Consider the following 50671-nt stretch of genomic DNA (forward strand, 5'->3'; position numbering starts at 1 on the left):
TTGACTTTGCTAGCTTGTTTCTTACTTTTTTTGGAAACATCTTTTTGTTTCCTGTCCTATGAATTGATTGGTGAAACATCTGTTTCATCGCTTTTTCATCTTCGTTTTGTTCAGTTTTCAAAGGTCACATTGCTCTTTCGAGACAACTTAATTATCATATCATGATTAGGTTGCTACGTCAATAAAAAATTTATATTTTATTAACCTCTTTTTTTGAGCTTTTTAAGTATATAATAATCAATGAAATAATTCAAGGAAAAGCTACTTGTTTTTGATAACTTTTTCGTCTTGTAGTTCTGAAAGAAATTTTAGCATGTAGGAATGCCGTTTTTCTGCGGCTTTGATTGCGGTTTTTGTGTGCATCTTATCTTTTAATAGTAGAAGCTTATCAAAGAAGTGTGCCAGCGTTGTGTTTGGATTTTCGAGATGGTAATCGAGTGCCTGGCGGGCTTTGGCGCCGCCGTAAGTAAATGCTCGGATGATTCCGATTGCTCCAAGGGCATCTAGGCGGTCGGCGTCTTGCACAATTTTTTCTTCGAGCGTTTCTGCCAAAACGGGATTCTCACCTTGTTTGTAGGAAACAGATTCGACTGCGCGCATAATCTTTTTAATAGTGTCTGGATCTAAGCCTGATTTTTTCATCCAGTCGCTTAACTCAGCTTTAGCCAAAGCAGGGTCTGTAGTTAGTTTTTCATCAGGGTAATCGTGGAAAAGCGCGGCCAGTTCGATGATGAGCGTGTCACCCCCCTCCTTTTTCTGCAAATATTTGGCAGTTCGAAAGACGCGCATAATGTGTTCGAAATCATGTCCAGTGCGGTCAGACTCGAATTTTTCTTGCATCCAATGTTTAGCTGCTTCTATTATATTCATTTCGCATTCTCCTTTCTTTTTTCAGATAATTGTGTAAAATAAAGATTGAGGTGATACGATGTTTGAATTTCAACAAGTGACTTTTACTCGGGAAGAAAAACAGATTATCAGAAATATTAATTGGGCTGTGCAGACAGGCGAAAAATGGGCAATGCTCGGTTTAAATGGCGCCGGAAAGACGACGCTTTTAAAGCTTTTAAATGGTTATATTTGGCCGAGTAGCGGGCGGTTACAAGTGCTTGGCCAGTGGTTTGGACAGACTTCTTTGCCTGAACTTCGGAAATCAATTGGCTGGGTGAGCAGCGCCTTGCAGTATCAGCTGAAGGAGTATGAAACGGCGGAGCAAATTGTACTTAGCGGTAAGTATGCTAGCATCGGGCTTTACCAGCCGTTTACAGAAGCGGATATCCATCAGGCGAAGGAGTTGCTTCTCTCGGCGCACGGTGGGTCGCTTATCGGCAAAGTTTATGCGACACTCTCACAAGGTGAGCGCCAACTTGTTTTGATTGCCCGCGCACTGATGGCGGATCCCAAATTGCTTATTTTAGACGAACCATGTAGTGGGCTTGATTTGTTCGCGCGCGAAAAGTTGCTTTATCAAGTGGAGCAAATTGCGGCTAGCGACAAGACGATTCTGTTTGTCACGCATCATACTGAAGAAATTTTACCACAATTTACAAAAACCGTCCTGCTTAAGGATGGTGAGATTTTCGCAAAAGGAGCTACTCGCGAGATGCTTTCGGTTAAAAATATGGAGAGCTTTTACGAACATCCGATTGAGATATTTCAAGTGGCGAACAACCGCATAGCGATTTATCCGCGGGAAAGTTATAATGGTTAGAGGAGGCTGATTGTATGATGGCATATAAAAGTATGATTGCGAAGGCGCTCACGCACAATTTAATTGAACAAACAAGCGTGCCAGTTTATGGTAGTTTTCCCTTCAGCGTGGCAGGCGAATTAGTCCAATTAGACGGCCTTTGGATTGCCAACTTAGCGGGTGTTACTTTCTTCTCTGAAACCGAAGCTTATTTCGTCAATAAAATGTTTTCTTATCACGATATTGCCCACTGCTCCAGACATATAAGTTTACTGGCCATGAGTCCAAAAATTAAGTTTACTCTTTTAGACGGTACTACATACACTATGCTTGTGGAACAAGAGGATGCCAAGCGCTTTGTGCAAACAGTTCGAGAGCGTCAACATCATGCGTAGTTCATTTAAAAACGAGAAGAAGTTGTCACTCAAACTTCTTCTCGTTTTTGTTTTCCATAGATTTAATTTCACTTATTCCTAGCTACAAAAACTTCTTTTGAAGCGGTCACCGCATTTAATACTTTTGGAAAGCCGACATAAGGAATACACTGAATGAAGACCTCGATAATCTTTTCTGGCGTTATGCCAACATTTAGAGCAGCATTGATATGAACATGTAACTGATCATGAGTATCTCCTTGAGTGAGTAAGCTGGTGATTGTAATGATTTCTCGCTCTTGTAGTGTCAAAGTTTCTCTAGCATAAATTTCTCCGAATGCGAATTCAACGATATATCGACCAATATCAGGCGCGATTTCCTCCAGTGATTGAATGACTCTCTCTCCTGCTTCACCATCAATTCGATTCAAATTTTCTAGTCCAATTTTAAAACGATTATTTTCCATATCCAATTCCTCCTTGTTTGTGATAGACTAAGTGTAAACTATCAAGCCTACTTTATAGCAAGGGGGAAAATATGTATAAAATTAGTGAAGTTTCAAAACTAGTGGACTTAACAATTCCAACTTTACGCTACTACGAAGAGCTTGGAATGATTCAACCTAAACGAAATAAAAATGGTTACCGTGAATTTAGTGAACAGGATTTAGAGTGGATTCAGTTCATTATCCGCTTAAAACAAACTGGAATGGAGTTAAGCGAAATTCAGAAATATGCTCGACTAAGAGATCTTGGGGACCAAACAATTGAAGCGAGGATGGCCTTGTTAGACGCCCAAGAAGAACTGCTTCTAAGCAAAAAGCTGGAGATTGAAAAACATATCCATTTTTTGAAAGAAAAACAATTGGTTTATCAAAACATGCTTCGGAAAAGAAACTAATCGAACTTTTCATTTTTTGAAATCTCCATTTGAATTGTCTTATGAAACAAAAAACAACCGCAAATGCATGCATTTGCGGTTGTTTTTTTATGCGCGTTTTTCAAATAATTGAACCATCTCGATGATGACTTTTGTTGCTAGTTCCATATTTTCAACAGAAACATATTCAAATTTACCGTGCATGTTCTCCCCGCCGGCAAATATATTTGGCGTTGGTAAGCCTTTGAAAGATAGCTGGGAGCCGTCTGTACCGCCGCGAATAGGTTCGATAAGAGGCTCAATGTCTAGGTTTTTCATCGCATCAAACGCAATATCGACAATGCCCTTCACGGGTTCGATTTTCTCACGCATGTTGTAGTATTGGTCATTTAGTTCCAACACCACTTTGTCCTTCCCATATTTTTCCTGCATAGAAGAAACGATTTCTGCAACTTTTGTTTTCCGCTCCACAAACTTCAAATGATCAAAATCACGGATAATGTAAGTGGCTTTCGCTTCTTCTACCTCGCTGTTTAAAGAAATCAAGTGATAGAAACCGTCGTAACCTTCCGTATATTCTGGTGCTTCATTTTGTGGGAGCTGTGCGTTAAATTCCATCGCCATTTTTGTTGCGTTGACCATTTTATTTTTGGCTGTTCCGGGGTGAACACTGTTTCCTTTAAAGGTGATTTTCGCGGCAGCGGCATTGAAACTTTCATATTCCAGTTGTCCGCGCGGGCCGCCGTCCATTGTGAACGCATAGTTTGCGCCAAATGCAGCAACATCAAAAAGCGCTGGGCCTCGTCCAATTTCCTCGTCTGGTGTAAAAGCAACGCGAATTTTACCGTGTTTTAGTTCTGGGTGCTTCAAAAGATAATTCATCGCAACCATAATTTCCGTGATACCCGACTTATCATCAGCGCCTAGTAGCGTTGTGCCGTCCGTTGTAATGAGTGTTTGCCCTTTATAGCCCGTCAATTCTGGAAACTGCTTCGGTGACAATGCCAAATTCGGGTTTAGCATGATGTCCCCGCCGTCGTAATTTTCGTGCACAATTGGATTTACATCTTTCCCCGTAAAATCCGTAGCCGTATCAAGATGCGCTAAAAAGCCAATAACCGGTACATCTTTATCCGTATTTGCAGGTAAAGTCGCCATCACGTAGCCATTTTCGTCAACCGTCACATCGCTCATACCGATTTCTTTAAGTTCTTGCACAAGAATGCGACCAAGTTCGAGCTGACCTTCCGTTGTTGGGCAAGTCGTGCTTTCCTCGTTCGACTGCGTATCCACTTTTACGTATGTAGTAAAGCGCTTAATAAGTTCTTCTCTCATTTTCTACACTTCCTTCAATTCATTGTCTACTCCATTATAGGCTTTTCCAAAAGATCAAGCAACTTCTCACTCGTCTTTAAATTGCGCCCAGTAACCGCTTCTTCCGTCCAAGTTTTGATTACTTTATCCGTCTTAACTTCATGAACTTTTGTGGTGAACATTTTAACAAAAATAGCTGCACCTCTCGCCACATAAATCGCGTCCGCCGTTTCAATTTTGGCATTTGGCAAATGGCCGTTATGAAAGAAAATCATCAAACGCTCCGACTCCGAAATGATTGGAAATGGATTTTCGGCTAGCGTCAACCGATAAGCTTCCTCATTTAGCACCACAACAATTGGGTTTTTGATGGCGTAATACGCCTCTAGATGTTGTTCCATTTTGGCGCGCACTTCGGCCTCATTGAAAGGGGCGTTTAAAATGAGGTTGCCGCTTTGAATATACGTGATCACATTTTGAAATCCCTCTTTCGCTAAGCTCTCTCTTAGTTCTGCCATTTTTATTTTATTGTGTCCACCCACGTTTACAGCTCGTAGTAGTACTACAAATCTCATTTTAATCCCCCTTTATTACTAGTTATTATATTATATCTTAAAAGCAATCTGCGGTATAATGAAAAAAAGACTTGGAGGGTGATTTTTTTGAAATTGATTTCTTGGAATGTGAACGGCTTGCGCGCGGCTGTCAAAAAAGGGTTTATGGATTATTTTCATGAGGTCGATGCTGATATTTTTTGTTTGCAGGAAACGAAACTGCAAGAAGGTCAAATTGAGCTCGATTTAACGGGCTACCATGATTATTGGAATTATGCCGTCAAAAAAGGCTATTCAGGTACGGCGATTTTCACGAAACAAGAACCGCTAAACGTCTTTTACGGCATTGGGGCTGATGAGCATGACCAAGAAGGCCGCGTCATTACGCTCGAGTTCGAAAATTTCTTTTTCATTACCGTCTACACGCCAAATTCGCAACCTGAATTAGCGCGCCTCGCCTACCGCATGACTTGGGAAGAAGCTTTCCTAAACTACATTAAAAGTTTGGACGCAGAAAAGCCGGTTGTTTTTTGTGGGGATTTAAACGTTGCGCATAACGAAATTGATTTAAAGAATCCGAAAACAAATCGGAAGAATGCTGGGTTTACGGATGAGGAGCGCGCTAAATTTACGACGGTGCTTTCGGCTGGCTTCACCGATACATTTCGCTATTTTTATCCCGAAAAAGAAAGTGCTTATTCTTGGTGGTCTTACCGCATGAACGCCCGGGCGCGCAATACGGGGTGGCGGATTGACTATTTTGTCGTGTCAAGCCGTTTGGAAAGTCAGCTTGTTGATGCGAAAATCCATGCTGATGTGCTCGGGTCGGATCATTGTCCGGTTGAGCTTGAAATTAAACTATAAAAAACGCGGGAAGAATCATTTTCGATTCTTCCCGCGTTTTTAGTTTTATTGCCTATTCATATCTGCTAGGTTTATCCCTTTTCTTTTAACTTAATATCCTGCTTTTTATTAAATAGACATGTTTAATTATTACACTCTCTTTAATTTAATGGTTCAAAGAAAAACTTAGTCTTGCCCATTTCAAAATTTGATTAACCAAAACTCAGGCTATTAAAATTATTTTTCACTTATTCAGCGTTTCTAGTTCTTTTTGCTGCTAGTATGATAATACCAGATAGTAAAAAGGTAAGAGCCATGAATAAGAAGGCTGTTTGATAGGAATTTGTTGCAGCTACTAAGTCGCCAATAACCATCGGGGCAAAGAAGCCACCTAGAACGCCACCAGAGTTGATAGCTGCATATTTAGTTGCGATATGACTTTGTTTAAATAGTTTGTGTGGCAATCCCATTAAAGTTGTGAAAGCCATGATAAGAAAAATGTTGGCTAAACATAAACAAATAATGGAAAGGGTTAATTGATTTGACAAGTAAACGCCATAAACATTTAACGCACCTAAAATACTGAAAACGAAAATTATCATCCGTTCTTTTCCGATAAAAAAGCGACTGATTAAATATCCACCTAAAATTCCGGCGATAAGAATGCAAAGTCCAGCTAAGGAACTAATATAGCTCACTTGGCTAAGTGAAAGCCCTCTTGCCTCGTTTAAATAAGAAGCGAGCCAGCTGGTTAAACCGTAATTAGCGGCGTTAATGAAAAAGGCTGACAATAACAAAATCCAAAGTTGCTTATCACGCAATAGTTCTGAAAAAGGAACTTTATTTTTTTCTTTGTAAGAAAGGCGTTCTTCCTTGGTCGATTTTGGAATGACTAGGAAGATGCAAAGGCCGATGAAAACGACAATTGCGCCCATAATATAATACGTATGCCGCCAGCCAATCGAAACGAGTAGCGGTGCAATTAGCAACGGCCCAATGAATGCCGCAAAACCAGAAGAGGCGAGCATCGCTGACTGCGCAAATCCCCTTTTATTCAAAGGAAAATGAAGCGATATATAATTGCTGACCGAAGGCGGATAGCCGGAGTGTCCGAGGGAGCCTGCTAAAAAACGGACGACGACTAAAAATAAGAGTGAGTAGCCAAAACCAAAAATGGCTAAAAACAAACCGATGATAATGATGGATAGCGCTAGCACAGGGCGCGCGCCAATACGGTTATTTAAATAGCCCATTGGAATTTGGAAAAGTGTATAACCTAAAAAGAAAGCGCTTAAAATTAATCCTTTTTGACTGGGATCGAAGCCTAAATCTTGCGCAACAGGCACAAGGGAGATTCCAATTGTGTACTTATCGACGTACACGCTCGTATAGCCTATGAATAGAACGAGTAAAACAAGTAACGAATTTCTATCCTTCACTTTGTTCATTTGAATTAGCCCCTTTACTTCGAGTATTCCTCAAAACAAGCTGAACATTTCGTTTTAAAGCACCTTTATTATATAATAAAAAACACACTTCGCCTGTGACAAAGATATGTATTTTTTATCCAAAATACTGCTAAAAATGTACAGAATACACATTTCAATAGCAGCACTCAAAATAAAAATAGCTATGTGAGGGATGTTTCAATGAAATATACGCCGTCAGAAATTATAAATGACTTATATAATTTAATTTTGAATCCTGGAACGCGCGAATTTGAACGCTCCCTTTTAACTAAAACGAAAAATTCGTTGGAAGACGGAGCCAATTTTCACAATCAGCTTTTAAAACTTGAAGCGAGCTTACGTCCCCTTGCTTTACGAAATAATTTAACGCCTGATGTGACGGATTTTTATTTAAAAATAACGGGCAATGCTAATAAACCTTTTGATTTTTCTATTCATGACTACGAAAAAAAGCCCCATCAAGCACGCGCCATCTTTGCGGGAGGCTGTTTCTGGTGCATGGTGGAACCGTTTGAAACGAAACCGGGTATTATTTCTGTTTTGTCAGGATATACGGGCGGACATGTTCCTCACCCGACTTATGAGCAAGTCAGTGGCGGGTATACGGGACATACGGAAGCTGTTGAAATTATTTTTGATACTGAAATTGTTAGTTATTTGGAACTTGTAACGCTTTATTTCCAATTGACAGATCCAACTGATGCGCTTGGTCAAATGGCAGACCGTGGCAGCAACTATCGACCTGCTATTTTTGTAATAAATGCCGAGCAACGCGAAATTGCGGAACATTATAAACAGCATTTAATTGACTCTAACCTATATAAACGGCCAATTGTCACTGCTATTGAGCCTGCAAGTACATTTTGGCCAGCAGAAAATTTCCATCAACAATTTTACCGAAAAAATCCGAAAAGGTATCGGAAAATCAAACGGGCTCGCAAGCAGTTTTTGTTACTTCAGCATCTGCAAATGAAGCTGCGTCATTTTCGTCAAAAATAAAAAAAGCGGCCTGACAAAGTGTCAAGTCGCTTTTATTCATTTATTTCGCTAATTCTTTTTTCGCTGCATCAGCTAATGAAGTGAAAGCTTGTGCATCGTTTACAGCTAAATCAGCAAGCATTTTACGGTTAATGTCAATACCAGCTAATTTTAAGCCGTGCATTAATTTGCTGTAAGATAAGTCGTTTAGACGTGCTGCTGCATTAATACGAGCAATCCATAATTTACGGAAATCACGTTTCTTTTGACGACGATCTCTGTAAGCATATTGGTAAGATTTCATTACCGCTTGGTTAGCTACTTTAAATAGTGTATGTTTAGAGCCATAATATCCTTTGGCTAATTTAATGACCTTTTTACGACGTTTGCGAGTTACTGTTCCGCCTTTTACGCGTGGCATATTGTCTACCTCCTAGAATTTAGAAAATTATTTTTTATTATTTCATTTTAGCGACCATTTGACGAATACGTTTGAAATCGCCAGCTGATACCATTGCTGCTTTACGCAGTTTACGTTTTTGTTTTTGAGATTTGTTAGCAAACATATGGCTAGTAAAACCATGTCTGCGTTTTAATTTTCCAGATCCTGTTCTTTTGAAACGTTTAGCGGAACCGCGGTGAGTCTTCATTTTTGGCATGAAATTTTCCTCCTCAAAACTTTTACTTTTCTTGAAGTGGTGCTAGGACTAAGAACATTGAACGTCCGTCCATTTTCGCTTTTTGCTCGACTGTGCTTACATCTTTACACTCGTCTGCAAAACGGTCAAGCACCTTTTGACCGATTTCTTTGTGGGTGATTGCACGACCCTTAAAGCGGATAGAGCATTTTACTTTATCGCCTTTTTCAAGGAATTTACGCGCATTACGTAGCTTCGTATTGAAATCATGCTCATCAATTGTTGGGCTGAGTCGCACTTCTTTTAACACGATGACTTTTTGGTTTTTGCGGGCTTCTTTTTCTTTCTTTTGTTGTTCAAAACGGAATTTACCGTAGTCCATGATACGAGCTACTGGCGGTTTCGCGTTTGGCGCAACAAGCACAAGATCAAGATTAGCCGCCTCAGCAATACCAAGTGCGTCAAATTTACTTTTTACACCCAATTGTTCACCGTGTTGATCGATCAATCTCACTTCACGTGCACGAATCCCATCATTTACCAACATGTCTTTGCTAATGGCGAGCCACCTCCGTAGTTTATTGGTACAACAAGTCAGAAAAGAGCAAATCATGCGTCTACCAGCGGCAGACATACAAAAAGCGAGTCTGCAAACTTTGCAAACCCGCCGATTCAAAGTCACACCAAGACTGGCGCAACGAAAAATTGAACTTTTTGCCTGAAAACACTCGTTAACGAGGCGAGAAGCGGGTTGCTTCTTCTTTCTTGTTTAATAACCTTAGTAACTATAGCATAGATGGAAAGGGATTGTCAACCATTCATTTTGCCTAGTCTTGCTCGTTTTATACAAAGAAACGTTTTTTAGACTAAGTTTCCAACCACTTTTATTCGCAATCGGTTTGCGTTATCTGGGTGATAGGCGAGCGGAATTTCATCGATTTCCACCACTTCAATGGTATTTTCAATGGCTCCTGCTAAAGTTGCCTGCGCACGCGCTTTATTTTCGGCATCTTGGAGTGCTTCTTCGCGTGGTTGCTTGGCATAAATATAAATTTGCTCATATTGGCCGCTAATTTGTGAGATGGAGGCACCAATTGCGTTTGCAACAGCGCCGTTTGGATTGCGGATAATTTTTGAAACGCCATTTAGTTCTTCAGGGATAATAACGCTGCCCCCGCCGACAAGAATAAGTGTCACATCGCCTGAATTCGTCTTCATTTTATCAATTGCGTCTTCGGTCATTTCTGCCATCTGCGCATAGGCTTTTTCCGCAAATTCTTGACTGATATGCGCAACTAGTTCTGCATCTCCAATCGCGACTTTTCCTAGTCGCACGGCAATATCCGTTGCTGTTAAATCGCTACCGCCAAAAACAAGAGCCTTTTCTGTAATTTGATAACCTACGCTATCTGGTCCGACCGTCACTTCGCCGTTTACTTCACGAACGAGACTGCCACCACCGAGACCGATGGAAATAATATCTGGCATTCTGAAATTAGTACGCACGCCTCCAACGTCAACAGCTAGCGAAGACTCACGCGGGAATCCGCCTGAAAGCACGCCAATATCCGAAGTCGTCCCGCCGACATCAAGCACCATCGCATTTTCAAGGCCAGCAAGATACGCCGCCCCGCGAATACTGTTCGTTGGACCACAAGCAATCGTCAAAATCGGAAACTGGCGCGCATAATCAAGCGACATGAGCGTCCCGTCATTTTGACAAAGATAAATGGCCGCATCTTCCACCCCTTCTTGTTGAAGTGCTTTTTCAAACCCATTTGAAGTTAAAGCCATCACTTTCATGAGAGCTGCATTTAAAATCGTTGCATTTTCCCGTTCGATTAAGCCGACCGAGCCGATGGAGGAAGACAGCGAAACAGGGATGGCACTACCTAATACTTCTTTTGCAAGTTCAGCAACCTTTTCTTCCTGCTCATTTTTAAGTGACGAGAAAACGCCAACAACGGCGATAGATTCCACTTCATTTTGCCACTTTTTAAAGACATCACGAATCTCAGCTTCTGAAAATGCGGAAAGTTCGCTCCCATCATATTCGTAACCACCTTTGGCGAGTGCATATGTGCCTGAAAGGGTTTCAATCATATCTTCTGGCCATGCCGTGTAGGGGAGGACAGAAGCTGTCGCTGGGTAGCCTAGGCGCAAGACACCGACTTTGGCTAGCTTTTTGCGCTCTACGATGGCATTTGTACATTGGGTTGTGCCAAGCATGGCGTGCGTCACTAATTTGCGGTCGATACCTGTTTCTGCTAAGACTTGTTTTAATGCGCTCGCAATGCCCGTTTCAATATCTTCACTTGTTGGGATTTTGACACTGTGAATTAAATTTAAGTTTTCATCTAAAATGACGGCATCGGTATTTGTTCCGCCAACATCAATTCCTATTTTATACATGATTAAGTTTCCCTACCTTTCCAACAAGTTCCTCAACAGGCGTATACGGATAGTCGTAGCCGAAATAACGCGGGCCAACAGTTTCGATGCCTTTAGCTGTACGCCATTCCAAGTCGCAAGGAAGGGCTAGTACGCGCACTCTTTTTCCGTATTTTAGTCCTTCGGTTGTAACTGGATTTAGTGTTTCTAAATCGACAAGGCAAATTAAATCAGGCGTTAATGCAATGGGCTTGCCGTCCATTTCGGCGACTAAATTTTCATTTTGGAAAAAGATTTTCACTTGATGGTCTGCATATGCATGTAAGCCCTCAATGGTCACACAGCCGCGATTAAATCCACCCGTTGTGCCACGTTCAACGTCAACAATTTTGCCATCAAATAAGTGAAAGCCCCCTGTCGCTTCTAAAAGCTCGTTTAGTTTCACTTGCTCATCTTGTTGGTTGGAACGAATGATTCGACCAATTTTTTCAGAGAGCGTCACAATATTTTTCACACTAGCCGTTTTAAGCTGGTTTCCTGTACACGGATAAATGCTAACCAATGAGCTGGCACCCATTTCAACTGTCGAAACACGAGCTAGGCGCTCCGTCCATTTATTGTCAATTGTTTCCATAATGCCAATATTTCCTTTTTCATCTGTGATAGCCATTGGTGTCGAAGGAATGTCGTGCAAATGGAAAGTCACCATTTGGAGTTCAGGAAACGCGCGTCCCATTCCGTCACAATCGATTAGCGGCAAACCTAATTGAGCAGCTACCACAATTGGAATCATTGAATTGACCCCGCCCGCTTCCATCGGGAATGTTCCTTTTACTTCTCGCCCTAAATAGCGGCCTAACTTTTGGAAAACGCGCGTAAACTCGTCGCCTTTTGGAAATTTTTCAATCAAGACAGAAGGCGCACCCATCATTGCTGCTGGGATAAAAAAATCTTCGTCTGCTACTTCTTCTGTTGATAAAAGCTCGACTGGGCCATATTTTTTGATTGCCGAAAGGGCCATCATTTTTCCGATGTAGGGGTCTCCGCCCCCGCCTGTTCCTAAAAATGCAGCACCCACTGCAATATCTTCAATTGCTTGTTCGTCTAAATAACGCATCATCATTCCTCCAACGCTTAATAATTTTTCTTAACGCTTCCTTGGGCTGTATTTCCAACTAGCTTTTGTCCAATAAGATAAAGGGCTAGCGAAATAACAATCCCAATTAGCGGTTGGTTCGGTAACTGTGGCAACGTTTCAGGGAAAAAGGAGAAAATAACTGGGAGTGCTGCAAATACAGCACCAACAGACCAAGCTAGAACGCCTAGCCAGTTTACACCTTCTACAAGTTGCCATTTGTTTGGATCTCCTTTTTGAACAATCCAGTAAGAGGCAATCATGACTCCTGCGACTGGCGGCACCATAGCGGAGAGGACTGACATAATGGGGATAAAATAGTTTAAAATGCCAAAAACAGCTAAGAGTGTGCCTATTCCGCCAGCCATTGCAACTGCTACTTTTTCGCGCTTTTTAGAAATATTAAAGACATTGACAATCGCTATTCCGCCAGAAAAAGCATTGACGGCATTAGTTGTCCAAGCAGCTAGAATTAAGGCTACAACGCCTAAAACGGGCATACCTAGTTCATTAAAAACAGATGTAATATCGGCTGTTCCTGAAGTTAAAGTAAGAATTGCGCCTACGCCTATCATCAAAATGCCAGATGGCAGGATTCCGCTAATAGCGGCTTTCATAATGTTTGCTCGTCCTTTTGTATATTGCGCATAGTCCCCAGCGATAACTGCACCAAGCGCAAATGACCCGACTGTTACAGATAAGCCAGATAAAAACGGTAATGTCGTCTTCGGCGTATAGTTTGTAATTTGAGCTAAGCCCCCGCTTTGTAGCGAAGTGATAAGGGCGTATAGACAAACGATTAATAGAATCGGTACCGCAACATAATTTAAAATATTCAAAATTCGTATTCCGTATAAGGCAGATAACAGCATGATAATCCCCCAGATGAGCGATGCCAGCCAAACAGGAAAATCAATACCGTACACGGCTAAGAAACCTGAAAACGCAACGCCACAAACATTGGCTTGAATACCAAACCAACCGAGGCAAGCGATAGCTAAAATGATAGAAATGATTTTTTTAGAACCTTGCTCACCAAAAACTTGCGCTGCCGCTTTCACAGTCGGAAGTTTTAAATCACTCCCTTGGATTCCTTGAAAAATCATAAATAAGACGATGATTCCATAACCGACACAAGCGGTTAGAATCGCCTCCCAGAAAGGCATACCTCCAATTAACGTTCCACCTACCAAGAGGGCAGGTACACAGATCATTGCGCCAGTCCATACAAAAGCTAGACTTCCCCACGACTGGGCTTGTTCTAAATTCTTGTTTGTCATGATTTTGTACCTCCAATTTTTTTAATATTTTTATTATATAGAAACGTTATACTGTTGTAATTGTTAAAAACACAAAATAAAATAAGCTTTCATTGTTCAATTGGACAACGAAAGCTTATTTTATTTAAAATTTACGTTTGGTTCATTTCCTGAAGTAAGCGCCAAATAGCAACAGATGTGTATAGATTATAGCTTTCTGGAAGTTTAGTGACCGGATATTGCAAAATTTCATGTAACCGTGCTAAGCGGTACTTAATTGTGTTTTTGTGAAGGAATAAAACGTCTGCTGCTTTTCCCATATTGTTTTCTGTATCAAGTAGAAAAACCGCCAATGTCTGTAATAATTCTTCACCTTGACTTTGCATTTGGAAGAGAGGCTGTACCAATTTAAGCTGCTCAGAAATGGCTCTTTCACCTCTGTTGACAATTTCATAGCATTCTGCAGCAAACATCACTTCTTGAATAGAAAAAATGGTTTTAAGTGGATAAATGATTTTCGCGGCCTCAAAATAGCTTGAAACTGTCGCATAACTTTGCTGCACATCAGTCGTGTTTTCCTGCCCACCGCATATAATAATTTGGACGTCTAGCTCTTTTAGCAAATGCTTCGCCAGTTCATCATACTCCCCTTGCGTTAAACTATTATCCATTAACGCCACAATGAAATCATCATGAAAATCAACGAGCGAAACTTGGAAATGGGCCGAAAAGTAAGACTGAATTTTTTGTAGTGCTTGTTCATTTGCTTGCGCATTTTGTGCTTCGATAAGCCACATGGTTTGAATGCTCGCCACATCAATTCCTAGGATTTTCGCTAGGCGACGCATTTTGACACTCTCATTATTTAAGATCGCTTTCACAAGTTCAGACGTGCTAATCTCGCTATATTTTTCACCCCAAAGGTTCATAAAGACTTGAACCACTTCCGTCATTTGTGCGGCGAGCTCCTCCGTCAAAGCTTCGTTTTCTTTAATCAAAAAAAGCTGTAGCATCTTAATACCATCTTGCATAAGTGGTCGTTTCGTGATGAACAGCTGGTCATGTTGCTCGATTCTTTCTGTAATAGGAAGGTGGATTACTTTGTCTAAAGCAATCGTATTGATGCGCGGCCAGGTTACGGCATGTACAATTTCGCCTGAATTATCGGTTAACACAATCGAAGAACGGGTGCGGTCTGTTAAAATTTTAAGCATTGTATCAATATTTCGCTGATTATTTGGTAAGTTTGAAATTTGTTCGAGAAGTTCACTTGCAAAATGGGTGACGCGCATTTCTTGTTTTACGATTGCTTCTACAACTTCATAAATCACTTCGCTATATCTGAGCGTCATTTCATTTTCAGGCATAACAATAAGCGTGAAATCCAGTTTGTTGGCTAATCGGATTAATTTCTCATCTACTTTTGGCATAAAAATACCGACATAGTAAAGAATTAATGCCACTTCGCCTGCATGATGTAGCCTTTCTATCATATTGCACTGAGCATCCACATTATCTTTTATATTGATAAAGGCGGAAATCACAATTTCACTGCCATAAAATTCATCATTATCGAATAACGCGTCTTCCAAAATTTCAACATCGGTATGTTCTAAAACGGATATGGAAGAAACTAATTTTTTTAGCCCGGTCTTTCCGGCGACCACTTTTGCTTCTCGTAAAGATGGTAATTTAAGTAATTCTTCTAACTTAACGCTCATTTTTATGCCTCCTTCCTTTGTTAAATGAACACGAAATAAACTCTCTTTTGCTTTGCAAAAGAGAGTTTGCTATTAAACATGTGTATAATTTAATTCCCACATGTAACCGAACTTGTCTTCCACTTTGGCATGTGTCGCTCCCCAAAACATGTTCGCGACTTCCATTTCGACGCGTCCGCCAATTTGAAGTATTTCCATATAGCGGAGAAGTTCTTCGTTTGAATCACATTCTAGCCCAATGATTAGCGTGTTCCCGTGAGTCATTTCGCCGAGTTGTAAATCGTTGAAAAAAAGGACTAAATTTTCAGCAATGTGCAGTTCGGCGTGGATGAGTTTATTTGGGAATTTTTCAAACCCGGGGACATCTTTTCCGTAGGAGGCGTGCAGAATTTCGCCCCCAAATACGGTTTGGTAGAAAGAAACCGCTTCTGCGCAGTTGTCCATCGTAAAATAAGGAATAATTTGTTTCATGCTAGCACCTCGCTTGCTCCATTTTTCTTTATCATACTGCAAAACGGTGTTCTAAGCTACCTTTTTGTAAATTCGGCCATTTCACGAATCACATCTTCTGCTTGTGGGAATAAACCTAGTTTGTCCATGAAACCCGCTTCGTCTTCTGGCAAGTCAACATCCGCATGCTCATTGATTCGCGCCAAACATGTTTTTGCAATAGCAAATTCTTCCGGATAAAACTTTTTTATTTCCCAAAGCAACCGATTTTCAAAAAAGATGCCTTGTTTAAAACGTGATACAGCGTAATGGATATGATCGGTTAACGTGACATAAATAATCTTATTTAATGATTTTCCGAGTTCTTTTTCCGTATAGCAAATAATATCATCTGCCAACGAGAAGTAATCAAATGGTATTTCTTCCAGAAGCTGAATAAGTTGTTTGTTCGAAGGGTCATTGTCTGTTGTAAATATTTTCTCAATCTTTTCTGTCGGGATTGTATCGCCAATTTTCCGATTAAACCCCACGCCAAGTCCTGTGACGATAACTTCCTCTTTCACTTGATTGACTGAAAAAACAACATTGTTATTTAAAATTTTTGTAATGAGCATCTGAAAAATCTCCTTTTGCACGAAATAAAACCCGTATTAGTTGACACACTGCGTTCCTAAACAAACAGTATGTACTAACACGGGTTTTGCCTGCTTTACCAGTCACAATCCATTAATTTCCTATAGTGTATCATAATTAGTAAGCGATTACAACCTGAGTTTTTTTGACCATTTCTTTACTAGAAATCAACCTATCGTTCATAATGGCTTTACAAAATTGCGCTAAAATAAGGTTACAAGCTTTGAACTTGTAACCTTTAAACTCCCTAACTTTAGCTGGCATCTGCCGGCTTTTTTTAATCCATACGACTTCTTTTCGTTAAAATAAGCTCTTTATCTGCCGTAACGCGAACAAAGTTATTCCAATCGGTTCGAATGAGTGAAATTTCTTTTTCTGTACAACTAAATTTTAGGAGTACATCATCGTCTTCATCTACAACCAAATAAACATCTTCTACGCTTTGATAAATCTTCAAATTGTTTTCTAATTGTATTTTCCATCCAAAAATTAATAAATCCGTCTTCATAATCGTCATTTCCGTTCACTCCTTTTGTTTTAACTTTTACTTAGAGTGAACTTGCTAGCTTTTATTTCATGTAAATCTTTTTTGCATGATTTCGCTCTCCTTTTATGGCTTTGATTTCATTTTAACTTGGAAAGGTGCGGGAATCAAGATTTTAATCAAAAAAAGAGACCTCCGAGGAGATCTCTTAGTAGGCAGCTTGTAAATAGCTGGGCTAGTTACATCATACCGCCCATTCCACCCATGCCGCCCATATCAGGTACTGCAGGAGCGTTTTCTTCTGGTTGATCAGCGACTACTGCTTCAGTTGTAAGAAGTAGAGCTGCAACAGAAGAGGCATTTTGAAGCGCAGAACGCGTTACTTTTGTTGGATCCACGATACCAGCTTCAATCATGTTGACCCATTCGCCGTTAGCTGCGTTGAAACCAACGCCAACTTTTTCGCCTTTCAAGCGTTCAACAATAACAGAACCTTCTAAGCCGGCATTGTGCGCGATTTGACGAACTGGTTCTTCAAGCGAGCGAAGTACAATTTTCACACCAGTTGCTTCATCGCCAGTTGCTTCGATAGCAGCTACTTTATTGTAGACATTTACAAGGGCCGTACCACCACCGGATACGATACCTTCTTCAACAGCTGCACGCGTGGAGTTTAACGCATCTTCAATACGAAGTTTGCGCTCTTTTAATTCCGTTTCAGTAGCGGCACCAACTTTGATGACAGCTACACCGCCAGCTAATTTTGCTAGGCGTTCTTGAAGTTTTTCTTTATCGAATTCAGAAGTTGTTTCCTCCATTTGCGCACGAATTTGGTTCACACGTGCCGCAATTTGGTCGGAATCGCCAGCTCCTTCAACGATTGTCGTATCATCTTTTGTTACAACTACTTTTTGAGCAGTTCCAAGTTGTTCCATCGTTGTTGATTTAAGTTCAAGACCTAAATCTTCTGTAATCACTTGTGCACCAGTTAAAATACTGATGTCTTCAAGCATTGCTTTACGACGATCACCAAAACCAGGCGCTTTAACTGCTACCACGTTAAAGGTTCCGCGTAGTTTGTTTAAAACAAGAGTCGCTTGTGCTTCGCCGTCAACATCTTCTGCAATAATGAGAAGCGGACGCCCTTGTTGTACTACTTGCTCCAAGACAGGTAAAATTTCTTGAATATTAGAGATTTTTTTATCTGTGATTAAAATATATGGTTTTTCGAGTGCTGCTTCCATTTTATCAGAATCAGTCACCATGTACGGACTTGTATAGCCGCGGTCAAATTGCATCCCCTCTACAACATCAAGTTCAGTTGCAAAGCCTTTTGATTCTTCAATCGTAATAACTCCGTCATTACCAACTCGTTCCATCGCTTCGGCAATTAATTTCCCAACTTCCTCATCACCAGAAGAAATAGCAGCAACTTGCGCAATGGAATCTTTTCCTTCAATTGGTTTTGAAATCGATTTAAGCTCTTCAATTGCTGTTGCAACAGCTTTTTCAATTCCGCGGCGGATGCCTACAGGATTGGCGCCAGCTGTTACGTTTTTAAGACCTTCTTGAATCATTGCTTGAGCTAGAACTGTTGCCGTCGTAGTTCCATCACCAGCAACGTCATTCGTTTTAGATGCCACTTCAGAAACAAGTTTAGCTCCCATGTTTTCGAATGCATCTTCTAATTCGATTTCTTTAGCAATTGTAACACCATCATTTGTGATTAAAGGTGAACCAAATTTTTTCTCAAGAACGACGTTACGTCCTTTTGGGCCAAGCGTTACTTTTACTGCGTTCGCTAATTGGTCAACGCCGCGTAACATTGCGCGACGAGCGTCTTCACTAAATTTAATATCTTTTGCCATAAGTCAATACCTCCGTTTTAATCCAAAATTCTATTTAATTACTGCTAAAATGTCGCTTTCGCGGATAATCAATAAGTCTTTTCCTTCAAAGGTTACTTCCGTCCCAGAGTACTTGGAGAAAATAATGTGGTCGCCTGTTTCAACTTCTAGCGCTTCTTTTGCACCGTTATCAAGAATTCGACCAGAGCCTACTGCGACAACTTTACCTTCTTGTGGCTTTTCTTTCGCTGAATCAGGTAAAACTATCCCGCTCGCTGTTTTTTCTTCAGCCTCTACAACTTCAATAATAACGCGATCTCCTAATGGTTTTAACAATTCCATAACCTCCTTGAATCTTTTTAGCACTCGATACACTTGAGTGCTAACACAATTCTTATATTAGTCAAAATAGGTTAAAATTGCAAGTATAAAGGGCTCGTTTTTATTAAAATTTCTTTCTTATTTGCAACTGCCACCTATTTCTTAGTACAATAGAACAGAATTGAAATGAAACATTAGGTTTCTTGGAAGGAAGCGGTTTTTTGGCAAAACGATATATCACTATTATTATAAGTTATTTTATTCTACTATTTTCTGGAATTTTAGGTGTGCCTCTTGTTGCGGCCATTTTAAACTCATTTAGCTCAGCTTCAAAAACTGAAATTGCAAATCTATCCGTCGTAATTTGGAGTATTCTTGCAAATATCGCTTCATTATGTATTATTTGGTTGCTTCTTCGGAACCAGCCTGAATTTAATAAAATTGCTACCGGACAAAAAGCGGGACTTCCAAGTAGCATTCTTTGGGCCGTAGGTGGCTTCTTCATTTTACTTGTTGCTCAATACGTGGCGGTTTTTGTCATTACCATTTTTGCCGGCCTACCTAGTGGGTCAGAAAATACGGCAGACCTTTTAGGCTATTCCAAAACAGCGCCTATCTTCCTCATTTTTATCAGCATCCTCGGTCCGATTTTAGAGGAGTTAGTATTTCGAAAAGTGTTGTACGGAGGACTGGCAAACATTATAAATATTCATGTTGCGGCGGTTATTAGTTCGTTTGTTTTTGCCCTTCTACATGGTGACATACAATATTTACTTTCTTACTTCTTGATTGGTCTTATTCTTTGTTATCTGTATACGAAAACAAAGCGCATTATTGTTCCGATGTTTGCACATATCTTAATGAATTCTTTCGTTATAATCTTAAGTCTTTTCTTTTGGGGGTAAAAAAGGGATATGAATCGACGTTTTTTATTACAAGGATTACTTTACATTATTTTAGGTATCGTATTCGTTTATTTCGCTATACAACAAGTAAATACAAGTGGTTGGGGCTTTTTTGCCTACGTGATTGCCGGCATGGCTGCTGTTGATTTTGTGACCGGCGCCCGTTTTATTATTCAAGGATTTAAAAAAGACGTTCCACCATCAGATGAAAATTAAAAAGGCTTCCAATTTTTGGAAGCCTTTTGCTTTATTCTACTGTAACACTTTTCGCTAAATTACGTGGTTTGTCCACATCGCATCCGCGGTGGAGTGCCGCATAATAAGCGAGCAATTGGCACGGAATAACACTAGCAAGTGAAGTTAATAACGGATGGACTTGCGGAATTACAAGACGGTCTCCAGGCTGTTCTAGGCCTTCCATCGCAAATACGCAAGCATTTGCTCCGCGTGCTAAAACCTCATTGACATTTCCGCGGATATTCCAATTAATATTTTCCTGCGTGATAATCGCTAAAACAGGCGTTTCGTCCTCAATAAGTGCGATTGTTCCGTGTTTTAGCTCGCCGCTCGCAAACCCTTCTGCTTGAATATACGAAATTTCTTTCAGCTTTAAGGCCGCTTCCATCGCGACAAAATAGTCAACACTTCTTCCTAGGAAAAAAGCATTCCGTGTAGTTGCGAGAAACTCACCTGCAATATGTTCAACTAATTCCTTTGAAGTGACCATCGTTTCCATGGCTGTCGCTACGATACCAAGCTCGGCAGCAAGATTCAACTCTTTGGCGTCTTGAATCCCTTTCGCCCGACCAAGTGTAACCGCCAGCACACTTAAAACCGCGATTTGTGCGGTATACGCCTTTGTAGAAGCTACGGCAATTTCGGGACCGGCGAACAAATACATGGCATGGTCCGCTTCACGGTCGAGTGTCGATCCTGCCACATTCGTAAGCGTTAGCGTTGGATAGCCCATACTCTTCACCTTCACGAGAACTTGACGGCTGTCCGCCGTTTCCCCACTTTGCGTAATAAATAGAAATAGCGGGCGCTCGGATAGGAGTGGCATGTTATAACCAAATTCACTGGAAACATGGACTTCTACTGGAATGTGCGCCAACTTTTCAATTAGATTTTTTCCAACTAGGCCAGCATGATAGCTTGTGCCGCACGCAATGATGTGCACGCGGTCGGATGCTAAAATCGCGTCTAGGATAGCTTCATCCACGGTAAGATCGCCAGCTTCATTTTGATACGACTGAATGATGCGGCGTGTGACAGCCGGTTGCTCATCGATTTCTTTTAACATATAGTGTGGGTAAGTGCCCTTTTCAATGTCTGTCGCGTCGATTGTTGCGGTGTAAGGCGCGCGCTCAATTTCTTCCCCTTCAAGATTTAAGATTTGAATGCTAGAGCGTTTTAAAATCACCATTTCTCCGTCCATAATCTCAATGAACTCGTCGGTTTCTTTTAAAGCTGCCATCGCATCGCTTGCAATAATATTAAAGCCATTTCCTTTGCCGATTAGAAGCGGACTTTTACTTTTAGCTGCATAAAGCGTTTGACTGTCTTTGTTGTCAATTAAGCTAATTGCATAGGAGCCTTGTAGGAGCGCAAGCGTTTGCTGAAGCGCTTCTTGCGTCGCTAAGCCTTCATTTGCGAATTTCTCAATTAATTGAACGATAACTTCTGTGTCGGTGTCACTTTTGAAAATCGCCTCTTTTAAATAGTTTTCTTTTAAAAGGGAATAGTTTTCAATGACGCCATTATGCACCATCGTAAAACGACCAGACGGGCTTTGATGCGGATGCGCATTCTCATGACTCGGTTTCCCGTGCGTTGCCCAGCGCGTATGCCCGATTCCGATTTCTCCGTATGCCTCGTTTGCTACTGCTTTAGCTAGGTCAGCAATTCTACCTTTTTCCTTCACAACATACACATTATTTTTGTCTAAAAGCGCAATTCCAGCTGAATCGTAGCCACGATATTCTAGTTTTTCTAGTCCGTTTAGTAACACATCTTTCGCATTTTTTTCTCCAATAAATCCAACAATTCCACACATACTTTTATCCTCCAATAGTTAAAAGGGCAGACGAATCCAATTTTTGCCCTCCCCGAAAATTTTTCGTTTCCTTGGAGAAAAACACATGCTCTTTAGCGCTCTGTTCATCTGGTCGCCCAAATGGTTTGTAGCTAAAGCGTAACGACTGCATGTACAGCCGGGAGACTCCCGCCGAAATTTCGATTAATCTCCTCCTCGTCAACTAATTTCATAGCAAGCTAGAGTTTCACTAGCGGCTAGTTCCGTCCAATTAGTTCTGGCGCTTTTATTTAGTTTTAAACGATCCTCCTTTCCTTTTTTCAAGGAAACAAAATCATTCTACACTAAATTGTATAGTTGGTCAAGCATTTTGTTAAGCCAATTAAGAGGAATTGGTATATACATATTCCCAGAAATCAAAAAAAATGGAAATCATAATTGATTTCCATTTTTCTTAGTTTTACATACCACCCATGTAGAAAGCTTTCATTAAACTTTGGACAAAGGCAATTTGATTACTTATTTTCCATTCGCTTTCATCTTTCGAATTAACTTCAAGTTTAAGTTTGACATCTACTGGTGTTGATACGACATCTGCTTTTTTGATTTGCTCTGTATAAACTTCAAGCATTTTCTTAACAAGTTTATCTTTATCAGTAGCTAGTGATGGATCCGCTATAACTTCTTTTTGTAATTCCGTTGTTAACCCTTGTTGAACGGCCTTCATATCAAGACCTTTGACGGAAAAAGTAATTTCAGGATTTTCTTTATCGTCGTTGGTTACTTTTGTCGTATATGTTGCTTTTTCTTTCACACGGTTGCGTAGCGCACTATATAAGTCATCCACTTCTTTGTCGATATCTAGAGCGCTACCTGTCATTCGTGCTAAAGTGGATGTAAAGCTTTCTTTAAAACCTTCTTCAAACTCTTTTTCAGTGTCTGTTCCGTCTTCCCCATAAACGTCTTTTACTTTGTCTGTGTCTTTTCCGTACACAAGCGCGTTAACAGTAATTTCTGCTGCTTCCTTAGGCTCTACACGGTCATTTCCACATGCTGTTAAAAAGATGGACATTACGAAAATTAAAATTAAGCTAACAATACCCTTTTTCTTCAAAACAATTCCTCCCTAAATTCAATAATATACTTTCTAGTTCAGTATAGCATTTTCAAGCAAAGTCACAATAGATTTGTGGCAAAATTCACTTATTAGACACAGAATAAGTAGTTTTACTTCAAAAAAACAGAATTTTTAACGTTTTCTTCCAATCAAAATCAATATTCCTGAAAGAAAACTGGAAACACCCACAACAAATTGGATGCCGAATAAGCGATTTTCATTTTTGGCAAGGTCATACCCGTTTTTTATCGCAAAAGTCATCCATTGTTCGAACCAAGTATAGTTGACCAAATATAAAAAACCGATTCCGAGCACGATTCCAGCCATGAAGTAAGAGCCTCGTTTTAAGCTCGATGTTGCCGCTATCAGTAAGAGAAGTGCGCTCACACAAGCAAACAGTGCATCAAAGTCATTTGTAAAAATGTATGCATCACTCGCTTTAGGGTTTTGAAAATGTTGAATAATAATGACCGCTAGCCAAATCGCGAGCCCTGCACTTGCTACTAAAAAGACAATACTTGTAATCAGCCATTTTCGTTTCCAATTTTCATTTTGATTGAGCTCTGTACTAAGTTGCCCTTTTTTGTTAAAAATAAAGATAAAAAATAGTACGAGACTAATGACAGCCAAGATGGAATTGGTGTAATTAAATGGCCCTTGAATATCTTCTGTTTTATCAAGTAGAGGTTGAATTTGGTAAAAATAAACTGAGAATGCTTGGAACGCTGTGTAGGCTAGTAGAACGACAGCTACTGCTAAACGGAAAATATCATTTTGAATCATGACGGCTCCGCTCACAATTAGGAGTAGCGCAAATAGGCCGATAATCCAGTAATTCCACACAAAGTTATAATCTCCAGCGTCGCTCATGAAATAGCCGTACACGGCACTAGAAAAGCTATATAGTTGGGCGAAACCGATCATGATTGTGAAACTTGCAGCCACTTGGCGTAATTTTTGCAACAAAAAAATCCTTTCTTTCATAAAAATCCCGTCATCGCAATCGATAACGGGATTTTTAGGTTACTTAGTTTAAGCCCATTTCTGTGCGAACAACACTTGCAATTTGTTCGCAATAAGCTTCAGTTTTTTCGGTTGTTTCGGCTTCGACCATTACGCGAACAAGTGGTTCTGTTCCTGAAGGACGAACTAAAACGCGTCCGTTATCTCCCATATCGTTTTCAACGAGACGAATTGCTTCGCTTACTTTAGGATTTTCTTCTACCGCATTTTTATCTGTCACACGAATGTTCACTAATTTTTGCGGGAAAGTTTGCATCTCACTAGCAAGTTCCGATAATTTCTTACCTGTTGCTTTCATCACGTTGATAAGTTGAATGCCTGATAATAAACCATCCCCCGTTGTATTATGGTCAAGGAAAATGATATGACCGGATTGTTCCCCGCCAAGATTATAATCACCAGCGCGCATGGCTTCGACGACGTAACGGTCACCAACAGCCGTTTGCACATCCGCGATATTCAATTCCTTTAATCCTTTATAGAAACCTAGGTTACTCATAACCGTTGAGACAACTGTATTTTGGTTGAGCGAGTCATGTTCATTTAAATATTTAGCACAAATAAACATGATTTTGTCGCCATCGACAATTTCGCCGTTCTCATCAATTGCAATGACGCGGTCGCCATCACCGTCGAATGCTAAGCCAACATTTGCTTCTTTTTCTTTTACAAATGCAGCTAAACTTTCTGGATGTGTTGAGCCGACGCCGTCATTAATGTTTAAACCGTTTGGCGAGGCACCCATTGAAACCGTTTCTGCTTCTAAATCTGCGAACAAATGGTTCGCTAAACTAGATGTGGCTCCGTTTGCACAGTCCAGGGCTACAAGGACACCTGAAAAGTCTTGGTCAACCGTTTGCTTCAAGAATTGTAAATACTTTTGCTTTCCTTCCAAATAATCGCTCACTGTTCCTAATCCGTCAGAACTCGGGCGCGGAAGCTCATCTTTTTCTTGATCAAGTAGTTCTTCGATTTCAAGTTCTTGGTCATCGGACAGCTTGAAGCCATCTGAGCCGAAGAATTTAATGCCGTTATCTTCAACTGGGTTATGTGATGCGGAAATCATGACACTGGCTGAAGCACCTTGTGCACGTGTTAAGTAAGCAACTCCTGGTGTTGAAATAACACCTAAACGCATGACTTCAATTCCTACAGAAACAAGTCCTGCAATAAGTGCAGATTCTAACATTTCCCCAGAAATACGTGTGTCTCTTCCTACCAATACTCTTGGGTGTTCTCCCACATGTTTGGTTAGAACGTAGCCCCCCATGCGTCCTAAGCGGAAAGCAAGTTCTGGTGATAATTCCTGATTAGCTACGCCGCGAACTCCGTCCGTTCCAAAATATTTTCCCATTATAATTCTCTCCTTCTGTATCAAAACATTGGATTACATTTCTAGCAGCAGATTGATTTCTGCTCCATTCGTCAATTATTTCATTTCTATGCAAAAGACAATGCAAGTTCTATTATACCTTTTTTTGTTAAAAATTTCATCTTCTCAAGAAAAACATAGCTTTAGATGCCATTTGTCAGCTTACAGCAGCCGTTTCTTTTAGCTTAATTAAAAAGTCAGCAGTGCTTACCGAAAGTTTATAACTCACTTTATTAGGCAGATTATTCACTTGAATTCTAGTGCTATATTCGCCTTCTTTTGCGTTAGATAAATCCGCTACTGCGGTAATACTTGATGCACTAATTTGATTGATGGTACTTCTCGGACCGCTTAAAGTTACGTTAACTTTTCCATTAGTTGGCGTAATCATTTGTGCCGTGTACGTGGACGGTAAACCTCTTGTAAAGACGTCTAAACTCTGGAAAGTCTTTGAAACCGTTTGATCCCCGTCTGTTCCGTCATCTGAGTTTGGATTGTCATCATTTGAATCTGGCTCATTTTGATTAGCGTTTGAATCATCATTCGACTTTTTTACCGTCTTAATTCGCACCTCGACAGTCTGCGGTTGAACAGATTTCGCACCATTTGGAACAGGAATTGTCACTTCTTGTACCGTATCCGCCGTAATGTTACTTACATTTACATTCACACTAATTTCATCAATTTTAGCGAGCACATCTGCATCACCTTCGACCACGACTTCCTTCGTTTCAGGCGTTATGCTCGAAATCGTAATGTCCTCACTAGGCGTCCCGGTTTGATTAATTTTTAGCGGCACCGATTTACCAACTTTTTCTACCGGAACTGAAACATCTACTTTTTCAGGACTAATTTCAACATCTAGTTTGTTTAAATTATTGTCAAAAGCAGAAACCGTAGCTTTCGCTGTAAAGTCTTCCTTATGCGCTGAACTTGTCTCAACGTTTGCTTTCACGTAAGCAATTTGTTCAATCGTATCTTTTGCCCCTGTAATGGACACTTTGCCTGGATCTACTTTTGGTGTACCTGCCTCATAGCCGTCTGCAATGACCGAGTTACCAATCTCTGCCTCAACAGAAAATTTCTTCGTTACTTTTTCTTGGACATTGACTTTCGCAGATTCAGGACTAATTGTCACTTTTAAGCGTTCCGAAATATCTTTCACTTGGAATTCCACCGTTTGTTCACCAATTTTGGCATTTCTTAGATCGGCGTATACTTTAAAATCTTGTTGTGCGCGCGCATTTTGCACGATACTTCTAGGTCCAGAAAGCGTTACTGTTACCGTGTCTGGCACGCCAGAAACATACAGGTTTTCTTTGTCGTAATAAACCTCAACTGGAACATTTTGAATTGTTTCCGTATCCATCTGAGAAGCCGTTTGAAAAGAGCCATCGCCCGCATTATTTTCAGACGTAACCGACGTAAATAAAATGGCGGCTAAAACGAGTGAAAGAATACGAATTGACCATTTATTATTTAAAATGCGATCCATCATTTTTTATGCCCCCCTTTCAAACGTGAAAAGAAGGATTTTTTCGCTTCCACTTGCGTCACTAATTCTTTTTCCAAAATTTCTTGTAGCCGTTCCTCTGACACTTCACGGAACAATTCGCCATTTTTCGTTACAGAAATGCCACCCGTTTCCTCCGACACGACAATCGTTAAACTGTCCGTTACCTCACTAATTCCAAGTGCTGCCCGGTGTCTTGTTCCAAGCTCTTTGGATAAAAAGGGGCTATCAGATAGCGGCAAGTAACTTGCCGCAGAAGCAATTTCATTTCCACGAATGATGACTGCACCGTCATGAAGCGGCGTATTCGGAATAAAAATATTGATTAAAAGTTGGGAAGAAATATTCGCATGAAGCGGTATCCCTGTTTCAATATAATCTTCCATGCCCGTATCTTTCGCAATGGAAATGAGCGCGCCGATTCGGCGCCTTGCCATGTATTTCGTTGATTTCATAATGGAGTCAACCAAATTGTGTTGCTCTTTCTCGATTCTCGAACCGAGTCGGATAAAAATATTCCCCCGCCCGAGTGATTCAAGCGCGCGACGTAATTCCGGTTGAAAAATAATGATAATCGCAAGAAAACCCCATGTTAACGCTTGATCGGTAATCCATTCAACCGTTTGCAAATGCAGGAAGCTACTTGCCACTTTCACAACGATGATAATAAAAATACCTTTTAGAAGCTGTACCGCTTTTGTTCCGCGGACAAGCATAATTAATTTATAAATGACAAACCAAACAACAAGTATATCTACAATGTTAGCTAAATATTGTAAAAGTGGAATGTTCGCAAAGCTCATCTTTTCGCCTCCATTACTACAGCAACTTAGTATCTGTGCTAGTTTTTATCAACAGTTCGAACACTGTTCTTTCATAAGTTTCATTATAGCATAAGTATACAGCCATAAAAAGAAATCAAAAAGGCAGTTTGTTAAAGATTTTTATAAGAAAAAAGCTTTGCCAGATTTCTAGCAAAGCTTTTTTCTTATTGGTATGCGACTTTTAATTCTGTTGTAGATGTGAGCAAGTATTGAACACCGTAAACGAAAACTGGAATTTCATCTCCCGCAAGGAGTTTTAAGGTTACTTGGTCCTTTTCTACGCGAACTTGAACGAGTGTATGGCGGTAATTAATTTTGAAGGCATAATCATTCCATGTTTTTGGCAAGAAAGGAGCGAATTCTAGTTTTTCTTGCGTTGTGCGCATGCCCGCAAATCCTTGTACGATGGCGAGCCAGCTGCCGGCCATTGAAGTGATGTGCAGGCCGTCTTCTGTGTCGTTGTTGTAGTTATCTAAATCGAGGCGCGCTGTCCGTTCGTACATTTCGACGGCTTTGTCGTACTTGCCAATTTCAGACGCGAGGACGGCGTGAATCGCCGGCGACAAGCTAGATTCATGGACGGTTAGCGGCTCATAAAACTCGAAGTTGCGCTGTTTGGTGTCGAAATCAAATTGATTCGGGAAATAGTATATGCCTTGTAGCACGTCCGCCTGCTTGATAAAGCAGGAGCGCAAGATTTTATCCCAAGACCAATTTTGATTTAAAGGCAGATCGGTATCTTTGAGCGTGTCGGTTGCGCGTAGTTCCTTGTCTAGGAAGGTGTCATGTTGAATAAAGATTTGCCACTTTTCATCGTACGGGAAATACATGCGTTTGACGATGTCTTGCCATTTTTCAAGTTCTTGCTTGCTAATATGCAGGCGCTCTGCCGCTTCTGCATCTACGTGTTGCAACGTAAATTGTAGCGTCCAACTTGCCATGTAGTTGGTGAACCAGTTATTGTTGACGTTATTTTCATATTCATTTGGTCCGGTCACGCCGTGAATCATATATTTGCTTAAACGGTCGGATAGGTGAACACGATCTGCAAAGAAGCGGCTAATTTCAACTAAAACGTCAAGGCCGTATTCGGCGAGATAGTTTTTGTCTCCCGTATAGGTCACATAGTTGTATATCGCGTACGCAATTGTGCCGTTTCGATGGATTTCTTCGAATGTGATTTCCCATTCGTTGTGGCATTCAATTCCGGTGAAGGTGACCATCGGATAGAGTGCGCCGTCTAAACCGATTTTTCGCGCGTTTTGTTTCGCTTGTTCGAGTTGGTTAAAACGGTATTTCAGAAGGTTGCGCGGCACTTCTTCGCTCGTTAGTGCCAAATACATTGGGAGCGCAAACGCTTCTGTGTCCCAATACGTTGCACCACCGTATTTTTCTCCTGTGAAGCCTTTTGGACCGATGTTTAAACGGGCATCTTCGCCGTAGTATGTGGAAAACAATTGGAAAATGTTGAAACGAATTCCTTGTTGCACAGAATCGTCTCCCGATATCACCACATCGGCTTTATTCCAACGTTCGCCCCATGCTGCGACTTGCTCATCGAACAGATTTTCAAACGTTTTCGCCGCTTGGCTCGCTAGAATTGCTTGCGCGCGTTGCTCCAAGTCAGTTGTATCCCGCGAAGTTGTGATGATCACACGCTTTTCAAGGGTGACGGCTACATTCTGCTTCGCTAAAACCTTAAACCTTTTTTCGGTATAAAGCGCGCTTGAGTGTTCTGTTTCCGCCAAAACTTTACCCGAAATTTTATTTTCCATCAACGCATGAATCGTAAAACGTTCCGTATCAAATGCATTTGGGATAGTCCGTGTGGTTAACGAATTTTCCGTCACATGGACAGCTTCCCAAAACATTTCGTCATAGTTGGCATCTTCATTGTGGACTTCTCCGTCTAAAAATGGCGCTAAAACAAGTTCTGCGTCGCCGTCTAGTGCTGTAACCGTGTACGTTATAACCGCGAGTTCGCGCGTTTGAATGCTCAAAAATCGAGTGGCGCGAATTTCGTAGCGCTTCTCATTTTTTAGTACGGTGAATTGCCGCGTCAAAATCCCTTTTTGCATATCAAGTGTCATATCAAAATCGATTAATGTATCCGTGTATAAATCCAGTTTCTCCCCATCAATTAGCACTTCAATGCCGATAAAATTAAGTGCGTTAATAACTTTTCCGAAATAATCTGGATAACCGTTTTTCCACCAACCGACGCGCGTTTTATCTGGGAACCAAACACCTGCAATATAAGTGCCTTGGTGTGTGTCGCCTGAATACCCTTCTTCAAAATTGCCACGCATGCCCATGTAGCCATTTCCAATCGATGTTAAACTTTCCTGCAAACGTTTTTGTTCTTTATTTAATTCTTTCGTTTTCAGTTTCCATGCGTCTATCTCGAATAATCGTTGCCTCATGCTAAATCCTCCTAAACTAACCTCACATCTTCTTTGTAAAAACGGGTTTTTAAAAATGTCATTGCAATGAGTAAGACCGCACCGAGTGACTGAATCCCAATCATTACTGTAATATCAAAATAAATGAAACCGAAAATGGTCGCGATGAGCGTTGGTAGCCCAATTGCATTCAGTGATAAATTCATCGCTTCTTTAAACGAATTGATTTTTGAAAAAGAGCTCTTTTTCGTGAGCGCCAAGCAAATGGCACTAAAAAGTACGAGCATGAGCGAGCTCACGAGCGTTAGCGTTCCTAAAACGAAAACCATTCCTAGAAATACTATCGGTTTGTACTGCGCGTACCAAGTCGTGTTAATAAACTCTTCCAAGTTTGTCACGACGCCAGATTCCGGATAGGCTAAGGAAAACTGGTAGCCTGACGCATCTTTTAAGTCTAAACGGGTTTCACCAAATGAAATGGCATTTTTAGCCGTATCAAACGTTTCTTTTGGGACGAAAACGCCAGACACAGAAGCGTCGTCTTGAAAAATCATTTCGCTTGCATTCACTAGTTTTCCGTCTGCAATTTTAAGCCCGTCAAACTGACTAGCCGCCTGATTTGTCGCAAGCGCATCTAAACCGCTCGTCCATTTCAGAATTTCAAAGTCATTTTGCTTCGCTTGGTGGAGCGAAATTGGTATCAGAAGTAGCGCATTCAGCAAAATGAAGCAAAAAATCATTTTCAACCACGAAAGGTTTTTTCGGGCTGCAAAAATCCGCTTAGGGCTCCAAATATTTGGAAAATATAGTTCCGGGAAGGTTTGCTTTTTCATTTTAGGACTCCTTTCAAAAAATGATTACCCTTTCGTACCGCCTGCCGTCAAACCAGAAACAAAGTTTTTTTGCAAGAAGAAGAAAAGGAGACAAATTGGCAGTGCCGCAAGTATGGCTCCGGCCGCGAACAGCGCCACTTTTTGTTGCTGTGGGTTTGAAATGAAGCTTTGCAAACCGACCGCAATCGTTAAGTTTTCTGGCGTGCGTAGTAAAAATTTCGCGAGTAGGAAGTCGCCAAACGGTCCCATGAATGCCCACAGCGCTTGGACGGCAATCATCGGCCTTACGAGCGGCAAAATAATTTGCCCGAAAATCCGGAAATGCCCGGCCCCGTCTAGTTTTGCCGATTCGTCCAAATCGCGCGGGACGGTGTCGAAGTAGCCTTTCATGAGCCACGTGTTCATCGGAATCCCGCCGCCGATATAAATAAGCGTTAGGAACCAGTAGTGATCAAGCGCCCCAAGGAGCATCGCTAGCACGTAAAAAGCAGTTAGCGCCGCCATTGTTGGCACCATTTGAATGATTAAAAAGAATACGAGGCTGTTTTTACGCCCTTTAAAACGGTATCTGCTATACGTGTAGCCGGCAAATGTGACGATTGTAACCTGCAAAATCATTGTGAACGTCGCAATAATTAGCGTGTTTTTATACCAATCGAGGTAAAGTGTTTCATTAAACAGACGCACAAAATTATTTAGCGTCCAGTCGTCCGACCATTCGAGTGAGAAGGCCGCAATGTTGCCCGGTTTAAACGCTGAGGATGCTGTAATCAAGATTGGATAAAGGATAACGACAGAAAGCGCGAGTAAAAACAAATACGTGAAAAACTTCGTTAAAAAGTTCGTTGTGCGTTGATCTTTAAAAAATGCTTTCATTACATCATCTCCTCATTTCCGAATGCATTGGTTTTCTTAAAGGCAATCATGGAAACCCCGATGACAATCGCTGAAATAATAAGCGTCACAGCCGCTGCCAGTGCATATTGCGGGGACGTCCCCGTCGTAAGTTTGTAAATCCATGAAATTAAAATATCGGTCGAGCCGGCACCACCACCGACACTGCCTGGTCCCCCTTCATTAAAGAGGTATATAATTGAGAAATTGTTAAAATTAAACGTGTACTGCGTAATAAAAACGGGTGCCGTGACAAATAAAATCATCGGCAGCGTAATCTTTCTAAAACGCGCCATCGCGCTTGCGCCGTCAATTCGCGCCGCTTCGTAGAGCTCGCCCGGAATGGCTTGCAAGACGCCTGTCACCATCACGTAAATGTACGGGAAACCGAGCCATCCTTGGATAGAAATGAGGGCTACCTTTGTCCAAAATGGATCCGTCTTCCATGAAATGGCGCCAATATCAACAAATGGCAAATGATTGAGTAGCGGAATGACTTGCGAATTAATCGCGCCAATGCTGTCATTAAACATGTTTGAAAAACTCATAATCGTAATGAAAGCCGGAACCGCCCATGGTAACAGGAAGATAACACCAAAAAGGCGTTTTCCTTTAATAAAGCTTTGGTTGGCAACGATTGCGGTGAATACACCTATCACGATTTGTAACGTGGTCGCACAAAGTGTCCAAACAATCGTCCATGAGAACACGCTTAGGAATGTGTCGCGGTAAGCGCTCAAGAAGAAAATATTAAAGAAGTTTTTAAACCCTACCCAGTCGATTAGATTCGCTGGTGGGATATGGTAAAAATCGTAATTCGTGAATGCCATGAAAAGTGTAACTAGTACGGGGAAAATGATAACAAATGTCATCACAATATAAGCTGGCATCGTAAAGAGATATGGAAAGCCTTTATCCACCATATTTTTTAAGATGGCTTTTGTGCTAACATTGACACTTTCACCGAGGTTCCACTGTTTGGCTACTCGATTTGCATCGTATAAATTAAGTATGTAAAAGCCAATAAAAATCATTGTGATAATGAGTTGCAACGTGCCTTCAATCAAGAGAAAGAGCGAATGATCGACACCAGGAATAGATCCAAGCGTAATCAAATTATATAAAGCTCGAAAACCGAACATGACAAGCTCTATGACAAACAAAACGAAAATAAGTAAAAAGATGATTCCTTTAAAATTTTGCTTATTATAAAACTGGCCTAGACCGGGAATGATTGATAACAAAGTCGCTTTACGGACATTTTTTATTTCCTTTTGTTCGATATCCATTTTGTGACCCTCTCACTTCTTTATAGTCCGTCTGGGAAAGCGTGGCAGCTTTCCCAGACGTCATTTTATTTCGTGTATTTTTGTGAAATGTTATCTTCAATTACTTTTACAGCATCATCTGCTGATTTTTGAGGTGTTTTCTTGCCAGAAGCTGCATCAAACATTAAGTTTTCTGCCCCTGTCCAAACTTCAGCCATCTCTGGAATATTTGGCATAGGTTGCGCATTTTCATATTGTTCGATAACTGCATTGGTTAATTCATCATTTTTATCAAGAGCAGCTTTTCTTGCCGCAGTATTTGCTGGTACTTCATTTGTTAAATCATAAAGTGTAGATTGATTTTTTTCATTTGTTACATAATCTAAGAATTTTTGTGCTAAATCTTTGTTTTTCGAGTAGTTGCTAATCACCCAGCCTTTACCACCTGCAAACGGCGAGTATTCTTTGCCATTTGGAAGCGTTGGAATTTTAGCAACCCCGTAATTTAATTTCGCTTCTTTGTAGTTTGCTGCCGACCAAGGACCACCAATGATTGCCGCTGTTTTCCCTTTAACAAATTGGTCTTGAATAAAGTCATCGGCACTCTTATTATCTTGCATTCCTTTTGGCCATACATCTTGGAACCATTTCGTAGCGTAAGTAATACCTTCTACAGAGCCTTTATTATTTAAACCAATATCTTGTGGATTCGTACCATCATCACCAAAAACATAGCCACCGTATCCAGCTAAAAGTCCATAAGAGAAGTAGAAATCAGTCCATTTCGCTAAGAAACCAATATTTTTACCTTTTTCTGAACTAAAATCAAATCGCGCGTCTTTCGAGATGTTTTCTAAATCGCCAAATGTTTCAGGCGCCTTATCTAACAAGTCTTTATTATAATAAAGCACAACCGTTTCAATAATCGCTGGTGCTCCGTATATTTTTCCGTCTATTGTGACTTGTTTTGCATCTTTTTCATCATATTGATCTTTATTTCCTAGTTTCACTTCCGCCAAGTGCCCTTGTTGTCCAAGTCCCCCGATTCGGTCATAAGCAGACATCATAACGTCTGGTGCCGTTCCAGCTGGCCCATCAAGTGGCAGCGCCTCTAATTGTTCAAACATATCTTTTTCAACAATTTTGATTTTCGCATCATTTTCTTTCTCAAAATCGCCTTTTATCGAGTCTATATATTTTTTGTAGCCGCTATCAACTGAAACAGTTAATGTTTTCGTATCCCCACCACTTGCTTTATCATCAGATGCTCCCCCGCCACATGCTGCTAGACTTAGAACAAGACCAGTTGCCAGTCCTAAAACACCAAGTTTCTTTTTCAAATCCATTACCTTTTCCTCCTCAAATTTAAAAAATCAGTTTGACGCTTCTTTGTAAAACTAGGTTAACCTTACATGTATTATATCCTCTTCAAGAAAACGTTTTCAACACAAATTTTCATGTTACCGATAACAGAATTTCGGAAACTTATTTGTGAAAAATACGCAAACTCGTTTCCAAAACCTGCTTCCTATTTCACAATCCGGAAACCTTCTTTTGGCACGATAACTTCCGCACCCAACTTCTCATCGTGAAAAACGTCAACGCCCGCTTCCACGCGCACTGCTTTCTCTTCTTTTGCTTGGTTAAAAATAAAGGTGAGCGCTTCTCCGTCTAGTTCGCGTTTAAAAATAACCAAGCCTTCCTGAACACGACTAATATCCCAAATCAGTTCGCCGCGTGAAATGAGTGCTTGATACTCTTTTCGAATCGCAATTAACCGTTTTGTAAAGGCCAACATCTCTAAATCTTGTTGCGCTTCTTCCCAAACCATACATTTTCTGCACAGCGGATCGTTCGCGCCGTCCATGCCGATTTCCGTTCCGTAATAAATGCACGGTGAACCTGTGTGGGCAAACATGAACGCAAGTGCCTGTTTTACTTTATCTTTATTTCCATCTGCTCGCGTTAAAATTCGCGCCGTATCATGACTGTCAAGCATATTAAACATGACTTCGCTCACTTGTTTCGGATAGCGCATATATTGCTCATTAATACTTGCAACCATCTTCTCAGGCGAAATTTTATTTTCAATAAAGTTTTCAATAATTGTTTGTGTGAACGGATAGTTCATCACCGCATCAAATTCATCGCCAAGTAACCAAATCCACGAATCATGCCAAATTTCACCTAAAATATACACATCTTCTTTTTCGTTTCGCACCACTTGGCGGAATTTTTTCCAAAAAGCATGGTCGACTTCGTTCGCAACATCAAGGCGCCAGCCGTCAATATCAAACTCACGAATCCAGTAAGCCGCAATATCAAGTAAGTATTTTTGCACGTCTGGATGACTCGTATTTAATTTTGGCATGTGTGTAGTAAAGGCGAAGGTATCATATGAAATCGACGTCGCATTCTCCACATTCCCATTTTCTCCGTAACGAACTGGAAAACTATGCACGTGGAACCAGTCTTTATAGCGCGATTTCTCCTCATTTTGAACGACATCTTGCCACATTTCACTCGTATCCCCAATGTGGTTAAAGACAGCATCAAGCATCACTTTTATCCCGCGTTTATGCGCTTCATCAACGAGCTTTCTGAACGTTTCTTTATCGCCAAAATGCGGATCAATTTTCATATAGTCGAGTGTATCGTACTTGTGATTCGTAGGCGCCTCAAAAATCGGCGTCATATAAATCCCGTTAATTCCGAGATTTTCCAAATAATCTAAGTGCTCGATTATCCCCACTAAATCACCGCCAAAAAAGTCGGTCGTGCTTGGGTCCTTACTGCCCCAAGGAAGTGCATTTTCTGGTGATAAACTTGGCTCTCCGTTTGCAAACCGTTCTGGGAAAATTTGGTACCAGATAGTGTTTTTAACCCACTCCGGCGCTTTAAAAGTATCCACCTCATGAATGAATGGAAATTTAAAATAATAGTCCATCGTGTTCAAATTAACGAGCGTATCTTCAAAAAAACCACGTCCGCCGTAAAATATTGTATCTCCTTCGAAATCCTCTAGAATAAAACCATATTGCACACGTCTACGCTCCGGTTTTAATACAAAAGCAAAATAGTCGTGCTCTTCCGTCGTGGCGATTTTTTTCATTTCAAGGCGCTCGCTCATCCATTTCTCGTTTTCATAATCATACGGATCTGCACAAATTAGCGTAACCTTTTTAATATCGTCCTTTTTTGCCCGAATGCGGATATGTAAATCAAAACCATCATAACTAAATGCATAGTGACTTGCCGGTTGATGATAAATTGCAGCTTTTTCCACTAATACGTCCTCCTTTTTATTTTCTACCCCAACGTTAGCAAACAATGTAACCGCTCGCAATCTTTTTTTCCTCGTTAACGGTAACAAAAAAATACACCTAACTTTTTAAATAAAAGGTAGGCGTATTTCGTATACTATAATTTTCTTCTAGAAAGCTTCCACGCACCGTAGACAAATGCAGCTCCTGCCAAAACATAAGCGCCTTCCTTGTCGTCACCCGTTTGAGGTAATGTAAGGTTTGTTTCCTCCTGCGCATCGCTATCACTTAGGGGGCTTTCATTATTTGGGCTTGTATTTTCACTGGAATAGGTCGCTTGCTTTTTCGAATTCTCTTCGGTTACCTCTTCTGGCTTAGAACCTTCTTTATCCGCCTGAGCCGAATCTACAACATGAACTTCACTCGTTGCCGTTGTCACATTCTTATCATTATCTGAGACTTTATATTGGACGACATAATCTCCTGCTTTTGAGGTATCGACAGCTTCGCTAATCTCAATTTTGTCCGTCAAATCACCATCTTCTTTATCATAAGCTGTCACATTCTCTTTCAAGTTGATTTCGCTTCCAGAAGCTACTGTTTCATCCTCTACACCTGAAATAACAGGGGCTTCGTTTTGAATAACCGTCACTAGAGGAGATGTCTCAACCGAACCATCGCCATTTACATCTAGCGGGGTAACACTTCCATCATCACTAAACGCTGCATAATTAACATAAAAGCTAAAATTTGCCGGGAGTTTCGATGGTAGCATCATCGAAAAATGACCACTTTCATCAACGGTTGCTCTCGCTTCCGATTGACTTGATTTTTGCCATGACTCCATTTCTGCATATTCACTTGAAAAGGTTTCTTTAGAGCTAGGTGCTGGTGTGAGTATCACCGTTTCACCTGGTTCACCAGTTCCAGTTATTTCAGTACTACTGCTATTCACCGGATTGACAGTTATAGGCGCCACGTCTGCTCGGGTTACACTTAAATTTGATACCGTACCTTCCAATGAGCTCCCTGTCCCTTCAGTAGTGATATTAATCGTTGTTTCTTCCGACATAGCTCTAAATTGAATTTTACCGTCTTTCGTTTCTTGTGGAATAATAGTTGGCGTCGTATTGGGTGCATAAATTCCACCATCGACAAATTGAATATTTATATTCTCGGCGTCAGCCTTTAATTCATATACTTTTCCTGGCTCTGTCTCAAAAGTTTGCTGCAAATGATGATTTTCATAAACCCCATCCTTTCGCAATGTTTCTGGAATCATTTTCATAGAGCCGTCTTGGTTAAAGTTAATACCAATAAAGCTTTGTTTTACCTTGTCTTCCCCTTCTTTTCGCCAACCTGTCCACCCTGTTGTATTCATAAATTCAGTGTTTTCTAGAAGATTAGTTTTTTCAGTTTCGCTCGTAGTCTGAATTATATTTTCTGCATGAGATGTCTCCGCGGAAACTTGATTCGCAATTGGAAGGGCTACTAAACTCGTTGTGCAAAAAAATACTAATCCAAGATAATATCTTTTTTTCATCCGGTTTATTTGCCTCCTATATTTAGTTGCCGAAGTTTAACTGCTAAATCCTCTATTTTAGATAACTTCATTATAAAGAATAAAATTGATAACGCGCTTTGACTTTACTTAAAATCACATGAGATATTCTAAAAGCTTATTAATAGTAGCCAGAGTAAATTCACATTTTTAAACAAAAAAATACTCTTAACCTCTAGCTCGAGAACTAAACGTTAAGAGCATTAAATAGCCTAGTAGAAAGATTGTTCTGCCCCGGTAGTTGAACCGCGGACGATTAATTGCGGTTCGAATAAGATATTATCTTGAGGAGCTCCGGCGTCATTTATTTTCCGAAGAAGCATGCGCGCCAGTTCCTCCCCCATCTCAATAACAGGCGATTGAACAGTCGTAATATGCGGCGAAGAAATACGATCTAAGAAAACACCGTCAAAACCAGTGACCGCAAAATTCTCACCAAATTTCCGTCCAAAACTCAGTCCTGCTCGAACGACTCCGATTGCAATTCGGTCAGAAGCGCAAACATACGCAATATCATTGGAGTTGTAGCGGAGCAAATCAATCCCTTTCTGCTCTGCCACACGTGAACTGTTTTTTAAAAAATAGGATTCTGGAGTGAGCCCATGCCGGCGCATCGTTTCTTCAAACCCCGCCAAACGTGAAACCATAAATTGTTCTTCTAATAAATCAATCCCTAAAAAAACGATACGTTTAAAGCCTAAATTGATAACATGTTCCGTTGCAAGTCGCGTTCCTTTTTTATTATCCACATCGATAAAATCATAACCACGCGTATTTTCCCCATACAAAATGACAGGCTTTTCAATATCTAACACGCCTAAATCAAAATCCTCGTTTCGAATACCTGTCACAATCAAGCCATCGTAAGAACCGATATTTTTGGATTTTCGTGTAACGAGCTGTAAGGAATAAAAATGCTTATCTAACTCCCTGCTAATCCCCGTCAGTAAATTCATGTAGTATGGCTCAACCGTATCAATTTCTTCTAAAATCAAAAATTTTATCACCTGCGTCCGGTTTTGTACAAGTGCTCTTGCAGCAAAGTTAGGTACGTAGTCAAGCTCTTTCATCGCTTTAAAAACAAGGGTTTTTAATTCATCAGAAACTTGATCAGGATGATTGATAACGCGCGAAACTGTCATTTTTGAGACATTCGCTTTTTTTGCGACATCTGCTAATGTGGCCATCAAAATCCCCTTCCAATTCAAATCTTGTACTTTAATTGTATCATTTTTTCCGATTAGGACAAGAAAATAAAAAATATCAGACTACTGATAAATAACTTTTAACAGCAATCTGACTTTAATTTATCTTATAATTTTTCTACAAACCGAAGTATTCAGGCAAAAGTAATCCGTTAGGCCTTGTTGTACTGTGTCCCCATTTTCTTCTTGGGTGACTCTTTCGCGCGATATGTACGCACGTTTTCTGCGACAAGTTTACACAACTGATGCGTTGTACCTATAATAACGCCTGCTATACATGAGATGAGTGCCACAATAAAAAAGTTTAGTAGCGGGGAAGCCACGCTATTCATAGCCGCAATACCAAGAATAAAAATGATACAAGCTGGTAATACAAAATATCTAATATCCTGTTCCGACATTCAACGCACCCCTACTTTCATAACTTTGTGAAAATCTCTCACTTACAACTTTAGTATACTCCGATAAATGGCATTTTTCAAGGGTTTTTCAAAACGTCACAAATTTGTCAAGTTTGCGCTTTTTTTTCGACAAATGGGACAATAACACGCTTTTCAACTTCCTTACAAGCTAACTTTGTTTACGACATCAAAATGATACAATTGTTATCTTTTTGTAAAACCAAATTGTTACTAAATGCCCAATTTTGTATTTCATTGTATATAAGGCTACAAAAAATCCTCTTTTTGTTAAGACAAAAAGAGGATTTTCGAACGAATGTCATTTTAAAAACGGGATTTCCTGCTTTTTACAAAGCCAAAAGAAGTTGTTATTCTATAGCTGTTCCACAAATTACTTTTTCTTTCCCCCGAAGAAAAACTATTCCTTCAAATGGTATGGATACGTAGCAACAACGACATCGCGTTTCATCATAAGCTTCGTTCGTATCATAAGGCTTGTCTGATTATGCAGAACATTCTCCCAGCCTTTTTTAGGAATAAACTGCGGAATGAGCACAGTTAATGAATAATTATCCTGATCCGCTTTTTGTTTTGCGGTATCAATAAACTTCATCAGCGGTTCGGAGATGGACCTATATGTTGAATATAAGTGGGCAATTCTAACTTCGGGATGAACCCGATTCCACCTTTCAACAAACTCCTTCCCTTGTACACGGTCCACAGATACATGAACCGCTATGACTGTGTCTCCAATTGATTTCGCATATTTTAATGCCCCTTCTACAACTCTTGTCGTATCTGAAACTGCAATAATAACGGCATTTCCTTTAAAGTCAGGCATATCAAGATCCATCGACTCATCGACTCTAAGTTGCGGACCAAGCTTCACATAATGCCTTCTCGTCCTGTGGAATACATAAATCATGATTGGCAAGAAAATGAAAACCGGCCAAACAGATTCAATTCGTGTTAGAAAGAGCACAATTAAAACAGTAAATGAAATGACTGCTCCGAGCAGATTCGCTGCAAGTTTTTTCTTCCAACCTTCTGACTTTTCTTTCCACCATTTTACAATCATGCCCGATTGCGATAATGTAAACGGAATAAACACCCCGACAGAATATAATGGCACAAGTAATTCAGTTTTTCCTTTAAATAAAATGATCAACACGATGGAGCCAACTGCAAGCGTGATAATCCCGTTCGAATAACCTAAACGATCACCACGCGCTAAATACATTCTTGGCATGTATTTATCCTTAGCCAAATTAAAAGCAAGCAGCGGGAAAGCTGAAAAACCGGTGTTTGCTGCGAGTACTAAAATGAGCGCAGTAGTTGCTTGAATAAAGTAAAACATGAAATTACGTCCGAAAACATTTTCAGCGATTTGAGATAGCACTGTCACCTTAAGTTCGGGTACTGTTCCGTACATAAAGGCAAGCAAGGTAATTCCTAAAAAGAAAAAACCTAATAATGAAGCCATAATCGTCAAAGTCTTCGCTGCATTTTTAGCTTGCGGCTTTTTAAATAGAGGTACTGCATTTGAAATGGCTTCGATACCTGTCAAAGAGGCAGAACCTGATGCAAAAGCTCGTAGTAACAAGAATACGGTAACACCTTGAACGTGTGTCCCGACGGATGCTGTTTCGTGAGTGGCATCAACACCCATTATTAGTTTAAATAGTCCCGTAAATATTAAAACGACAATAGAAAAAACAAATAAGTAAACGGGAATTGCTAATATGCTCGCGGATTCTGTAATCCCACGTAAATTAATGATTGTCACGATAATGACTAATACAATAGCAATTGGAACCGCAAAAGGAAATAAAGAAGGGATTGCCGATATGATTGCATCGGTACCAGAAGATACACTTACAGCGACCGTTAACATATAATCGACAAGGAGTGAACCTCCGGCCACTAAGCCAGCATTTTTCCCTAAATTTTCTCTTGAAACAACATACGCCCCGCCCCCGTGAGGGTAGGAATAAATGATTTGTTTGTAGGATAAATTTAACGCTAGTAATAAGATAAGTACACAAAGTGCGATTGGAAGTGAATACCACATTGCCGCTGCACTGACGGTAACAAGAACAAGCAAAATTTGTTCTGTCCCATAAGCAATAGATGAAAGTGCATCTGATGATAAAACTGCGAGTGCTTTTAATTTCCCTAATTTTTGTTCCCCTGCTTCTGAACTTTTAAGCGGGCGCCCAATTAATAATCTTTTAAGAGGCGAAGCCATGATATTCCCTACCTTTTTTAGTTTAATTTAAAATAAGCAAAAAACAATATGACAAATTATAGCATAGCTAGCCATAGAAGTAACGAGTTTTTTTATTCTTCCTAATAAAGTGCCCATATTGCAATCAAATTTATAGATTAATACCCTCTTTTCAATAAGAAAACGTATTTTTATTTTCAGAAAAGTGAAACTTTATTTTAGGTATTTACAAATCTATAAAGTGTTTATATAATAGATTTTGGCTGTAAAATTACTTTTTATTTTTGGCCCGTTGGTCAAGCGGTTAAGACACCGCCCTTTCACGGCGGTAACACGGGTTCGAATCCCGTACGGGTCATCGTAATACTTATTTCTTAAAACTAGCTTTATTTAAGAAAATGTTATATTATGATGAAGTAACTTTTAATGGAAGTTGTGTTTACATCTGAAATTTTAAAAGAGACTGATATGTGTTGCCTCAACGTTCAGATGTGCTTACGCCGACTTAGCTCAATCTGGTAGAGCAACTGAATCGTAATCAGTAGGTTGCGGGTTCAATTCCTGCAGTCGGCATCTTAATATTTGGAGGAGTAGCGAAGTGGCTAAACGCGACGGACTGTAAATCCGTTCCTTAGGGTTCAGTGGTTCGAATCCACTCTCCTCCACCAGTAATGGGCTATAGCCAAGCGGTAAGGCAACGGATTTTGATTCCGTCATGCGCTGGTTCGAATCCAGCTAGCCCAGCCATTTTTGAGCCATTAGCTCAGTTGGTAGAGCATCTGACTTTTAATCAGAGGGTCGATGGTTCGAGCCCATCATGGCTCATCAAGGATGAAAGATTTTTCTTTCATCCTTTTTTCTTACTATAAAACAAAAAAGGGCGAGGTGAATATGATGGCTAACAAAGCTACTCAAAAATATTCGTTTTTAATGATTAGTATTATTTGCTACTTACTTTTTCTTTTTCTATGGATTGGTGTGATGTTTCAACTCTCTTTCATCTCAAAGCTGGATGATGCGCTTATCCCTCTTGTTCAAGGAAACATGACAGATGTAAAAACCCAATTCTTTACAATACTTACACAATTTGGTGGCACTGTAGCTATGATTATTTTCTCTCTTATTACGGTTATCATTGTGTGGCGCAAATTAGGCGTGAAAATTGCGGTCTGGACGGGTGCGACATTTTTTTTCGGTGAGCTTTTGCTGCCACAAATTTTTAAACATATCACTTTACGTCCGCGGCCAGATGAACCGCTAATTCCTATTTCCGGCTACAGTTTCCCAAGTGGTCATGCGACAGGCTCCACGACTTTCTACGGGTTTTTAGCCATCTTACTTATTCTTTTTTACCTAAAGAAAAAAAGCAGTAAGGTTATTGTGCCACTTCTATTTGGCTTTTTCGTGATACTGGTGATGATTTCTCGGGTGTACTTATCGGTGCATTATCCGAGTGATGTTCTCGCTGGGTGCTTACTTGGTTTGGGGACGATTTTCCTTGCGACTTTTATTTATGAACGGGGTTATTTCCGGATTAAAAAGTAGTCCACTAGCCTTATTGACTTCATTTGTTTAACAAGTTACATTAATAGCGTAGGAAAAAATTCGAGGTGACATAATGAAAAAAAGAAGATTGCTTGTTAGTATTGCGGCTTGCTCAGTTCTTCTCTTGTCTAGTTGCGGGGAAGCTCCGAAAGAGGCAAAAAGCGAAACGAGTCAAGCAGAGCGCCATTTAGCTTCTAATCCGTACACGAAAACGGAGTTCCTGATGGGGACCGTTGTAACGCTTACAATATATGATGATGGAAAAGAAGCTGTTTTAGATAAAGGATTTGACCGCGTTCGCGAACTCGCAAATAAAATTGATGTAAATGATGAACAAGAAAGAGCATCTGAAATTGATAAAATCAACGAACAAAGCGGTGTTGCACCCGTTAAAGTTGATGATGATATTTTCTACCTCATAAAAGAAGGCATTAAATATAGTGATCAAACAAATGGTACGAAAGATATTACAATCGGCCCGATTACTTCTCTTTGGCATATTGGTTTTCCAGACGCGAGAAAGCCGTCTCAAAGCGAAATCGATGCTAAATTACCGCTTATCAACTATAAAAATGTAGAACTAAATGAGGACGATAAAACGGTTTATTTAAAAGAAAAAGGTATGGAACTTGATTTAGGTGGTATCGCCAAAGGGTTTATCGCTGATGAAGTTGGAAAAGTGTTTAAAGAAAATGGCGTCACAACGGCCATCATTGATTTAGGCGGAAATATTTTACTTCAAGGAGAAAGTCCTAAAGGTGGCGATTGGAATGTTGGGATTCAAGACCCCTTCTCCCCACGCAATACGATTCTCGGCAAAGTGCCTGAACAAAATAAATCGATTGTTACTTCCGGGATTTACGAGCGCTATTTAGAAGTAGATGGCAAAAAATACCACCATTTATTTGATCCTAAAACGGGTTATCCGTTCGATAATGATATTGCGGGTGTTTCCATTATTAGTAAAAAATCAATTACTGGTGATGGCCTCTCCTCTGCAGCTTTCTCAAAAGGCATTAAAGAAGGACTTAAATTCATTGAATCGCACGATGGTGTAGAAGCCATTTTTGTAAGCAAAGATAAAAAAGTCTATATTACATCCGGCTTAAAAGGGGAATTCGAATTGACGAATGACGATTTTAAGATGGGAAATTAAAAAAATAGTTTGGAACAACGTTAAATTTTGTTCCAAACTATTTTTTATGAACCAAAAAGTAAATTTACGTTATGCACATAAAATTGATTGAGCGTTTGATGACATTTTTCAAATTCTCGCTTATCGAGTGAATCAATTAGCGTGTCCAAGTAGTCGATTATGCCGCGTGCTTGCACATTAAAAAACGCCTGCCTATCTTCCTTTTCTAAAGAGATTAAAAGAGCAATTAAATAATCCGTATTTTTTTCTAGACTGGGCATTTCTGTATGCTCGATCATGCAGCCGTAAAAATTACGGATTCCACTTGTTAGAACATCAAAATTTTGTTCGCGAACAGCTAGTTTAATTTTCATAAGTTCCTGTTTTAAACAATCAAAACAAACGGGAACATCTTTTTCTTCTAATTTTTGAACAGCATAATTTAAATTATAAAAAGTCATTTTTAGCCTTGATATTAGGCGAAAATCTGCATAGTCAGTTGTAAGTATCTTGTAATCAAAGCTAAGCAAGCCAGTTTCCACTAAATTTTCAAGTGCATCCATCGCAAAAGGTCGGCAAACATTAAATCTGCGCATGACGTATTCCACTGAAATCTTTTCTTCTCGCTTGAACTTATGGTTCAAAATATCTTTTTTTAATTCTGCATAAATTTCGTCTGCAACGAAAGTTAATTTTTTCCTCATATAACTACCTTCTTCTTTAAAAAAATAAAAATATTTTGAGATACTGTTATCATATCGAATTATTCGCTCATTTTTAAATCAATCTTTTCACTATAAAAGGAAAAAATTTACATTATCCGTAAATTTACGCAAGCAATTCTGCATTTTTTTGGTAGAATAGAATGTGTAGAAAAAAAAGGAGGAGAGCAAATGTCACTCGAATTACAGCATGTTACAAAACAATTTGGTCAGAAGATAGCTGTTGATGACTTATCTTTTAAAATCGAACCTGGCGAAATACTTGGTTTAATTGGCCAAAACGGGGCCGGCAAAACGACGACTTTCCGACTTGTTTTGCATTTTATAGAAGCAACAAGTGGGCAAATTACTTGGGACGGGCAACCAACTACTAAAATAAATCCTAATTTAATTGGCTACCTGCCTGAAGAGCGTGGACTTTATCCGAACGTTACAATTGAAGACCAGTTGCTTTTTTTTGCTGAACTAAAAGGAATGAGCAAAAAAAATGTTCTACCAGAAATTGATCGCTGGTTGGAACGAGCAGAAGTCGTCGGTAAGAAAAGTGATTTGGTGAAGACATTGTCTAAAGGAAATCAGCAAAAAATCCAGCTCATAAGTACTGTTTTACACAACCCCAAATTGCTTATTTTAGACGAACCCTTTAGTGGACTTGATCCTGTAAATGCTGAAATTCTTAAAAGCATTGTTTTTGAAATGAAGGCGCGCGGGACGGCCATTATTTTTTCAAGTCATCGCATGGAAAATGTCGAAGAACTCTGCGATTCATTAATCATGCTGAAAAAAGGGAAAACGGTCTTACACGGTGATACGGATTCGGTGAAGCTTAGTTTTGGAAGTAAAAGGATTCGCTTAAAATCTCCTTTTTCAAAAGAAGAGTTACAGGTTTTGCCTGGTGTTAAGCAAGTCGAAGCGAAACGCGACGGTATTTTACAGCTTGAATTAGCCGATGAATCGTTTGCAAAAGCGGTTTTCGAACATGTGACAAAAGACGGCTTTATTCCAATGTTTAGCTTGGAGCCGCCAACGCTCGAAGAAATTTTCAAATGGAAAGCGGGTGAAGAAAATGAGTAAGTTTTCGGTCATCACGAAGCAAGTTTATAAGCGGCGCGTCAAAACGAAGTCTTTTCTCTTTTCACTGTTGTTTCCCATTTTAATCGCCGCTTTTATTGTCGGCTTGCCAAAAATTATGGATTATTTTAATAGTGATGATATGACTAAAATTGCGGTTTTAAGTGATAACGAAGCTTTTGTTTCGGCTTTTCAAAAAGATAAGGATTATTTTAAAGTACAAACCGATGTTAAGACGGAAGACGCAGCGAAGAAGGCTCTTTCAAATGGCAAACTAGACGGCTATCTCACGATTACGGATACAAACGGGCAAGTTTCAGCCGTATACACTACTGAAGAAACGGCCGGTCAAGAGGTGCTTGCACGTATTACGACCGACTTAACTGCTGCAAAGGTTGCTACAAAGGCAGAAAATTACAAGATTACGGAAGCCCAGCTACAAGACATTACTGCTCCTGTGCCCGTCAAAAATCATGTTGAATCAACTGACCAGCTGACGAATAAACAAAAAGAAGTGATGAGCGCCGCCATTTTAGTTTTAACCCTCGTCATCTTTATTTTTGTTGTCAGTTACGCGAATATTGTGGCGTCTGAAATTGCAACTGAAAAAGGGACGCGCATCATGGAAGTCATTTTGTCGAGCGTTTCTGCGACAACGCATTTGCTCGCTAAGCTCACTGCGATTATTTTAATGCTTCTCACGCAAATTGGCTTTTACATTGTGGTTTCGGTTTCCGTTATGCTCGTGATGAAAAACACGGATGTTGTGCAAAACATTTTAGATCAATTAGCGGCATTCCCAACCTACTATTTAATCCTAAACTTGCTCTTTATTTTGTTTGGTTTACTGCTTTATATTATTTTATCCGCGATGGTCGGGTCGATGGTACCAAACGTCGAGACGGTCGCACAGTTTATTTATCCGCTTACGATGCTCTCGATTCTCGGCTATTGGGGTTCGATTGCGGCGAGCAACGTGCCAGACAACATTCTCGTGATTATCGGCTCCTACATTCCGATGTTCTCACCGATGATGATGCTTGCGCGCATGGATTTACTTTCTGTTTCGAACACGGGCATTTTCATTTCACTCGGTATTTTAATACTCACAACAGCGCTCGCTTTCTTCCTTACGCTCAAGCTTTACAAAGGAAACGTGCTGCTTTACTCGAATGATGGGCTTATCAAAACCTTAAGAAAATCTTTTTCTTATGCTAAAAAATTAAATTAGAAGGTGACAAAATTTGGAAATTAGACATTCAAAAAAAGAAGATGCTGCGTCAATGATGGCGCTGGAACATTTAGTTTGGACACCCGGGACTACACCTAGCGAAATTCATTTTGACTCCCCCGCTGATTACTTAGCGAAAAACCCTGCTGGCGACAAATTTGTGGCAGTTAACGGGGACCAAGTTGTCGGCATTCTCGGCTACCACTCTCCGATTCCACTGCCATCAAACAAACATGTCGCAACACTCGACATCGCCGTGCACCCAGACTACCAAAAACAAGGCATCGCCAGCCAATTGATGACCTTCCTAAAAGAAAATGCCAAAAAAGAAGGTTACACCAAACTCCAATTGCGTGTCCTTTCCAAAAATGAAAAAGCGATTTCGTTCTATACGAAAAATGACTTTCACGTGGAAGGACGCTTGGAGAAGGAATTTCTAATAAACGGGGAATATGTGGACGATATTATTATGGCGTATTTTTTGTAAAGAGAACTTCCACTAAAAATGGCGGATAGAGAAATAGATTGAAAAAAAGAGAAGCATTTTCTGCATTAGGATTTGCTTCTTTTTTTTAGTCCAACTATTAAAGAATTGTAACCACCATTGTGGGATAGCTCGTTTTCAAAGTCACTTGATGTAACCAATTGGCATTTTTTCTGTCACAAATGCAGAATAAAATCTGTGAAAAAAGAGAAACATTTCCTGTGTTAGGATTTGTTTCTCTTTTTTAGTTATTGTAACAATTAAATCAATAACTCCCTGCTTGCAACATATTTATACGAATCCATCAACTATTACATAAAACGTCTTTAAATTTTTCGATTTTCATAATCCTCCCATAATCATCATCCACATAAATATCATTCAAAAAATTCTTTTGTGAAAAAATTTGCTTTAGTAATGAGACTGAAGAATAGGTTAGTATAATAAAATATGGGTGACTATAGGGAATATTTTTATTCTCCTCCTCTTCATACTCTTCCAATAGATTTTCAACATAATCATAAAAAATATGTTCTTCTCCAAAGTCTACAACGATTCTATTTCTATCTACATCCGCCATTTTATTTTTCTTATCATATTTAATTGCCTTTACTACCTCAAGATTAAAGTTCTCATCGCCAATTAAAATAATCCATTGCATGTTTTTAACTCCTCTTAAAAACTACTTTTTTTACCAGGTTTAGACGTCCACATACTTTACACTCCCATAATCATACAGCGTTCACAGATAAGCATGAGCTCGCATACAGGCAAAGTAAGGAAGTACTTTTAACTGTCTTAGATGACATTTTTGAGAATTATTTGGATGAGATTAATTCGGATGAATAGTATTAAAAGGGAGCTAAATTAACAGCTCCCTTTCTCGATTTGTCTTACCATTCCCCTAAACGAAAACTTTCACTATCAATTTCTTTTACAAAAATGGATATCCATTTTGCCGTATCATTCACAACCTCAGTTTCAATATATACTCCTTTTTTAGTTTCATATATTTCTTCAAAATCATCATACACGAAAGATGGTTCTATCTTTAAAAACTCCTCGCTCTTCATCCCTACCTTTATTTTACCAAAAAGAGTTCCTTTATATCCTCCAAGCGTTACAATTTTAAAAAGCTTTCCTGTCAATAGATCAAAAAATAATTCCAATGAATCGTCTATACTATAAACAATCCATGTATTGTGAAATACCTTTGTTTCCACATTTTTTCCAGTTATTATCTCTTTCACATCTTTGATAGTACTATATAGCTTTACTCCCCCCATACTTTCATATGGAATGATGGGTGCATTTACATCTATCATTTCACTTGTCTCCCTTCAAAAATAATTTGGAAAGCTTTTATAACCCACTATCTCTTTCCGAGAGGGGAAAGTGAAAGTTCTATTTTTTGATTTAATTAAGATTAATTTCTTATTATTACAATCTTGTTAATATAATACGTCTACCATTCACCTTTTTTAAATGCCTCCGTTCCTAGTTCTTTTACAAAAATAGATATCCATCTTACTGTATCATTCCGTGCCTCGGTTTCAATATATACTCCCTTTTCAGTTTCATACACTTCCTCAAAGTCGTCATATACAAAAGACGGCTCTATCTTTAAAAATTCTTCACTTTTCATACCTACTTTTATTTCGCCAAAAAGAGCCCCTTTGTATCCTGCCAGCGTCACAATTTTAAAAAGCTTTCCTGTCAATAGATCAAAAAACAGTTTTAACGAATCACCTATAGTATAGATAATCCGTACTTTGTTAAACACCTGTACTTCAACATTCTTTCCAGTAACAATCTCTTTCAACTCTTTAATAGTACTATATAGCTTTATTCCTCCTATACTTTCATATGGAACAATCGGCGCATTAATATCTATCATTTTTATCTTCCTCCTTCAAAAACAACTGTTACATTTTTTTCGCCATTCGAGATATACAAAGACTCTTCTCCATATACAATTTTTATCTTACCCACATCTGCACTTGTTGTACTAATTTTAGTATATGGTAAATCCCCATGTCTTCCTCCACCTGGTGAAACCTGTACCTGCGAAATATTTCTTCCTTCTTTCTCAGATGCATTCTTCACTTTGATAATCATAGCTCCTGTTTGTGACTTGGACGATTCCTCTACAACTACATCATATCCCGATTTTCTCATTGACTCTGCAATTTCATCTACTGTTTTCCCTTTGAAAGCCCCTGTATTTTTTTTAATACTATCTACAGTTATATTTTTGTTGAAAACTTGGGAAGCTTTTGCAGCCCCACTACCACCCTTATACGTCTTACTCCCACGAGCTATCGCAGCGCCTAGGCCTACGCCTGATAATGCCGACATAATGCCGGATTCAGCTAGTTGGCCTTCCCAGTCCTCCACATACGCAGAAGCTTGTAAGATGCTCCCTGCCGCACCTGAATACACTTTTCCGTCCATGTAATACGTCTTATCTTGCCAGGCTTTCATGATTTTCTCGTTTAACTCTTCTAACGTTAGTATAGTATATTTATCCTCATCTTGGTAGTCAGCGGTTCGTTTTAAATACGCTTCGAGTTCGCTGTTCGGGACACGTACCCCGTCTTTCTCCAAAATCCACATCGCTTGTTCTTTTCCACTGGAATCTTTGTACGCCACCTTGAAG

49 protein-coding genes, 5 tRNA genes, 2 pseudogenes and 1 other annotated feature are annotated in these 50671 nt (G+C 39.9%); of the genes and pseudogenes, 18 read left to right on the plus strand and 38 right to left on the minus strand.

The features are described 5' to 3' along the window. Positions 1–261: 261 nt before the first annotated feature. Positions 262–870 carry an HD domain-containing protein gene (locus BN1609_RS12350; RefSeq protein WP_088825923.1) on the minus strand — a complete coding sequence of 203 codons (609 nt, stop codon included), beginning with the start codon at positions 868–870 and terminating at the stop codon, positions 262–264. A gap of 58 nt (positions 871–928) precedes the next feature. Here BN1609_RS12350 and BN1609_RS12355 point away from each other — a divergent pair, with 58 nt between their 5' ends. Together BN1609_RS12355 and BN1609_RS12360 are read left to right on the plus strand one after the other, a co-directional pair. Continuing rightward, a complete protein-coding gene (locus tag BN1609_RS12355; protein WP_088825924.1) occupies positions 929–1711 on the plus strand; it encodes an ABC transporter ATP-binding protein in 783 nt (260 codons plus the stop codon). A 14-nt stretch (positions 1712–1725) separates the two neighbouring features. Continuing rightward, the gene (locus BN1609_RS12360) at positions 1726–2085 is read left to right on the plus strand and encodes a hypothetical protein (protein ID WP_240310407.1); all 360 of its coding nucleotides are present in this window, start codon (positions 1726–1728) and stop codon (positions 2083–2085) included. Positions 2086–2153: 68 nt separating this feature from the next. Here the strand turns inward: BN1609_RS12360 and BN1609_RS12365 are convergent, their stop codons facing one another. Then, the gene (locus BN1609_RS12365; protein WP_179946393.1) at positions 2154–2531 is read right to left on the minus strand and encodes a carboxymuconolactone decarboxylase family protein; all 378 of its coding nucleotides are present in this window, start codon (positions 2529–2531) and stop codon (positions 2154–2156) included. 71 nt (positions 2532–2602) lie between these two features. Here BN1609_RS12365 and BN1609_RS12370 point away from each other — a divergent pair, with 71 nt between their 5' ends. Next, a complete protein-coding gene (locus BN1609_RS12370) occupies positions 2603–2965 on the plus strand; it encodes a MerR family transcriptional regulator (RefSeq protein ID WP_088840920.1) in 363 nt (120 codons plus the stop codon). An 87-nt stretch (positions 2966–3052) separates the two neighbouring features. Here BN1609_RS12370 and pepT read toward each other — a convergent pair whose 3' ends face one another. Both pepT and BN1609_RS12380 read right to left on the minus strand, forming a co-directional pair. Next, positions 3053–4279, minus strand: a complete 1227-nt coding sequence (gene pepT, locus BN1609_RS12375) for a peptidase T (protein WP_088810980.1) — start codon at positions 4277–4279, stop codon at positions 3053–3055. A 26-nt stretch (positions 4280–4305) separates the two neighbouring features. Beyond that, positions 4306–4833: a DUF1697 domain-containing protein gene (locus BN1609_RS12380; protein WP_088840921.1), complete on the minus strand. Its 528-nt coding sequence runs from the start codon at positions 4831–4833 to the stop codon at positions 4306–4308. A gap of 87 nt (positions 4834–4920) precedes the next feature. Here BN1609_RS12380 and BN1609_RS12385 point away from each other — a divergent pair, with 87 nt between their 5' ends. Next, on the plus strand, positions 4921–5676 hold the full coding sequence (locus tag BN1609_RS12385; RefSeq protein WP_088810978.1) for an exodeoxyribonuclease III: 756 nt from the start codon (positions 4921–4923) through the stop codon (positions 5674–5676). Positions 5677–5903: 227 nt separating this feature from the next. On the opposite strand, the gene BN1609_RS12390 is transcribed toward BN1609_RS12385, so the two are convergent. Next, on the minus strand, positions 5904–7103 hold the full coding sequence (locus BN1609_RS12390; RefSeq protein WP_088810977.1) for an MFS transporter: 1200 nt from the start codon (positions 7101–7103) through the stop codon (positions 5904–5906). A gap of 201 nt (positions 7104–7304) precedes the next feature. Here BN1609_RS12390 and BN1609_RS14125 point away from each other — a divergent pair. Next, a pseudogene (locus BN1609_RS14125) lies at positions 7305–7511 on the plus strand (bacteriocin immunity protein); the annotation flags it as partial. 45 nt (positions 7512–7556) lie between these two features. Beyond that, positions 7557–8123: a peptide-methionine (S)-S-oxide reductase MsrA gene (gene msrA / locus BN1609_RS12395; protein ID WP_255377386.1), complete on the plus strand. Its 567-nt coding sequence runs from the start codon at positions 7557–7559 to the stop codon at positions 8121–8123. Positions 8124–8163: 40 nt separating this feature from the next. On the opposite strand, the gene rplT is transcribed toward msrA, so the two are convergent. From rplT to groES, 12 genes are all read right to left on the minus strand, one after another. Further along, entirely contained in the window at positions 8164–8523 is a 360-nt protein-coding gene (gene rplT, locus BN1609_RS12400) for a 50S ribosomal protein L20 (protein WP_007477027.1), read from the minus strand. A 37-nt stretch (positions 8524–8560) separates the two neighbouring features. Then, positions 8561–8761: a 50S ribosomal protein L35 gene (gene rpmI, locus BN1609_RS12405; protein ID WP_007477029.1), complete on the minus strand. Its 201-nt coding sequence runs from the start codon at positions 8759–8761 to the stop codon at positions 8561–8563. 22 nt (positions 8762–8783) lie between these two features. Then, complete coding sequence (gene infC / locus BN1609_RS12410; protein ID WP_088810987.1) at positions 8784–9299, minus strand: translation initiation factor IF-3; 516 nt, start codon at positions 9297–9299, stop codon at positions 8784–8786. 68 nt (positions 9300–9367) lie between these two features. Then, positions 9368–9509: a sequence feature (ribosomal protein L20 leader region), on the minus strand. A 92-nt stretch (positions 9510–9601) separates the two neighbouring features. Then, positions 9602–11152, minus strand: a complete 1551-nt coding sequence (locus BN1609_RS12420; protein ID WP_088840923.1) for a hydantoinase/oxoprolinase N-terminal domain-containing protein — start codon at positions 11150–11152, stop codon at positions 9602–9604. Continuing rightward, positions 11145–12248, minus strand: a complete 1104-nt coding sequence (locus BN1609_RS12425; protein ID WP_088810974.1) for a DUF917 domain-containing protein — start codon at positions 12246–12248, stop codon at positions 11145–11147. Before BN1609_RS12425 ends, BN1609_RS12420 begins: the two co-directional genes overlap by 8 nt. Before the next feature lie 17 nt (positions 12249–12265). Beyond that, positions 12266–13546 carry a cytosine permease gene (locus tag BN1609_RS12430; protein WP_088816389.1) on the minus strand — a complete coding sequence of 427 codons (1281 nt, stop codon included), beginning with the start codon at positions 13544–13546 and terminating at the stop codon, positions 12266–12268. A 131-nt stretch (positions 13547–13677) separates the two neighbouring features. Next, entirely contained in the window at positions 13678–15246 is a 1569-nt protein-coding gene (locus tag BN1609_RS12435) for a PucR family transcriptional regulator (protein WP_088840924.1), read from the minus strand. A gap of 72 nt (positions 15247–15318) precedes the next feature. Continuing rightward, positions 15319–15717 (minus strand): VOC family protein, encoded by a 399-nt coding sequence (locus BN1609_RS12440; RefSeq protein ID WP_088810971.1) that lies wholly within the window; start codon positions 15715–15717, stop codon positions 15319–15321. A gap of 56 nt (positions 15718–15773) precedes the next feature. Then, positions 15774–16310, minus strand: coding sequence for a PRD domain-containing protein (locus tag BN1609_RS12445; protein WP_088825926.1), 537 nt, complete (start codon positions 16308–16310; stop codon positions 15774–15776). 296 nt (positions 16311–16606) lie between these two features. After that, complete coding sequence (locus BN1609_RS12450; protein ID WP_088810969.1) at positions 16607–16846, minus strand: hypothetical protein; 240 nt, start codon at positions 16844–16846, stop codon at positions 16607–16609. 206 nt (positions 16847–17052) lie between these two features. Next, positions 17053–18681 (minus strand): chaperonin GroEL, encoded by a 1629-nt coding sequence (groL, locus tag BN1609_RS12455; protein ID WP_088825927.1) that lies wholly within the window; start codon positions 18679–18681, stop codon positions 17053–17055. Positions 18682–18711: 30 nt separating this feature from the next. Continuing rightward, positions 18712–18996 (minus strand): co-chaperone GroES, encoded by a 285-nt coding sequence (groES, locus tag BN1609_RS12460; RefSeq protein ID WP_007475470.1) that lies wholly within the window; start codon positions 18994–18996, stop codon positions 18712–18714. Positions 18997–19202: 206 nt separating this feature from the next. Between groES and BN1609_RS12465 the strand changes: the two genes are divergently transcribed. Both BN1609_RS12465 and BN1609_RS12470 read left to right on the plus strand, forming a co-directional pair. Next, positions 19203–19886, plus strand: a complete 684-nt coding sequence (locus BN1609_RS12465; protein WP_088810967.1) for a CPBP family intramembrane glutamic endopeptidase — start codon at positions 19203–19205, stop codon at positions 19884–19886. A 9-nt stretch (positions 19887–19895) separates the two neighbouring features. Then, positions 19896–20102, plus strand: coding sequence for a YdiK family protein (locus BN1609_RS12470; protein WP_088810966.1), 207 nt, complete (start codon positions 19896–19898; stop codon positions 20100–20102). Between the two features lie 31 nt (positions 20103–20133). Here BN1609_RS12470 and glmS read toward each other — a convergent pair whose 3' ends face one another. From glmS to BN1609_RS12550, 16 genes are all read right to left on the minus strand, one after another. Beyond that, positions 20134–21942, minus strand: a complete 1809-nt coding sequence (gene glmS / locus BN1609_RS12475; RefSeq protein ID WP_088840925.1) for a glutamine--fructose-6-phosphate transaminase (isomerizing) — start codon at positions 21940–21942, stop codon at positions 20134–20136. 439 nt (positions 21943–22381) lie between these two features. Next, the gene (locus BN1609_RS12480) at positions 22382–22993 is read right to left on the minus strand and encodes a DUF5105 domain-containing protein (RefSeq protein WP_088810986.1); all 612 of its coding nucleotides are present in this window, start codon (positions 22991–22993) and stop codon (positions 22382–22384) included. 177 nt (positions 22994–23170) lie between these two features. After that, the gene (locus BN1609_RS12485; RefSeq protein ID WP_220387168.1) at positions 23171–24001 is read right to left on the minus strand and encodes a hypothetical protein; all 831 of its coding nucleotides are present in this window, start codon (positions 23999–24001) and stop codon (positions 23171–23173) included. Positions 24002–24065: 64 nt separating this feature from the next. Further along, on the minus strand, positions 24066–25415 hold the full coding sequence (gene glmM, locus BN1609_RS12490; protein ID WP_088840926.1) for a phosphoglucosamine mutase: 1350 nt from the start codon (positions 25413–25415) through the stop codon (positions 24066–24068). A gap of 175 nt (positions 25416–25590) precedes the next feature. After that, positions 25591–26931, minus strand: a complete 1341-nt coding sequence (locus BN1609_RS12495) for a YbbR-like domain-containing protein (RefSeq protein WP_088810962.1) — start codon at positions 26929–26931, stop codon at positions 25591–25593. Next, positions 26928–27749, minus strand: coding sequence for a diadenylate cyclase CdaA (gene cdaA, locus BN1609_RS12500; RefSeq protein ID WP_088810961.1), 822 nt, complete (start codon positions 27747–27749; stop codon positions 26928–26930). Before cdaA ends, BN1609_RS12495 begins: the two co-directional genes overlap by 4 nt. Positions 27750–27934: 185 nt before the next feature. Continuing rightward, positions 27935–30193, minus strand: coding sequence for a glycoside hydrolase family 65 protein (locus BN1609_RS12505; RefSeq protein WP_088810960.1), 2259 nt, complete (start codon positions 30191–30193; stop codon positions 27935–27937). Positions 30194–30204: 11 nt separating this feature from the next. After that, positions 30205–31005 (minus strand): DUF1189 family protein, encoded by an 801-nt coding sequence (locus BN1609_RS12510; protein WP_088810959.1) that lies wholly within the window; start codon positions 31003–31005, stop codon positions 30205–30207. A gap of 24 nt (positions 31006–31029) precedes the next feature. Next, positions 31030–31881, minus strand: coding sequence for a sugar ABC transporter permease (locus BN1609_RS12515; protein ID WP_088810958.1), 852 nt, complete (start codon positions 31879–31881; stop codon positions 31030–31032). Further along, a complete protein-coding gene (locus tag BN1609_RS12520; RefSeq protein ID WP_088810957.1) occupies positions 31881–33188 on the minus strand; it encodes a sugar ABC transporter permease in 1308 nt (435 codons plus the stop codon). The genes BN1609_RS12515 and BN1609_RS12520 overlap by 1 nt, the downstream gene beginning before the upstream one ends. A 65-nt stretch (positions 33189–33253) precedes the next feature. After that, positions 33254–34513 carry an extracellular solute-binding protein gene (locus BN1609_RS12525; RefSeq protein WP_088810956.1) on the minus strand — a complete coding sequence of 420 codons (1260 nt, stop codon included), beginning with the start codon at positions 34511–34513 and terminating at the stop codon, positions 33254–33256. A 182-nt stretch (positions 34514–34695) separates the two neighbouring features. Then, entirely contained in the window at positions 34696–36453 is a 1758-nt protein-coding gene (locus BN1609_RS12530) for a glycoside hydrolase family 13 protein (RefSeq protein ID WP_088810955.1), read from the minus strand. A gap of 134 nt (positions 36454–36587) precedes the next feature. Then, the gene (locus BN1609_RS14195; RefSeq protein WP_088810954.1) at positions 36588–37973 is read right to left on the minus strand and encodes an immunoglobulin-like domain-containing protein; all 1386 of its coding nucleotides are present in this window, start codon (positions 37971–37973) and stop codon (positions 36588–36590) included. A gap of 230 nt (positions 37974–38203) precedes the next feature. Further along, complete coding sequence (locus tag BN1609_RS12540) at positions 38204–39178, minus strand: LacI family DNA-binding transcriptional regulator (protein WP_088810953.1); 975 nt, start codon at positions 39176–39178, stop codon at positions 38204–38206. A 170-nt stretch (positions 39179–39348) separates the two neighbouring features. Continuing rightward, positions 39349–39597: a hypothetical protein gene (locus BN1609_RS12545; protein ID WP_088810952.1), complete on the minus strand. Its 249-nt coding sequence runs from the start codon at positions 39595–39597 to the stop codon at positions 39349–39351. A 418-nt stretch (positions 39598–40015) separates the two neighbouring features. Next, the gene (locus BN1609_RS12550; protein ID WP_088810951.1) at positions 40016–41845 is read right to left on the minus strand and encodes an APC family permease; all 1830 of its coding nucleotides are present in this window, start codon (positions 41843–41845) and stop codon (positions 40016–40018) included. A 265-nt stretch (positions 41846–42110) separates the two neighbouring features. Here BN1609_RS12550 and BN1609_RS12555 point away from each other — a divergent pair. The 7 genes from BN1609_RS12555 to BN1609_RS12585 all read left to right on the plus strand — a co-directional run bounded on the left by BN1609_RS12555 (position 42111) and on the right by BN1609_RS12585 (position 44525). After that, positions 42111–42182, plus strand: a tRNA-Glu gene (locus BN1609_RS12555). A gap of 141 nt (positions 42183–42323) precedes the next feature. Then, a tRNA-Thr gene (locus tag BN1609_RS12560) sits at positions 42324–42397 on the plus strand. A gap of 11 nt (positions 42398–42408) precedes the next feature. Then, positions 42409–42492: transfer RNA gene (locus BN1609_RS12565), tRNA-Tyr, on the plus strand. Between the two features lie 4 nt (positions 42493–42496). Next, positions 42497–42571, plus strand: a tRNA-Gln gene (locus tag BN1609_RS12570). Between the two features lie 5 nt (positions 42572–42576). Beyond that, a tRNA-Lys gene (locus BN1609_RS12575) sits at positions 42577–42649 on the plus strand. Positions 42650–42715: 66 nt separating this feature from the next. Further along, positions 42716–43369, plus strand: coding sequence for a phosphatase PAP2 family protein (locus BN1609_RS12580; protein ID WP_159458309.1), 654 nt, complete (start codon positions 42716–42718; stop codon positions 43367–43369). 73 nt (positions 43370–43442) lie between these two features. Further along, the gene (locus BN1609_RS12585; protein WP_088816396.1) at positions 43443–44525 is read left to right on the plus strand and encodes an FAD:protein FMN transferase; all 1083 of its coding nucleotides are present in this window, start codon (positions 43443–43445) and stop codon (positions 44523–44525) included. A 44-nt stretch (positions 44526–44569) separates the two neighbouring features. Here the strand turns inward: BN1609_RS12585 and BN1609_RS12590 are convergent, their stop codons facing one another. Next, on the minus strand, positions 44570–45208 hold the full coding sequence (locus BN1609_RS12590) for a GntR family transcriptional regulator (RefSeq protein WP_088810948.1): 639 nt from the start codon (positions 45206–45208) through the stop codon (positions 44570–44572). 189 nt (positions 45209–45397) lie between these two features. Here BN1609_RS12590 and BN1609_RS12595 point away from each other — a divergent pair, with 189 nt between their 5' ends. Genes BN1609_RS12595 through BN1609_RS12605 form a run of 3 tightly spaced genes read left to right on the plus strand, consistent with a single transcriptional unit; the run spans position 45398 to position 48015 of the window. Continuing rightward, positions 45398–46300 carry an ABC transporter ATP-binding protein gene (locus BN1609_RS12595; protein WP_088810947.1) on the plus strand — a complete coding sequence of 301 codons (903 nt, stop codon included), beginning with the start codon at positions 45398–45400 and terminating at the stop codon, positions 46298–46300. Then, positions 46293–47528 (plus strand): ABC transporter permease, encoded by a 1236-nt coding sequence (locus BN1609_RS12600; RefSeq protein ID WP_088810946.1) that lies wholly within the window; start codon positions 46293–46295, stop codon positions 47526–47528. Before BN1609_RS12595 ends, BN1609_RS12600 begins: the two co-directional genes overlap by 8 nt. 13 nt (positions 47529–47541) lie before the next feature. Then, the gene (locus BN1609_RS12605; protein WP_088825932.1) at positions 47542–48015 is read left to right on the plus strand and encodes a GNAT family N-acetyltransferase; all 474 of its coding nucleotides are present in this window, start codon (positions 47542–47544) and stop codon (positions 48013–48015) included. Positions 48016–48316: 301 nt separating this feature from the next. On the opposite strand, the gene BN1609_RS12610 is transcribed toward BN1609_RS12605, so the two are convergent. The 4 genes and pseudogenes from BN1609_RS12610 to BN1609_RS12625 form a co-directional block, all read right to left on the minus strand. Then, entirely contained in the window at positions 48317–48673 is a 357-nt protein-coding gene (locus BN1609_RS12610) for a hypothetical protein (RefSeq protein ID WP_088816398.1), read from the minus strand. 232 nt (positions 48674–48905) lie between these two features. Next, positions 48906–49337 carry a hypothetical protein gene (locus BN1609_RS12615; RefSeq protein WP_088810943.1) on the minus strand — a complete coding sequence of 144 codons (432 nt, stop codon included), beginning with the start codon at positions 49335–49337 and terminating at the stop codon, positions 48906–48908. A gap of 140 nt (positions 49338–49477) precedes the next feature. After that, positions 49478–49909, minus strand: coding sequence for a hypothetical protein (locus BN1609_RS12620; protein ID WP_088810942.1), 432 nt, complete (start codon positions 49907–49909; stop codon positions 49478–49480). A 2-nt stretch (positions 49910–49911) separates the two neighbouring features. Further along, positions 49912–50671, minus strand: a pseudogene (locus BN1609_RS12625) (hypothetical protein); the annotation flags it as partial.

This window comes from Listeria sp. ILCC797, from assembly GCF_900186185.1.
GTDB classification, from domain to species: Bacteria; Bacillota; Bacilli; order Lactobacillales; family Listeriaceae; genus Listeria; species Listeria goaensis.

What these genes read in the sequence shown, in the direction of transcription:
- BN1609_RS12430 (WP_088816389.1), bottom strand. Translation starts at nt 13,546, where the DNA reads ATGACAAACAAGAATTTAGAACAAGCCCAGTCGTGGGGAAGTCTAGCT.
- rpmI (WP_007477029.1), bottom strand. Translation starts at nt 8,761, where the DNA reads ATGCCAAAAATGAAGACTCACCGCGGTTCCGCTAAACGTTTCAAAAGA.
- BN1609_RS14195 (WP_088810954.1), bottom strand. Translation starts at nt 37,973, where the DNA reads ATGAAAAAAAGATATTATCTTGGATTAGTATTTTTTTGCACAACGAGT.
- BN1609_RS12480 (WP_088810986.1), bottom strand. Translation starts at nt 22,993, where the DNA reads ATGTCCATCTTTTTAACAGCATGTGGAAATGACCGTGTAGAGCCTAAG.
- BN1609_RS12525 (WP_088810956.1), bottom strand. Translation starts at nt 34,513, where the DNA reads ATGGATTTGAAAAAGAAACTTGGTGTTTTAGGACTGGCAACTGGTCTT.
- BN1609_RS12620 (WP_088810942.1), bottom strand. Translation starts at nt 49,909, where the DNA reads ATGATAGATATTAATGCGCCGATTGTTCCATATGAAAGTATAGGAGGA.
- BN1609_RS12510 (WP_088810959.1), bottom strand. Translation starts at nt 31,005, where the DNA reads ATGAAAAAGCAAACCTTCCCGGAACTATATTTTCCAAATATTTGGAGC.
- groL (WP_088825927.1), bottom strand. Translation starts at nt 18,681, where the DNA reads ATGGCAAAAGATATTAAATTTAGTGAAGACGCTCGTCGCGCAATGTTA.
- BN1609_RS12615 (WP_088810943.1), bottom strand. Translation starts at nt 49,337, where the DNA reads ATGATAGATGTAAATGCACCCATCATTCCATATGAAAGTATGGGGGGA.
- BN1609_RS12505 (WP_088810960.1), bottom strand. Translation starts at nt 30,193, where the DNA reads ATGAGGCAACGATTATTCGAGATAGACGCATGGAAACTGAAAACGAAA.
- BN1609_RS12590 (WP_088810948.1), bottom strand. Translation starts at nt 45,208, where the DNA reads ATGAGGAAAAAATTAACTTTCGTTGCAGACGAAATTTATGCAGAATTA.
- BN1609_RS12470 (WP_088810966.1), top strand. Translation starts at nt 19,896, where the DNA reads ATGAATCGACGTTTTTTATTACAAGGATTACTTTACATTATTTTAGGT.
- BN1609_RS12600 (WP_088810946.1), top strand. Translation starts at nt 46,293, where the DNA reads ATGAGTAAGTTTTCGGTCATCACGAAGCAAGTTTATAAGCGGCGCGTC.
- BN1609_RS12445 (WP_088825926.1), bottom strand. Translation starts at nt 16,310, where the DNA reads ATGCTCATTACAAAAATTTTAAATAACAATGTTGTTTTTTCAGTCAAT.
- BN1609_RS12450 (WP_088810969.1), bottom strand. Translation starts at nt 16,846, where the DNA reads ATGACGATTATGAAGACGGATTTATTAATTTTTGGATGGAAAATACAA.
- BN1609_RS12420 (WP_088840923.1), bottom strand. Translation starts at nt 11,152, where the DNA reads ATGTATAAAATAGGAATTGATGTTGGCGGAACAAATACCGATGCCGTC.
- BN1609_RS12355 (WP_088825924.1), top strand. Translation starts at nt 929, where the DNA reads ATGTTTGAATTTCAACAAGTGACTTTTACTCGGGAAGAAAAACAGATT.
- glmM (WP_088840926.1), bottom strand. Translation starts at nt 25,415, where the DNA reads ATGGGAAAATATTTTGGAACGGACGGAGTTCGCGGCGTAGCTAATCAG.
- BN1609_RS12425 (WP_088810974.1), bottom strand. Translation starts at nt 12,248, where the DNA reads ATGCGTTATTTAGACGAACAAGCAATTGAAGATATTGCAGTGGGTGCT.
- BN1609_RS12495 (WP_088810962.1), bottom strand. Translation starts at nt 26,931, where the DNA reads ATGATGGATCGCATTTTAAATAATAAATGGTCAATTCGTATTCTTTCA.
- glmS (WP_088840925.1), bottom strand. Translation starts at nt 21,942, where the DNA reads ATGTGTGGAATTGTTGGATTTATTGGAGAAAAAAATGCGAAAGATGTG.
- BN1609_RS12360 (WP_240310407.1), top strand. Translation starts at nt 1,726, where the DNA reads ATGATGGCATATAAAAGTATGATTGCGAAGGCGCTCACGCACAATTTA.
- BN1609_RS12390 (WP_088810977.1), bottom strand. Translation starts at nt 7,103, where the DNA reads ATGAACAAAGTGAAGGATAGAAATTCGTTACTTGTTTTACTCGTTCTA.
- BN1609_RS12365 (WP_179946393.1), bottom strand. Translation starts at nt 2,531, where the DNA reads ATGGAAAATAATCGTTTTAAAATTGGACTAGAAAATTTGAATCGAATT.
- BN1609_RS12550 (WP_088810951.1), bottom strand. Translation starts at nt 41,845, where the DNA reads ATGGCTTCGCCTCTTAAAAGATTATTAATTGGGCGCCCGCTTAAAAGT.
- BN1609_RS12545 (WP_088810952.1), bottom strand. Translation starts at nt 39,597, where the DNA reads ATGTCGGAACAGGATATTAGATATTTTGTATTACCAGCTTGTATCATT.
- BN1609_RS12350 (WP_088825923.1), bottom strand. Translation starts at nt 870, where the DNA reads ATGAATATAATAGAAGCAGCTAAACATTGGATGCAAGAAAAATTCGAG.
- BN1609_RS12435 (WP_088840924.1), bottom strand. Translation starts at nt 15,246, where the DNA reads ATGAGCGTTAAGTTAGAAGAATTACTTAAATTACCATCTTTACGAGAA.
- BN1609_RS12380 (WP_088840921.1), bottom strand. Translation starts at nt 4,833, where the DNA reads ATGAGATTTGTAGTACTACTACGAGCTGTAAACGTGGGTGGACACAAT.
- rplT (WP_007477027.1), bottom strand. Translation starts at nt 8,523, where the DNA reads ATGCCACGCGTAAAAGGCGGAACAGTAACTCGCAAACGTCGTAAAAAG.
- BN1609_RS12580 (WP_159458309.1), top strand. Translation starts at nt 42,716, where the DNA reads ATGATGGCTAACAAAGCTACTCAAAAATATTCGTTTTTAATGATTAGT.
- BN1609_RS12610 (WP_088816398.1), bottom strand. Translation starts at nt 48,673, where the DNA reads ATGCAATGGATTATTTTAATTGGCGATGAGAACTTTAATCTTGAGGTA.
- pepT (WP_088810980.1), bottom strand. Translation starts at nt 4,279, where the DNA reads ATGAGAGAAGAACTTATTAAGCGCTTTACTACATACGTAAAAGTGGAT.
- BN1609_RS12595 (WP_088810947.1), top strand. Translation starts at nt 45,398, where the DNA reads ATGTCACTCGAATTACAGCATGTTACAAAACAATTTGGTCAGAAGATA.
- cdaA (WP_088810961.1), bottom strand. Translation starts at nt 27,749, where the DNA reads ATGAGCTTTGCGAACATTCCACTTTTACAATATTTAGCTAACATTGTA.
- BN1609_RS12515 (WP_088810958.1), bottom strand. Translation starts at nt 31,881, where the DNA reads ATGAAAGCATTTTTTAAAGATCAACGCACAACGAACTTTTTAACGAAG.
- BN1609_RS12585 (WP_088816396.1), top strand. Translation starts at nt 43,443, where the DNA reads ATGAAAAAAAGAAGATTGCTTGTTAGTATTGCGGCTTGCTCAGTTCTT.
- BN1609_RS12520 (WP_088810957.1), bottom strand. Translation starts at nt 33,188, where the DNA reads ATGGATATCGAACAAAAGGAAATAAAAAATGTCCGTAAAGCGACTTTG.
- BN1609_RS12540 (WP_088810953.1), bottom strand. Translation starts at nt 39,178, where the DNA reads ATGGCCACATTAGCAGATGTCGCAAAAAAAGCGAATGTCTCAAAAATG.
- BN1609_RS12440 (WP_088810971.1), bottom strand. Translation starts at nt 15,717, where the DNA reads ATGAAACAAATTATTCCTTATTTTACGATGGACAACTGCGCAGAAGCG.
- BN1609_RS12370 (WP_088840920.1), top strand. Translation starts at nt 2,603, where the DNA reads ATGTATAAAATTAGTGAAGTTTCAAAACTAGTGGACTTAACAATTCCA.